Raw genomic sequence first — 57,671 nt, 5'->3', positions numbered from 1 at the left:
TGGGTCGGATACACCGGGATCTTGTAGCTGTTCGGGTAACGCTTGAACAGCGCGAGCTGGCCAGGGGTGAGCTTGTCCTTGTACTGCTCGGCGTTGGCCGCGGTGATGGTGAACAAGGGCTTCTCATCGGCGAACGGGTTGCCCAGGAAGCCATTCTGCACCGGCGCGGCGCCGGGCTTGAGCCCACCGGTCCAGGCCGGAATGCTGCCATCGGCGTTGCCGGCCTTCTCGCCACCCAGCGGGGTCAGGGTGGTGCCCAGTTGCTCGGCTTCCTGGGGGGTGACGGCAGCCATCACGCTGGTGGCCAGCAACGACAGCGCCATCGCGCCAGCGCGCAGCATAGTACTTCTGATCATGTCGATTCTCCGCTGTTACTGGTTAGAAGTTCACGCCCAGACTCAGCGAGACGTAGTCGCGGTCGGTCATGGTGTTGTATTTGCCGTCGAAGAAATTCGTGTAGTTCAACGCGGCGGTGTAGGTGTTCTGGTAGTCGGCGTTGAGGCCGAGGCTGACGGCCTTGGCGCCTTCCTCGAAGTTCGGCCCCCAGCCATCGACGTCGTGGGACCAGGCCAGGTTCGGCGCCAGGTTCACCCCGGCGAAGACGTTGGGATAATCCAGTTGCGCGCGGACCCGATAGCCCCAGGAACTGGTGGTGTAGAAACCGTGGCTGTTGCACTGCTGCGCCGGATTGCTGGCGTTGGGCTGGCCCACCGCGCTGCCCTTGCAAGAGGCCAGCCCGGCGGCGCCGGGGAGGATGCCGGAACCATAGGCCGGGCTGCGGCCGAAGCGCAGGTCGGTACCATCGGAATCGCCCAGGCCGTTGATGCGGTTGTAGCCGACCTCGCCGACCAGGGTCAGGCGGTCCGACCCCCAGACCTGGTTGAACAGCTTGGTCGCGGTCAACTGCGCCTGCAGCACCGGCATGCGCTCGTAGCCATTGATCACCCCACCCGGCGTGGTGGTCGCGAAACCGCTGGTGAGCAGCGGCGAGTTGGCGGTGCCGACCGTGGCGCTGAGCAGATCGGGGGTGCTCAGTTGCAGCGGCATGTTCGGCCGGTAGCTCAGTTCCCCGCCCAGCGAGGTACCAGCCACGTTGGCGGCGAAGCTGAGACCGTAGAGGCGGATATCTTCCGGATAGTCGATGAAGTACTGGGCATTGCGCGGCACGTTCAGCGCGCTGGGTGGGGTGCCCGCTCCGGTGGTGCGGATGGTGCTCAGGTACGGGTTGCGGCTGTGGTAGTTCATCGCATAGGCGCCGAACTCGGTGTCGTTCAACTCCGGCACGAACCAGCGCAAGGCAATACCGAACTGCCCGCTGTTACGCGGATCGTTGTCCTTGGCGCGGGGGATGTAGACATCGTCGAGACCAGCGGCGATGGCCGCGGCGCCGCCCTTGTTGGTCGCCACCCCGGGGGCCAGGTCGGGGCCGCTGACCACCAGACGGTCGTCGCAGCCCTGGGGTACGCCGTCGCTGCCGAAGAAGGTGCCGCAGTTGTCGACGATGGTCTTCTCCCAGGTGATCTGGTAGAAGGCCTCGGCTGTGAGGTTGTCGGCCAGGCCCTGGGAGACATAAAGCATGTTCTCCGGGATCAGCCCTTCCTTGACTTCGGAACCAGGACGGCGCACGGCGGCGACGTCGATCGGATTGATCACGTTGATGCCGTTCTGGATGAAGGTGCTCTCACCCCAGCTCACCACCTGCTTGCCCAGGCGCACGTTGCCCGGCAGGTCGCCGAGGTTGTAGTTGTGGTAGACGAAGCTGTCGAGGAACATCGCCCCGGACGACTTGGCCGCCTGGTCGCGCCCGGCGTCGTCGATGTCATAGAAATGCTGGTGACCATCCTTGAGCTCGAAGTCGTACCAGTATTTGCCGCGCACGAACGCGCCGCTGTCGCCGTAGCGCAGTTCCAGGTCATGCAACCCCTTGACGATGGTCGAGATGTTTTCACCGCTCTTGAAGTTCAGGCGGTTGTCATCGACCGTGCGCGACGACGATTTGCCGCCGCGCACGCCCATCGAGTTGAAGTTGGAGATGAACTGCTTGTCGGGGGAGCTGGTGGCCCAGCTGCTGCCGAAGGTCAACGATGAGTCGAACTTGCCCTCGATCTCCCCGAAATTGAAATCCACGGCATCGGCGTTTGCACTGATGCCCAAGGCGACGGCTGCAGCCAGCAGTTGCGGCTGAAAGACTCCGCGCTTTGTTGTTGTTGTCATGCGGCGCTCCAAAGAAGGGTGAACGGTGTTGGAGCGCTCATGCTATCCAGGCTCCCTGTTCTCCTATTCACCCGATCGGGTAATTCTAATTACCGCACTGCATGGCGCCTCGATGATTCGCAATCCAGCGTGGGAAAATGGCGTTACCGTGCGTTACACCGCGCCCACATCGGTGCGCGAGGTATCACGCAAGCCCGGCGGATTGGCCATGAAGGTTCCCTTGGCGCGTACCACCTGCCGCTCTCCATCCATCAGGCTGAGGCTGGCGCGGCAGAGGTTGCGGCCGAGCTTGTGGACCTCGATGTGCGCTTCGATCCAGCTATCCAGCCGGGCCGGCCTGAGGTAGTCGACGCTCAACTCGATGGTCACCGGCGGCTGCGGAAAATCGCCGGCCAGGCGCAGCAGCGCACCGAAGGCGGTGTCGGCCAGGGTGGCGAGAAAGCCGCCGTGGGCGATGCGCAGCGCATTGAGATGCACCGGCAGCACGCGCGCCGCGACGATCCGGCGCTCGCTGTTCAGGTAGATCCCCTGGCAATGCTGGACGAAACCTTGCTGACCATCGGGCCGGCGCATCGGTTCGAAGCCTTCAGGGATGGAAAATGCAGACAGATCGGAGGGTGCATCGCAGGCGCTCATCGGAGTGTTCCTTGGGGGGGCGGACCAGCGCGGGAACAGTCGATGGCGGGGTGCTACGGCTGTCGCCGCGAGGCTGGGGTAGTGGCGGTATTGCGCGGGGTTAGGGAGGAATCGGGCCACCCGAGGGTGGCCCGGTTGCGGTCAGCGACCGCCGTCGACGATCAGCACCTGGCCGGAGATGTAGTTGGACTCCGGCGCGCACAGCAGGTAGACGCTGCCGGCGGCCTCTTCCGGGGTGCCCGCGCGGCCCAGGGGGATGATCGAAGCGGCGTTCTTGGCCATCTCCGGACGGATGCCGACCTTGATGTCATGGCCGTCGATGGTCAGCACCGTGTTGTCCTCGGCGGAGACTTCGGTCAGGCGGGTCTTGATGAAGCCGAACGCCACCGCGTTGACGTTGACCTTGTAGCGGCCCCACTCGCGGGCCAGGGCCTTGGTCAGGCCGTTGACCGCGGATTTCGCCGAGGAGTAGTTGGCCTGGCCGGCACCGCCGCGCACGCCGGACACCGAGGAAATGTTGACCACCTTGCGGAAGACTTCTCTGCCCTCCTCGGCCTCCTTTTTCGCGCACTCGCGGAAGTGCGCGGACGCGGCGCGGAGAATGCGGAACGGCGCCTTGACGTGCACGTCGAGGATCGCATCCCACTGCTCGTCGGTCATTTTCTGGATCACATTGTCCCAGGTGTAGCCTGCGTTGTTGACGATGATGTCGAGGCCGCCGAAGGCGCTCAGCGCGGTGCCGACGAAGCGCTCGGCGAAGTCGCCATCGGTGACGCTGCCGACGCAGGCCACGGCCTTGCCGCCTTCGCTGACGATCTGCGCGACCAGCTCTTCGGCTGGCGCGGCGTCGAGGTCGTTGATCACCACGGCGGCGCCTTCGCGGTGCAGCTTCAGGGCGATCTCACGGCCGATGCCACGGCCGGAGCCGGATACGATGGCGACTTTGCCTTCGAGGTTCTTGCTCACGTTTGTCTCCTTGTTGGTCACGGGTTCGCCTGCCGCGCGGTCAATTGACCGCGCGCTGCTGGTCTTTCCAATACGGGCTGCGCAGGTCGCGCTTGAGGATCTTGCCGGCCGCCGACAACGGCAGCGCTTCGCGGAACTCGACGGTCTTCGGGCACTTGTAGCCGGCGATGAAGCGCCGGCAGTGCTCGATGATTTCCTCGCCCTCGGCGCTGCTGCCGGGCTTGAGCACAATCACCGCGTGCACCGCCTCGCCCCACTTCGCATGGGGAATGCCGATCACCGCGCTGAGCGCTACCGCCGGGTGGCTGGCGAGGGCGCCCTCGACTTCCGCCGAGTACACGTTTTCGCCGCCGCTGACGATCATGTCCTTGACCCGGTCGACGATGTAGATGTAGCCCTCGTCGTCCATGTAGCCGGCGTCGCCGGTGTGCATCCAGCCGCCGCGTTTGGCCTGGGCAGTATCTTCCGGGCGGTTCCAGTAGCCGAGCATCACCGAATCGCCGCGCAGGAGAATCTCGCCGACGACACCGCGCGGTACCTCGTTGTCCTGCTCGTCGACGATGCGCGCCAGGACGCCCACCGCCGGCTGCCCCGCCGCGCGGATGCGGCCGTTGGCGACGCCCACGGCACTGTGGTTGGCCGGGCCGTTGAACACCACCCCGCTGGTGGTTTCGGTCATCCCGTAGCCCTGGGTGAACTCCAGCTCCGGCAGGTGCTCCAGGGCCAGCTCCATCAGCGCCGGGGAGATCGGCGCGGCGCCATAGACCATCATTTTCAGGCTGCTGAGGTCGTAACGCGGGAACTGCGGGTGCATCAGGATCACCTGCAGCATGGTCGGCACCAGCAGGGTCTCGTGGACCTTCTCGCGCTCGATGGTCTGCATCAGTTCCAACGGTTCGAAGGTCGGAACGAACACGTGCGGCTGGTCCAGCACCAACTGCACCATCACCCCGCCCAAGGCCGCGCCATGGAACATCGGCGCCACATGCAGGGCCGGCGCATAGCCTTCGGCCGGGGCGCGACCGGCCAGGCGCGACATCAGCAAGGACCAGAGATTGTGGTGCGACTGCATCACTCCTTTCGGGTGTCCGGTGGTGCCGCCGGTGTACATGATGTTGGCAAGGTCGTCGCCGCGCCGTTCGGCGTCCGCCACCGGCGCGGTGTCGCGCAGCAGTTGCTCGTAGCAGAGCATGCCCTCTGGCGCCGCGCCGTCGCCGACGTGGATCAGCAGCGGTGGGTGCTTGGCGGTGCGCCGGATATCCTCGGCCATGCTCAGGAAGTTATCGTCGACCAGCAGGATGCGGGTGTCGCAGTCGTCCAGCGAGTAGACGATCTCCGGGACGCTCCAGCGGGTATTGACGCCATTGACCACGCCACCGCCCCACCAGGTGCCGAGGATGTATTCGAAGTACCAGTCGGAGTTCAGGCCGAGCATGCCGACCCGGTCGCCGGGCTGCATGCCCAGTTGCTGCAGAGCACCGGCGAGACGTGCGACCCGCTCGACCAGTTGCCGGTAGCTGCGCCGACGGTCACGGAAGATGGTGACTACGGCGTCAGGATGAAGCGACAGGGCGCGATGCAGAGGTTGCGTCATATTCATTGTTGTTTTACCTCGTGGGTATCACCGATGGTGCTTCGCTTGCGGAGCGCCGGAACAAGGCAGCGGCAAAAGACTCCGGACAATCGATACGCTTGCCGTCAGTGGCCCGACGCTAACGTCGGACCATCAGCCAGGATTCAGAAGTTTCCACCGGGGCCGCCACCGCAGTACAGGGTTTGCCCGGAAACGAAGTCCGAGCCCGGCAGGCACAGCAGTACCACGGCACCGGCGGCTTCCTCGGGCTTGCCCGGGCGGCCCAGGGCGATGGCGCGACTGGCGTTGTCGATGTAGGCCTGCTGGATGCCGACCTTGATTTCGCGGCCCTCGATGTTCACGGTCTTGCTCTCGTCGCCGGCCAGCGCCTGGGTCAGGCGCGTCTCGATGAAGCCGAAGGCCACGGCGTTGACGTTGACCTTCAGCCGGCCCCATTCCTTGGCCAGGGTCTTGGTCATGCCGAGGATGCCGGCCTTGGCCGCGGAATAGTTGCTCTGCCCGGCGTTGCCGCCGGCGGCTCCGGAGGAAATGTTGACCACCTTGCGCAGCACTTCGCGGCCTTCGGCGGCTTCCTTCTTGGCCAAGGCGCTGATGATCGGCTGGGCGGCGCGGAGGATGCGGAACGGCGCGGTCAGGTGGCAGTCGATGATCGCGTACCACTGCTCGTCGCTCATCTTCTGGATCACGTTGTCCCAGGTGAAGCCGGCGTTGTTGACGATGATGTCGATGCCGCCGAAGTGCTTCACCGCGGTCTGCACGAAACGCTCGGCGAAGTCCGGCGCGGTCACGCTGCCGACGCAGGCCACGGCCTCACCGCCGGCGGCGCGGATTTCCGCAACCACTTCGTCGGCCGGCGCCTGGTCGAGGTCGTTGATCACCAGGCGGGCGCCCTCTTCCGCCAGTTGCAGGGCCACGCAGCGGCCGATGCCACGACCGGAACCGGTCACCAGGGCCACTTTGCCTTCGAGTTTCTTCATGGTTCTTCTCCTCAGTACTGGGCGCAGCCAGGCCGCACGGCCCGGCGCGCGGGGTGGGTTCAACCGGTGAACACCGGCGTGCGTTTATCGATGAAGGCCGCCACCGCTTCCTGGTGATCGGCAGTCTGGTGTGCCAGCACCTGATAGGCGGCGGACATTTCCAGCAGAGTGTCCAGGCGCGTGTGCAGGGCCTCGCGCATCAGGCGCTTGGCCAGGCGCACCGCATGCGGAGGATTGGCGGCGATCGCCTCGGCGATCTCGCGGGCGCAGGGCAGCAGTTCCTCGGCCGGCACCACGCGCGACACCAGGTTCCAGTCAAGTGCCTGGCGGGCGTCGATGGTCTGCCCCGTCAGGGTCAGCTCGCTGGCCCGCGACAGGCCGATGATCCGCGGCAGCAGCCAGGCGCCGCCGTCACCGGGAATGATCCCCAGCTTGACGAAGCTCTCGGCGAACTTGGCCTGCTCGGCGGCCACGCGGATATCGCACATGCAGGCCAGGTCCAGCCCGGCGCCGATGGCGTGGCCGTTGATCGCGGCAATCACCGGCACTTCCAGGTTGAACAGCGCCAGCGGCACCTGCTGGATGCCCAGGCGGTACTCCTGGCGCAGGGCCATGCTCGGCATCTTCGCGTAGCGCTGCATGTCGCGAACGTTGCCGCCGGAAGAGAACGCCGTGCCGGCGCCGGTGAGGATCACCGCGCGCACGCTGCTGTCGCGGTGGATGCGATCCAGGGCCTCGAGCAGCGCTTCGACCATGCCATTGCCGGTCAGCGGGTTGCGTCGCTCGGGGTCGTTGAGGGTCAGGGTGACGACGTGGCCATCCTGCTGGTACTGGAGCAACTCGCTCATGCCGATTGTCCTTCTGTGAGGGGGGTGGCCAGGCGCACGAATTCGCTGCTGCCGGTGCCGCTCAGGGCCAGCAGCGCGGTGCCGACGAGACGGTTCCAGTAGCCCTCCGCGCCTTCGGCCAGCCGCCACTCGTGGAGGCGGCGGCTGTACAACTGCAAGTCGAACTCCTCGGTCACGCCGATGGCCCCGTGCAGTGCGTGGGCAGTCGCCGCCACCAGCGGTACCGCCATGCTGCCGCGGGCCTTGGCGATGGCCGCCGGGATCGCCTGGGGCACTCGTACGCCAGCGCTGAAAGCCATTTCGGCGGCAGCGGTGGCGGCGGCCACCTGTTCGGCCATCACCGCCAGTTGATGCTGGATGCTCTGGAATTTGCCGATGGCCTTGCCGAACTGCACGCGGTCGTTGCAGTACTCCAGGGTCTTGTCGATACACCAGGTCATGGCGCCGGCGATGGCGGCAGCGTGTAGCGCCGCGCTGAATACGCGCAGTGCCTCGCCGCGTCCGGCCAGGGTCGCCAGCGCTTGCCCGGCCGGCCAGCGCAGGGTGGCTTCGAGGCTGCCGTGGACGCCGGAGGGCGAACGCTCGGCGGCGGCGCCATCGAGCAGCAACAGGTCGCCATCGACATTGGCCAGGACGAACTCAGCGAAGCGCCCGCAGGCCACCAGCGGCGCAACCAACGCACCGTCGGCGTCGCGCCGGGCATTGCCGCACAGGCTGAGCATGCCAGCCGGGGCCGCCACCCCGCTGCCCTGCAGCAGGGCACGGGCGGCGATGCTCTGCGCCGCCGGCAGCGGCAGCGCAAAGCGACCGAAGGCCAGCAGAATGGGGAACAGCGCGGCCAGGTCGAGGCCGGCGCCGCCCTCTTCCTCCGGGGTCAGCAGTTCGAGGAAGCCGCTGTCTTCCAGCAGGCGCCATAGCGCGCTGGGTGTTTCGCCGCCCTCCACCGCGCGGATCAGCGCTGAGGTGCAGTGATCGGCCAGGAGCTTTTCAATTGCTTCAGTGAACATCTTCGAGGAGTCCTGTTCAGAGGCGGTCAACGCAGGCCGAGGCCGCGGGCGATCATGCCGCGAAGGATTTCGCGGGTGCCGCCGCGCAGCGAGAAGGTCGGCGATATCTGGCTCAGGTAGGCCAGGGTGCGGTACAGCTCGGCGTCCACCGGGGCATCCGGATTCGCCCCGATGGCCGCGGCGATGGCCACCGGGATCGACTGTTCGAACTCGGTGCCGAGGTCCTTGACCAGCGCCGCCTCGATCACCGGGCTCTCGCCGCGGGCCAGCTTGGCGGTCAGCGCCAGCGACAGGCAGCGCAAGCTCGCCAGTTGGCTGATGAAGGCACCCAACTGGCTGGCCTCGGCCTCGCTGTGGCCTGCACGGCGCAGGTGTTGCAGCCAGAGATCGAGCAGCACCACGCTGGAGTAGAAGCGCTCCGGCCCGCTGCGCTCGAAGGCCAGCTCGGCGTTGACCTGCTGCCAGCCGCTGCCCTCCGCGCCGACCAGCGCATCGGGGCCGAGCAGGACATCGTCGAAGGTCACTTCGCAGAAGTGCGAGTCGCCGGCGAGGTCGGCGATCGGCCGCACGTTCACCCCCGGCTGGCGCAGGTCGATGATGAACTGCGACAGGCCCTTCTGGCGGTCTTCCGGCGCGCCGGAGGTGCGCACCAGGGCAATCATGTAGTGGGCGTGTTGGGCGTTGGTGGTCCAGATCTTCCGCCCGTTCAGCCGCCAGCCACCTTCACAGGGGACGGCGCGGCTGCGCACGCTGGCCAGGTCCGAGCCGGAATTCGGCTCGCTCATGCCGATGCAGAAGAACGCCTGACCGGCACAGATGCGCGGTAGGTAGAAGTCCTGCTGCGCCTGGCTGCCGAACTTGAGGATCAGCGGCCCGCTCTGGCGGTCGGCGATCCAATGCGCGGCCACCGGGGCACCCGCGCAGAGCAGCTCCTCCACCAGCACGAACCGGCTGAAGGCGTCCAGGCCGGCGCCGCCGCAGCTTTTCGGCAGGGTCAGGCCGACCCAGCCGCGCTCGGCCAGCTTGCGGCTGAAGGCGGCGTCGAAGCCGGTCCAACTGCGCGCGCGGACGTCCGCCGCGACCGCCGGCAGGTGCTCGGCGAGGAAGCCGCGCACCTCGCTGCGAAAGGCTTCGGCGTGGGCCGGCAGCGCCTCCAGGCGGAAGGCGTCGAGCAACTGGCTCATCGGGCGACCTCCGGGTGATCAGGGGTGCCGGACGCGCCGGCGATTGGCAGGTGTCGCATGTCTTGCGTCCTCGTGGCGTACGGGCGGGCACCGTGGCCCGCCACGGCGCGTTCAGTTCTTGCCGTACAGGGTGACCACGCAGGCACCGCCCAAACCGACGTTGTGCTGCAGCCCCAGGCGCGCACCGGCGACCTGGCGCGCATCAGCGTTACCGCGCAACTGCTGGGTCAGCTCGTAGCACTGGGCCAGGCCGGTGGCACCCAGTGGGTGGCCCTTGGAGAGCAAACCGCCGGACGGGTTGATGACGATGCGCCCGCCATAGGTGTTGTCGCCGTCGCGGACGAAGCGCTCGGCGCCGCCTTCGGGGCAGAATCCCAGGGTCTCGTAGCTGATCACTTCCATCTGCGCGAAGCAGTCGTGCAGCTCGCACAGGTCGATGTCCTCTGGACCGACGCCGGCCTGCTCGTAGACCTGGCCCACCGCGGCGCGAACCATGTGCGAGCCGACCCAACTGAGCATCGACGGCGGGTCGAAGGATTCGGCGGTATCGGTGGTCATCGCCTGGGCGAGAATCTGCACGTCGCTGCGCAGGCCGTGCTGCTTGGCGAAGCGTTCGGAAACTAGGATCGCCGCGGCGCCGCCACAGGTCGGCGGGCAGGCCATCAGGCGCGTCAGCACGCCGGGCAGGATCACCGTGTCGTTCATCACGTCCTCGGTGCTGAGGACCTTGCGGAAAAGCGCCAGGGGATTGTTCGCCGCGTGGCGGCTGGCCTTGGCGCGCACCGCGGCGAAGGTGTCCATGCCGCAGCCGTACTTGGCCATGTACTCGCGCCCGGCGCCGCCGAAAGTGCGGATCGCCTGGGGCATGCCGTCCATGTCCGGGGTCTGGCCCCAGAGCACCGGCAGGAAGCGTTCGCGGGTCGGCGGACGGTCGCTCCATTGCGACTTCAGCGCGCCCGGCTGCATCTGCTCGAAGCCCAGCGCCAGCACGCAGTCGGCCGAGCCGGACTCGATGGCCTTGCGCGCCAGGTACAGCGCGGTGGAGCCGGTGGAGCAGTTGTTGTTGACGTTGACCACCGGGATGCCCGACATGCCCACTTCATAGAGGGCGGTCTGGCCGCAGGTGGAATCGCCGTAGACGTAGCCGGCGTAGGCTTCCTGCACCCGCTGGTAGCCGATGCCGGCGTCGGCCAGCGCGCGGCGCAACGCTTCGGCGCCCATTTCGGTATAGCTGGGGCTGGCCCCCGGCTTGCTGAAGGGAATCATGCCGACGCCGGCAACCAGGACTTTCTCGCTCATGCTTTCACCTGAATTCGGAAGGATGGGATCAAAGCTGGCGGGCGATCAGTTCGCGCAGCACTTCGCTGGTGCCGCCGAAGATGCGCGTCACGCGCATGTCGACGAAGGCGCGGGCGATGGGGTACTCGAGCATGTAGCCGTAGCCGCCGTGTAGCTGGACCATGTCGTCAATGCATTTGCACAGCGTCTCGGTGGCGAACAGCTTGGCGATCGCCGCTTCCTGCAGGGTCAGGCGACGGCGCATGTGCTCGCCCAGGTAGTAATCGACCATCAGTCGCACGGCGGTGGCCTGGGCCTTGATGTCGGCGAGCTTGAACTTGGAGTTCTGGAAGTCCCACACGGTCTGGTTGAAGGCCTTGCGCTCCTTGACGTACTCCAGGGTCAGCTCGAGCATGCGTTCCAGCTTGGCGGCGCTGTACACGGCGATCACCAGGCGCTCTTGCGGCAGCTCCTCCATCAGGTGCATGAAGCCCTTGTTCTCTTCGCCGAGCAGGTTGCCGACCGGCACCCGGACGTTGTCGAAGAACAGCTCGGAAGTATCCGCCGCGGACTGGCCGACCTTCTCCAGCTTGCGCCCGCGGCGGAAGCCCTCGCGGTTCGCCTCGACCATGATGATGCTGCAGCCCTTGGCGCCGGCGGCCGGGTCGGTCTTGCAGACCACCGCGACCATGTCGCACTGCAGGCCATTGCTGATGAAGGTCTTGCTGCCTTTGATGACCCACTCGTCACCGTCGCGCACGGCGCTGGTACGGATCGACTTGAGGTCGGAGCCCGAGCCCGGCTCGGTCATGGCCACGGCGAGCACGGTCTTGCCGGCGCAGATGTCCGGCAGCCACTTACGCTTCTGCTCTTCGGTGCCCAGACGGACGATGTAGGGCGCGACGATGTCCGAGTGCACGCCCAGGCTCCAGCCGGAAATACCGGCACGGTGCAGCTCCTCGATCAGCACCGCGGAATGACCGAAGTCACCGCCACCGCCGCCGTATTCGGTGGGCACGGTCAGACACAGCAGGCCTTCGCGGCCGGCCTTCAGCCAGGTCTCGCGGTCGACCTGGCCGGCGGCGTCCCAGGCGGCCTGGCGCGGCACGCATTCGCGTTCGAAGAAGCGTCGCGCGCTCTCGCGCAGCATCTCGTGGTCGTCACGGTAAACGGTACGTTGAATGTGCATCGGATTCTCCAGATGGCCAGGGGACGTCGCGCGCCCAGGCTGTTGTTGTGTCAACGAATCTAGAGAGGAAGCCGGCGCAGACGGCCCCCCGCGTCGGGTGGCGAAGTCCGCGGCTTTTTGCACGCTGAAACGGGACGCAAAAAAGGCGCCCGCGGGCGCCTTTGCAGGAGTCGCTGAGCGACTCAGTTTTCGTCGATGAACGACAGCCCACGGCTGCGTAACGCACCGATCTGCTGCTCATCGAAACCCCAGTCGCGCAACGCCGCGCCGCCATGCTGGCCACGGCGTGGGGCCGGCCTCGGCTGGGCCGAAGGGGTGCCCTGGAAGCGCGGCGCCGGGCCGGGCTGGACGATGCCGTTGACCTCGACGAAGCTGCCGCGCGCGCGGTTGTGCGGATGCTCGGCGGCCTCGCTGAAGCCCAGCACCGGCGACACGCAGGCATCGCTGCCCTCGAAGAGCTTGCTCCACTCGTCGCGGGTGCGGCCGAGGAAGGCGCGGGTAAAGGCATCGCGCAGCTTCGGCCAGCCATCGCGGTCGTGCTGTCCGGGCAACGCGGCGTCGGCCAGGCCAAGCTTTTCCAGCAGCTCGGCATAGAAGCGCGACTCCACCGGGCCGATGGCCATGTAGTGGCCGTCCAGGGTGCGGTAGGTGTCGTACCAGGGCGCGCCACCGTCGAGCAGGTTGCTGCCGCGCTGTTCGCGCCAGTTGCCGCTGGCCACCAGGCCCCAGAAAATTGCTCCCAATTGCGCCGCGCCTTCGGTCATGGCGGCATCGACCACCTGGCCCTGGCCGCCGCGTTGCACATTCAGCAGCGCGGCCAGCACACCCATGGCCAGCAGCATGCCGCCACCGCCATAGTCGCCCACCAGGTTCAGCGGCGGCACTGGGCGCCCGCCGGCCGGGCCGATGGCCGAGAGCACGCCGGACAGGGCGATGTAGTTGAGGTCATGGCCGGCGTTCTGCGCCAGCGGGCCGGTCTGCCCCCAGCCGGTCATGCGCCCATAGACCAGCTTCGGGTTGCGTGCCAGCGCCACCTCCGGGCCGAGACCCAGGCGCTCCATGATCCCTGGGCGGAAGCCTTCGACCAGCACATCGGCCTTTTCGATCAGCTCCAGCGCGCACGCCACGCCTTGGGGCGTTTTCAGGTCCAGGGTCAGCGAGCGGCGATTGCGCCCGATCAGGTCCAGGCGCGGACCGTCCAGCTTCGGCCCCAGGTCGCTGGCGGCCACCGGCCGATCGATACGCAGGACATCGGCGCCCATGTCGGCGAGCAGCATGGCGCCGAATGGCGCCGGCCCGATCGCTTCGAACTCCAGCACGCGAATCCCTTTGAGAACACCCATCTACAGCCCCCTGGCCCGACCGCGCGGTCGGTTCGATTGTTCGGATCGCCCTCACCCACGCCGCAGCCGGCCGGGAGTGGCACGCTTTGGCGGAAAAGTAGAGCAACCCCCACCGGGCCACGACCCCCCGCGTCGGGTGGCCACGAACGGTGCAACGCAGCAATTGCGCGGGCTCGCGGGCGGCGCGCGAGCCCGCCGACGACCAGCCTCTGGTGAAACCTCGCCAGTTTGCTTCATGCTGTCGAACTAGACTGAATGCCGTTCGGTACCACCTGCCCTGGATCACCCATGGATACCCGACCTACAACAACAAATCAGTCGCCTGCCGTCCTCAATGCGAATCCGAGTTTCGATTCCGTCGACAGCAGCAAGCTGACTCCCCCACGCAACAGCGGACGCGTCGTCGCCCGCGAACGCCTGCATGCCCAACTGCAGGAAGCCCGGCGCAAACGCTGTGTCGTCCTCAAGGGGCCCGCCGGCTGCGGCAAGACCACCGCGCTGGTCGCCTGGCGCCAACTGCTGCTGCCGCTGGGCTTCGACGTGGCCTGGTTGACCCTGACCAGCGACGATAACCACCCGATGCGCTTCCTTGACTACCTGCTGGCGAGCCTGGCCCAGGTGGAACCGGCGATGGTCCGCGACGCCGCGCTGCTGGAAGGCTATGGCAACGATCGCGACGCCGCCGAGAACACCGTCATCACTCTGGTCCAGGGCATCGCCGCGCACTCGCGCGAGCTGGTGCTGATGCTCGACGACCTGCATGCGCTGACCGACCCGGACATCCACCAGACCTTGCAGTGGCTGATCGACTATGCGCCGAGCAACCTGCACCTGGTATTGGTCTCGCGCAGCGCCATTCCGCTCTCCCTGGCGCGCCTGCGCAGCCATGGGCTGGTGCTCGAACTGGACCTGCGCGACCTGCGCTTCACCCCGGCCGAAGCGGAGATCTTCCTCAAGGCGCAGCTGGGCGAAGTCAGCACGCAAGAGATCCAGAGCATCTATGAGATGACCGATGGCTGGATCGCCGGCCTGCAATTGGTCGCGGCCAGCCACAAGAAGAGCCGCCAGCGCCTGGCGGGCCCGGGCCGCCCGGCGCTGCTGCCGCAGGAACACCTGAGCGACAACCAGGCGTTCGCCCGCTTCTTCGAGACAGAAGTCCTTTCGCACCTGTCGCCCACCGCCCTCGAACTGCTGCTGCACACCGCCGTATGCAGCCGCTTCTGTGCGCCCTTGTGTGCCACGCTGGTCGGCCGCCCGGAGGCCACCGGCGAGGCGCGCGAACTGCTCAAGCGCCTGGAGAACGACAACCTGTTCCTGATCGCCATCGACAGTGGCGAACAGGAAGACTGGTACCGTCTGCACCCCTTGCTGCGGGAACTTCTCCTGCAACTGTTCGCCGCTCGCGCCGAAGCGGATCGGCTCGCCGTGCACAGCCGCGCCTGGAACTGGCTGCGCGACCACGACCAGTTGCACGAGGCGATCCGCCACGCCGTGGTTGGCGGCCAGGCGGCCGCCGCTGCGGACCTGGTGGAGCAGCGTGTCGACGAGCTATCGGCACGCGGCGAGATTCGCTTCCTGATCGACCTGGCCAGGCAGTTGCCTCTGGAGCACCTGCAACCGCGTATCAGCCTGCGCCTGGTACTGGCCCGCATGCAGTTGTACTCGCGCGACCTGCCGGCGAGCGCCAAGACCCTGGAGGAACTGGAACGCGACGTACCCAAAAGCGACCTCGCCACACGCTTTCGCATCACCGTCCTGCGGGCGGCGGTGGCGGTTCAGCACGACGATACCGACCAGGCCATGGCCTACCTGCCGGAGCTGCTGTCGCCGCCCGAGGAAGCGGACGGTTTCACCGTCGGCGGTGGCATCAATATCCTCTCCTGGCTGTACATGCACCGTGGCGAGTTCGAGCGCGCGCGGCGCCTGCAGATCGACCGACCGACCATGCTGGTGGATGGCTCGCCGTTGCGCGGCACCGCCTCGGGCACTCTCCTGGGCCGTAGCCTGATCGGCCTGAGCCTGGCCATGGAGGGCCAGATGATCCAGGCCGAGCGCATCTACCGCGAGGTGATCTACGAAGCCGAACGCGGCGGCCGGCCCTGTATCGACGCGCTGTTCCTGTCCACCGCGCTGCTCGGTGAAGCGTTGTACGAAAGCAACGACGCGGAGGCCGCCTACCAGTTACTGGCCGATCGCATCGACGCCTTCGAACGTATGTCGATTCCCGACTCGGTGCTGCGCGTGCTGGAAGTGCTGGGCAAATGCCAGTGGCTGGCCGGCAACCATCGCGAAGCCTTCGCCTACCTCGAGCGCCTGGACGAGTACGCCCAACGCCTGGGGCTCGACCGGCTGCAAGCACACAGCCTGCAAGGGCAGATCCTCTGGCACCTGCAACTGGGCGAACTGGTCGCCGCGGAAACCAAGCTGGCGCGTTTGGAAGACATCGCCGCACGCCATGTCGGCAGCGGCCCCGGTGCCTCCCGGGAAATCCACGTGCTGGCGCAGAGCGCGCGAATCCGCTGGCAACTCGCCGAGGGCGATCTGCTGGAGGCGGCGCGGCGGCTGAACCAGCTCGTCGAATTCTGCGACTCCGGTGGTCGCCAGCTCGACGTCACGCGCCTGAAGATGCTCGGCGCCATTCTCGATGAGCAGCGCGGCCTGCAAGAAGCCGCGCGGGAAAAGGTGCTCGCCGCCCTGCGCGCCGGCCACCGCTACGGCCAGGTGCGCAGTCTGCTGGATACCCATCCGCGGGCGGTGGAGCTGATCGACCAGGTGGCCCAGGGGTCGACGCTCGACCCGGTGCTGCGTTTCTATGTCGAGCGCCTGCAGACCATCCAGCAACAGGCCGCCCAGCCGCAGAGCGGCAAGCCGGTCGCCGCGCGCCGGCCGGCAGCCACAGCGACCGAGCCACTGAGCGAGCGCGAGATGGAAGTCCTGCGCCTGCTCGCGCAAGCGTTGCCGAACAAGAAAATCGCCCGCGCCCTGGGGCTGTCCCACGAAACGGTCAAATGGCACTTGCGGCATATCTACAGCAAGCTCGGCGTCAGCAGCCGCGACGAGGCGGTGGCCCGCCTGCGCGACATGGAGTCCGCGGTCTGAGCACTCCCCGGCACGCCGGGGAGCCAGCGCGAGTCAGCCGATAGGCTGGGGTCGGCCAGCCCTGAATGGCTCGCGCGGTGCGCGCTGGAGAACCTTGCCGGCAGCGCTCAATGGCAGTGAGTCGCGGAGCTCGACGGGGTTCGGGTATGGGTGGCCGGCACTCGCCTCGCGGCAATGAGCACCTACCCATTCCTCGTCGAGTACGGCCGCGCTTTGCGCGCCATCACCATCACCTCGCCCCGATGCGTCCCCGCACGCCTTAGCCACGGCGCCGTCAGTAGAACAACCATCGCCCAGCCCTGACCACCCGCTGCGGGTTGCGCGCCACAGCGGCTGCAAGCCGCCGGCCAACCCGCCACCCAGCGCGGGTGGCGGCCCCTTGCTGGCACGCCCCTACCGTAGAGCCTGGACCAACAAGAACCAGTCGTGCCGTGGCCTAGCGCCCCAGGCACCGGACCAGGAGTCATCCGTGCATATCCAACGTAACGTCTTCCGTGAAGACCATGAGATGTTCCGTACCACCGCGCGCCGCTTCTTCGAGCGCGAATGCGTGCCGCGCCAGGCCGCCTGGGACGCCGCCGGCCAGGTCGACCGCGAAACCTGGCTGAAGGCCGGGCGCGAGGGCTTGCTGGGGATCACCCTGCCGGTGGAATACGGCGGTGGTGGCGGCGATTTCGGCCACAGCGTGGTGTTCAACGAGGAGTTCGCCCGTACCGGGGTGAGTGGCGCCTACTTCTCCATGCACTCGGATGTCATCGCGCCTTATATCGCCCGTTGCGGCAACGAGGAACAGAAACAGCGCTGGCTGCCGGGCGCCTGCAGCGGCGAGATCATCCTCGCCATCGCCATGACCGAACCGGGCACCGGCAGCGACCTCAAGGCAGTACGCACCACCGCCATACGCGACGGCGACGAGTACGTGATCAACGGCAGCAAGACCTTCATCAGCAACGGCCTGACCGCCGACCTGGTGATCGTGGTCTGCAAGACCGACCCGGAGGCCGGCGCCAAAGGCATCAGCCTGATTGCCGTGGAGGCGACGCGCGCCGGCTTCCAGCGCGGGCGCAAGCTGGCCAAGGTCGGTCAGCCGGCCGCTGACACCGCCGAGCTGTTCTTCGACAACGTCCGCGTGCCGGTGGGCAACCGCCTGGGCGAGGAAGGCCAGGGCTTCGCCTACCTGATGGGCGAGCTGCCCCAGGAACGCTTCACCATCGCCGTGTCCGCCGCCGCGCGACTGGAGGTCTGCCTGGAGCAGACCCTGGAGTACGTGAAGAGCCGCAAGGCCTTCAACCAGACCGTGTGGGACTTCCAGAACACCAAGTTCAAGCTCGCCGACATCAAGGCCCAGGCCGTCGCCGCGCGGCTGATGGTCGACCACTACCTGGCCGAGCACCTGCGCCGCCGCCTGACCCTGGAGGAAGCGGCGATCGCCAAGCTGTTCACCACCGAGACGCTGTGGAAGTGCCTCGACGACATGGTCCAGTTGCACGGCGGCTACGGCTACATGCTCGAGTACCCCATCGCCCGCGCCTTCGTCGACATGCGCGTCAACCGCATCTACGGCGGTACCAGCGAAGTCATGCGCGAACTGATCGCGCGCAAGCTCTGACCCCTCCCAGCACAGGAAACCTGACATGAGCAACAAAGTGTTCGTCGCCGGCGTCGGCATGATCCAGTTCAAGAAACCCGGTACCAGCGACAGCTACGACGTCATGGGCGAGCAGGCCATCCGCCTGGCTCTGGCCGATGCCGGCCTGGACTTCGCCGCGATCCAGCAGGCCTATGCCGGCTACGTCTACGGCGATTCCACCTGCGGGCAGAAGGCGATGTACCGCGTCGGCATGACCGGCATCCCGCTGATCAACGTCAACAACAACTGCGCCACCGGCTCCTCCGCCCTGTTCCTGGCGCGCCAGGCGGTGCAGAGCGGCATGGTCGACTGCGCCCTGGCGTTCGGCTTCGAGCAGATGAACCCCGGCGCGCTGAAGTCCGCCTGGAGCGATCGCGCCCCGGCCACCGAACGCGCGCTGCAATTGACCAACGAGCTGATCGGCCAGCCCGACCTGCCCACCGCCATCCGCCAGTTCGCCGGTGCCGGCTACGCGCACATGCAGAAGTACGGCACCAAGCTGGAGACCTTCGCCGCGATCCGCGCCAAGGCCAGCCGCCACGCCGCGCGCAACCCGCTGGCGGTATTCCGCAACGTGGTCAGTACCGAGGAAGTGATGGCCGCGCCGATGCTCTGGGAAGGCGTGCTGACGCGCCTGATGGCCTGCCCGCCTACCTGTGGCGGCGCCGCCGCCATCGTGGTCTCCGAGCGCTTTGCGAAAAAGCACGGCCTGCGCACCGACGTGATGATCGCCGGCCAGTCCCTGGCCACCGACCTGCCGAGCACCTACGAGGCCCGCGACATGATCCGCGTGGTCGGCTTCGACATGACCCGCCTGGCTGCCTCCCAGGCCTACGAACAAGCCGGCGTTGGCCCGGAGGACGTCCAGGTGGTGGAACTCCACGACTGCTTCGCGCAGAACGAGCTGCTGACCTATGAAGGCCTGGGCCTGTGCCCGGAAGGCGGCGGCGAACAGTTCGTCCTCGATGGCGACAACACCTACGGCGGCAAGTGGGTGACCAACCCCTCCGGTGGCCTGCTGTCCAAGGGTCACCCGCTGGGCGCCACCGGCCTGGCGCAGTGCTTCGAGCTGACCCATCAACTGCGTGGCAGCGCCGGCGATCGCCAGGTCGAAGGCGCGCGCATCGCCCTGCAGCACAACCTCGGCCTGGGTGGTGCGGGCGTGGTCACGATCTACCAGAAAAACTGATCGGCGGAGACAGCCCTGATGATCGACAAGAAACACATCGGCAAGCAGTTGCCGACCTTCTCCGCCAAGGCGGAGCTGGGCCAACTGCGCTTCTTCGCCAAGGCCATCGGCGAAACCAACCCGATCTACACCGACGAGCAGGCCGCTCGCGACGCCGGCCACCCCGGCGTACCGCTGCCGCCGACCTTCCTCTTTTCGCTGGAGTTCCTCATCCCGTCGAACGCCTGGCGCGACGAGCTGGGCATCGTGCCGACGCGCATCCTCCACGGCGAGGAGTCGTTCAAATACCACCGCATGGCCTACGCCGGCGACACCCTGACCTTCGACGTGCGGATCGCCGACATCTACGACAAGAAGGGCGGCGCCCTGGAGTTTGTCGTGCGCGAGGCCCGCGTGACCAACCAGCGCGGCGAGCACGTGGCGGACCTGCGCAGCATCCTCGTGCAGCGCAACGGCTGAAGCGGAGACTACTGATGAGCCAACTCAACTTCGAATCGATCCAGGTCGGCGAGCTGCTGCCACCGCTGACCCTGGCGCCGATCAACCGCACGACCCTGGCGCTGTTCGCCGGCGCCTCCAACGACCACAACGCGGTGCACATCGACATCGACGTGGCGCGCAAGGCCGGCATGCCGGACGTGTTCGCCCACGGCATGCTGTCCATGGCCTACCTGGGTCGCCTGCTGACCCAGTGGGTGGACCAGCGGCAGATCCGCGACTTCGCTGTGCGCTTCACCGGCATCACCCACCTCGGCCATGTCATCACCTGCTCCGGCAAAGTGGTGGAGAAGTTCGAGGCCGAAGGCGAGCGGCGGGTCAAGCTGGAGATCCAGACGGCCAACCAGTATGGCGAGGTGAAGATCCTCGGCGATGCGGTGGTGGCGCTGTAACCGCTCCTGGCGTTGCAACACAAGCCCCGCCTCGGCGGGGCTTTTTCGTAGCGCCAGTGCAGGCCACAAGGCTGGACGCCGGACTGGCCACTGGCGTCCCACCCCACCGCCTGATTCGGGTGGTGTGACGACCTGGAGGCGACCGTATCGTGCCCGCAGGACTTATTCGCTGCGCACATGGATCGTCGGAGGACGCCCCCTTGAAACAACCGGTCCCTCAGCTAGCCCCGTTGCTCCCCACGCCCCCCGGGCTGATAGCCCCGCGTCCTTCCGGCGAGGGTCTACCGCAGGTCTGCCGGGCCGCCGCGCCGGACCGCGATGCGCGGGTGTTTCTGCGCATGCTCAACCTGGCCACCCGCGTGCGCCCCATCGAACACTATTCGCTGTCGGAGATTCGTAAGGTCTGGCGCCTCACCGCGCAGGCGCTCGGCCGCCGCCTTCCGGTGGCCTCGGTCATGCACCTGGAAATCGACGGGCCGGGCGGCCCCCTCGCCCTTCGTGTCTTCACCCCACAGCGTAGCGAGCAGGCGCTTCCGGCCTTCCTCTGGTGCTATGGCGGCGGTTTCGTGGTGGGCGACCTGGACACGGCGGACAGCATCTGTCGCAACATCGCCGTCGCCGCCGGCTGCATCACCATCGCGGTGCGTTATCGTCTAGCGCCCGAGCACGATCTCAAGGCCGGGCGCGTGGACTTCCTCGCCGCCCTGGAATGGGTTGCCGAACATGGCGCGGAGTTGGGTATCGATACCCGCCGCCTGGCCATCGGTGGCGACTCCGCCGGCGGCAATATCTCCGCCGCGGTCGCCCAGGAATGCGTGCGCCGCAAGGGGCCGAAGCTCAGCCTGCAAGTGCTCGCCTACCCCGCCACCGAACTGGTGCTGGCATTCCCCTCGCTGGCGGAAAACGCCGACGGCTATCTGATCACCGACAGCCTGCTCAGCCAGATTCAAACGGTCGCCGCCAGTGCCATCGAAGGGCTCGACCCTAGCGATCCCTGGCTGTCGCCCCGGCGCAACCCGCAGTTGGCGGGGCTGCCAGCGGCTCTGGTGGTGAGCGCGGGCTTCGATCCGATCCGCGACGACGGCCTCGACTACACCTGCCGCCTGCGCGCCGCCAAGGTGCCGGTGCAGTTGCTGCACTATGCCGGGCAGTTCCACGGCTTTCTCAATTTCGACGCTGTCGTCGGCGCCGGCCAGGATGCCCTGCAGCGCATCGGCGCGGCACTGGCCCAGGCCTTTGCGGGTGAAGCTGCCAGTGACTGCACCGTCGAGATCGCCGATGCAAGCGCCCAAGGCAGCGCGGCTGGCGAAGTCGCCCGTACCGCGCTGACGGTGTGGAGCGCCACCGATGGCTGGCGCGACACCCTGCTGCGCCAGGTGTCGCCGACGCTCGCCGGCTTCACCCACTGGATGCTCACGCCTTGCCTCGCCCCGGCCAACCTGATGCGTCGGCAACTGGACGGGCATCTTGAACAACGCATCGCCATCCAGACCTATCCCGCTCACCCCTGAATCCTGGAGTCAGCCATGGCCTTCTCGCTGTTTCCCGATCCTTTGCAACTGTGTCGCGATGCCATTACCCGGATGGAGAACGGTATCAACGACTTCGCCGCGCGCAACATGGACTCGAAGGAGTTCTCGCAATTCCTGGCCCGCTACACGCAGGTATCCCTGGGGGTTCAGTTCGCCATGGAGAAGTCCCTCGCCTGTGTCCTGGAGCGCCTGGACCTGCCCAGCCGCGGCGAAGTCAGCGAACTGGCCGCGGCAGTCCAGCGCGTCGAGGAAAAGCTCGATCTGCTACTCGGCGAGAATGCCATGCCAGCGTTGGCCCCGCGCCCGCCGCGCAGCCGCCGGCCGCTGACCCTGGAGCCGGAGCAGGCATTGGCCGAAGCCCGCGCGCGCGCCAAAGCCGCACCACACAAGACCGCCCCCCGGCCCGCGCGGCGCCGGCCCAAACAGGAGCAGTAAGCATGCCTTTGGATCGTGGCCTGCCAGGACGCTTGCGCAGCGAAGCCAAGCGGATGCTGCAGCGCCGGCTGAACGCCCTCGACTATCTCAGCTCGCCCAGGCCGGCGGTGGGCATGACCCCGAAGACCCTGCTGCATCGTCGCGGCACCCTGAACCTGTACCACTACCACGCCACCGCGGACGAGGTGTACCGCGTGCCGCTGCTGCTGGTCATGGCCACCACCAACAAGGCCTACATCTTCGACCTGGCCAAGGGCCAGAGCCTCATCGAGTTCCTCCTGCATCGCGGCTATGACATCTATGTGATGGACTGGAGCCCGCCGACCCAGGCAGAGCGCCACCTGAAGATCGAGAACTACGTGCTCGACTTCATCCCCGACTGCCTGCGCCGGGTCCAGGAGCATTCCGGCAGCGAAGACGTCTCGCTGCTCGGCTACTGCATGGCGGGCGTTCTCGCCAGTATCTACACCGCCCTGCACCCCGATGGCCCGGTGAAGAATCTGCTGTGCTTCACCACCCCCATCGATTGGTCGCAGGTGGCCTGGCAACGGATCGTCGCCAACCCCGACTACTTCGACGTCGACCGCCTGGTGGACCGTCTGGGCATCATTCCGCCGCGAATGATCCAGAACGCCTTCGACATGCTCCGCCCGGCCGGGCGCCTGGCCGGCCAGTTGCGCCTGTGGGACAACCTGTGGAACGCCGAGTACGTCAAGGGCTACCGCATCATGAACGGCTGGGGCGACGACACCCTACCGCTGGCTGGCGATTACTACCGGCAGATCGTCAAGGAGCTGGTGTGGAAGAACGGCCTGCACAGCGGCAGCCTGCGCATCGGCGGGCGCCCGGTCGATCTCGGCCGGATCAGCGTGCCGCTGCTGCACGTCATCGCTCAGTACGACACCTTGGTGCCCCCCGCCTGTGCCCGTCCCCTGCTGGAGAAAGTCAGTTCGACGGACAAGGAAGAACTGGTCCTGCCCGGCGGCCACGTCAGCCTGGTGGCCGGCCCCTCGGCGGTGAAACGGCTGTGGCCGGCACTCGATCAATGGTTAGGGAGACGCTCCGTATGAAGAAACCACATCCGCGCAAATACCCGCACAGCCTCACGCTCGATGGCTCGAGCGTGGAGCTGCGGCTGATGACCGCCGCCGACGGCCCCGCGCTGAGCGAGTTCATCGGCCGTCTGCCCGTCCACGACCTGCTCTTCGTCCGCCGTAATATCAGCCACCCACGGGTGATCGCCGCCTGGCTGGCGGCCCTGGGCGAGCGCATCACCAGCCTGGTGGCCGTCGCCGAAGGCGAAATCGTCGGCTGCTCGGCGGTCGTCACCGATGCGCTGTCCTGGTCACCCCACGTCGGCGACCTGCGCATCCTGGTCAAGCCGTCCTGGCGCGGCTGCGGGCTGGGCCGGGTGCTCACCGAAGAAAGCTTCGCCCAGGCTCTCGCCATGGACCTGGAGAAGCTCACGGTGCAAATGACCGTGGACCAGAGCGCGGCCATCGCGGTGTTCGAGGACCTCGGCTTCCGGCCTGAGTCGGTGCTGCGCAACCACGTCAAGGACCACGACGGCAAGACCTACGACCTGGCCTTGCTCAGCCTGGAAGTGAGCCAGCTCTACCTGTGCTCGCGGGCGCGAGGGATGTCCTCGGCGCTCAATGAATGATCCGTCGCTGCCGCGGCGAACCGGCATGGGCGCCACGGCAGTTTCACACGCGCGGACAGCGCGCTGTCGAGCGCTCTCAAAGAACAAAAAACACGGAGTTGCGTATGAAGAAGTCCTTCCAGATTCTGCCCCCTTCCCTGCTCGCCCTGGTCGTCGCCGCCAGCCTCAGCCAAGCGCTGCCGGCGGCCGAAAGCCGTGATGGCGAAGCGGCCAGCGCGAGCACCGTCGCCAAAAATGCCGAGGTCATGCAGCACCTGCCGTTCACCGACCGCACCGATTACCAGTCGGTCACCCGCGGACTGGTGGCGCCCTTCGACGGGCAGATCAAGAACGCCGACGGCAAGGTTATCTGGGATGCCAAACGCTACGCCTTCCTGGACGCCGACAAGGCGCCGGACACCGTCAACCCCAGCCTCTGGCGGCTCGCGCAACTGAACAACCACGCCGGGCTGTTCCAGGTCGCCGAGCACATCTACCAGTTGCGCGGCATGGACGTGTCCAACATGACCATCGTCGAGGGCAAGGACGGTCTCTTCGTGATCGACCCGCTGACCTACGCCGAAACGGCCCGCGCCGCGCTGGAGCTCTACTACCAGCACCGACCGAAGAAGCCCATCGTTGGCGTTGCTTACAGCCATAGCCACCTCGATCACTTCGGTGGCGTGCGCGGGGTAGTCGATGAAGCCGATGTGAAAAGCGGCAAGGTGAAAATCTTCGCGCCCTCCGGCTTCACCGAACATGCCATCAGCGAGAACATCTTCGCCGGCACCGCCATGAGCCGCCGCGCGCAGTACCAGTTCGGGAGTTTCCTGCCGCGCAACGAACGTGGCCAAGTGGATGTCGGGATGGGCAAGGCGGTGCCGTCCGGCGGCACCTTCACCCTGATCGAGCCGACCGACCTGATCAAGGACCACTACGAAACCCGCACGGTCGGCGGAATCGACATCGAATTCCAGCTCACCCCCGGCACCGAAGCTCCGGCGGAAATGAACTTCTACTTCCCGCAATTGCGCGCGCTGTGCATGTCCGAGAACAGCACACAGATGATGCACAACATCCTCACCCCGCGCGGCGCGCTGGTGCGCGATGCCAAGGCCTGGTCGCAGTACCTGGATGTCAGCCTGGAGCGCTACGGCGACAAGACCGACGTGATGTTCGTCTCGCACAACTGGCCGACCTGGGGCGGCGAACGCGTCCGCACCCTGCTCGCCGACCAGCGCGACATGTATGCCTTCCTCAACGACCGCACCCTGCACCTGATGAACCAGGGGCTGACCTCCACCGAGATCGCGCAGAAGATGGACAAGCTGCCCGGCGCCCTGGAGCAGAAGTGGTACACCCGTGGCTACTACGGCTCGCTCAGCCACAACTCCCGCGCGGTATACCAGCGCTACCTGGGTTACTACGACGGCAACCCGGCCAATCTCGACCCGCTCACCCCGGAAGAGGCAGCGACGCACTACGTCGACGCACTGGGCGGCGGCGCCGCGGTGGAGAAACTGATGCGCGCTGCGATGGACAAAGGCGACTACCGCTGGGCGGCGACACTGGGCAACCACCTGGTCTTCGCCCAGCCACAGAACCAGCAGGCCAAGTCACTCCAGGCCGATGCCCTGGAGCAACTGGGCTATCAAACGGAAAACGCCCTCTGGCGCAACATCTACCTGACCGGGGCCATGGAGCTGCGCCACGGCGTGCCCACCTATGACTCCAGCGCCACCAAGGTCGACCTGGTGAAGAACATGGAGCCGAGCCAGTTCTTCGACTTCCTGGCGATCCGCCTGGACTCGGACAAGGCGCAGGGCCACGACATGGTCATGAACTGGGTTTTCGAGGACCTTGGCCAATCCTACGCGGTGACCCTCCGCAATGGCGTGCTGACCCACCGTGACAATCAGACCAGCCCCAGCGCGAACGTGACGATCAAGCTGGCCAAGTCGACCCTCGACCAGATCAGCCTGCGCAAGCTGGACTTCCCCACCGCGATCAAGCAGGGCGAGATCAAGCTCGAAGGCGACGGCAAGATGCTGGGCGGCTTCCTCGGCATGCTCGACAGCTTCCCGCCGCAGTTCAACATCGTTACCCCCTGACCGTGCCGCCCTGCTACGGCAGTCGATTTGAACAGGAGCTTCGCCATGAGTGACTACACCGCCCCGCTGCGCGACATGCAGTTCGTTCTGGGTGACCTGCAATTGCTCGATACGCTTAACCGCCTGCCCGGTCAGGAAGAGATGAACGGCGAGCTGGTCGACGCCATTCTTAATGAAGCCGCGCGCTTCGCCCAGGGCGTCCTGGCGCCGCTCAACGTCATCGGCGACCGCCAGGGCGCGCGCTGGGAGGCCGGCGAGGTGCGCACGGCCGACGGCTGGCGCAAGGCCTACCGGCAGTTCGTCGAGGGCGGCTGGAATGCCCTCTCCTGCTCGCCTGAGTTTGGCGGCCAGGGCGTGCCGCGGCTGGTCTCGGCGCTGGTCGAGGAAATGTGGAACGGCGCCAACGTCTCCTTCGGCCTGTGCTCCATGCTCACCCGTGGCGCCATCGAGGCCATCGAGCTGCGTGGCTCCGAACCACTCAAGCGAACGTGGCTACCCAAGCTGGTGAGCGGTGAGTGGACCGGCACCATGAACCTCACCGAACCGCAGGCCGGCTCGGATCTCGCCGCCGTGCGCAGCCGCGCCGAGCCGCAGGCCGACGGCAGCTATAAAGTGTTCGGGCAGAAGATTTTCATCACCTATGGCGAGCACGACCTGACGGACAACATCGTCCACCTGGTACTCGCCCGCGTCCCAGGTGCACCGGACGGCGTGAAAGGTATCTCGCTGTTCGTCGTGCCAAAGTTTCTGCTCGACGCCAACGGCCAGCCTGGGGTGCGCAACGATGTACGCTGCGTGTCCATCGAGCACAAACTCGGCATCCACGGCAGCCCCACCGCGGTACTCGCTTTCGGCGACCAGGGCGGCGCCAGCGGTTGGTTGGTGGGTGAAGAGAACCGGGGCCTGGAAACCATGTTCATCATGATGAACGCCGCGCGCTTCTCGGTCGGTATCGAAGGCATCGGCCTGGCCGAACGCGCCTACCAACGCGCCCTCGCCTACGCCCGCGAGCGGGTACAGGGCAGCGCGCCGGGTAGCCGCGAGAAAGTCGCGATCATCCGCCATCCGGATGTGCGGCGCATGCTGCTGTCGATGAAATCGCGCATCGAGGCCATGCGCGCGCTGGCCGCCGAGGTGGCCCTGGCGATGGATTACGCGCATGCCCACGACGACGCCGAGGAACGCCAGCGCAACCAGGCTTTCGTCGACCTGATGATCCCGGTGATCAAGGGCTGCGCCACCGAGAACGCGGTGGACATCGCCTCCCTGGGCGTACAGATCCACGGCGGCATGGGCTTCATCGAGGAAACCGGCGCCGCCCAGCACCTGCGCGACGCCCGCATCACCACCATCTACGAAGGCACCACCGGCATCCAGGCCGCCGATCTGGTGGGGCGCAAGATCGCCCGTGACCAGGGCCGTGCCATCGACGCGCTGATCGGGCGGATGAGCACGGTCGAACAGCAGTTGCGCGCCGCCGACGCGGCGTCTCTGGCGTCCCTCGCCGATGGCCTGGGCCGGGCTATCGCGGCGCTGAAGGACGCGGTGGCCTACATCGTCGCCGGCTTGGACAGCCAGCCCCAAGCGGTGCTGTTCGGTTCGGTGCCCCTGCTCGAACTGCTCGGCCTGGTCGCCGGCGGCTGGCAGATGGCGCGCTCGGCGCTGGCGGCGCAGCAGCGACTGGCTCAAGGCGGCAGCGACGCCGCCTTCCTGGACGCCAAGCTGGCGACCGCGCGGTTCTACGCCGAGCACCTGCTGGTGCGGGCTCCGGCGTTGGCGCAGGTGGTGCGGCACGGCGGCGACTCGGCGCTGCGGCTGGACGATGCGCAATTCTGACCCACCCCCCCCGGCCCGGGGGGCCCATCCGGCGCGCCGGGTGCGCTATCTATGGGGCGACAAAGCCATCCCGTGAGGGGGAGACAAGCGGTGAGCGTGCGCAATCGAATACTCGAGCTGGAACGGTCGCTGGCGCTTGCCGTGCTGGGCCAGGGTCGGGCCATCCGGCAGATCCTGCTGGGCCTGCTGGCCAACGGTCACCTGCTCCTCGAGGGGCTCCCCGGCCTGGCCAAGACGCGCACGGTAAAGGCACTGGCCCGGCACCTCGATGCACGCATGAGCCGCATCCAGTTCACACCCGACCTGCTGCCCTCGGACATCACCGGCGCCGAGGTGCTGCACCAGGCCGAAGGCCGCCAGGACATCCGCTTCCAACCCGGCCCGCTGTTCGGCAATCTGATCCTCGCCGACGAGATCAACCGCGCACCGGCCAAGGTCCAGTCGGCCCTGCTGGAGGCCATGGAAGAACGGCAGATCACCGTCGCCGGGCACTCCCACCGCATGCCGCCGCTGTTCATGGTGCTGGCCACGCAGAACCCGGTGGAACAGGAAGGCACCTATCCCCTGCCCGAGGCCCAGCTGGACCGCTTCCTCATGAAGGTCCTGCTCGACTATCCCGAACCGCGGGACGAGGCGCAGATGCTGCGCCTGTTGCGCGAGGAAGAGCAGGCGCTCGAGGGCGCCGCGGCTTCCCGGCAGGACGAACCGGCGCCGCTGGACCCGGAGGTGCTGTTGCAGGCGCGGCGCGAAGTCAGCGGTGTGTATGTGGCGCCCGCCATCGACGACTATCTGCTCGACCTGGTGAGCGCCACCCGGCATCCCGACGCCTACGATCCGCAGCTGCGCCGCTGGCTCGCGGTCGGCGCCAGCCCGCGCGGCACGCTCGGCCTGGATCGCGCCGCGCGCGCCCACGCCTGGTTGCACGGGCAGGCGTTCGTCACCCCGGACAACGTCCGCGCCATGCTCCATCCGGTGCTGCGCCATCGACTGAGCCTGTCCTTCGATGCGCTGGCCGACGGGGTCGATGCCGACCAGGTACTCGATCGCCTGCTAGACCTGGTGCCGATTCCCGCATGAGGGGCCGGTCATGCCGCTGAGCAGTGATATCGACGGGCTGGCGTACGTGTCGCTGGCGCAGTTGATCGGCCATCAAGCGCATGCCCGCGGTCTCGGCTTCTGCGTCCCACAGCGCGCCGGCAGCCGGCTGGTCGGCCATCACGGCTCGCGCCTGCGTGGGCGCGGCCTGAGTTTCGAGGAACTGCGCCACTACCAGCCCGGCGACGACCTCCGCCAGGTGGACTGGCGCCTGACCCTGCGCACCGGCCACCCGCACGTGCGCAGCTACAGCGAAGACCGCGAGCGCCCGGCGCTGATTCTGGTCGACCAGCGCATGAGCATGTTCTTCGGCAGCTGCCGCAGCCTGAAGTCCGCGCTGGCCTGCGAGCTTGGCGCGCTCTGCGGCTGGATCGCCCTGTACGGCGGCGACCGGGTCGGCGGCCTGCTGTTCAACGACCAGCGCATCGACCTGATCGCTCCGCGCCGGGGCCGCCGCCAGGTGGAGCGCCTGTGCGCCGGCCTAGTCAGGCAGAACCATGAGCTGCACGCCGGCAACCCAGCTATCGACAGCGCGGCGCGCCTGGACGAGGTCCTGCTCGAATGCCTGAAGCTGGCTCGCCACGACCAGTTAATCTGCCTGGTCAGCGACTTCGCCGGCGCCGGCGAGCGCACTGGCCTGCTGTTGCGCCAGCTCGCCGCGCGCAACCAGCTTATCGCCCTGCAGGTCTATGACCCGCGAGCGCTGGCGCCGATCGTCCGCCAGCGTCTGCGGGTGACGCAGGGTGAATCCGCGCTGGACCTCCCGCTGGGTAATCGAGCCGTTCGCCAGGTGCTCGCCGAACTGCTCCGCGCACGCCTCGATGCGGTCGGCGAACTGCTGTGCCGGAGCCGGGTGCCCAGCCTGCGCTTCAGCACCGCCGATCCGGCCCTCGCGCAGTTGCGCGGGCAGCTTGGCGCACAAGCAGGGTGGCAAGGATGACCATGGCCAGGCTCGCGCAGTTGCGCGAACTGCCGTTGCCGGCGCCGCCACCCTATTCCCGCAGACCTGGGGCTGGCTGCTGCTCGCCGCGCTGCTGGGCGCCGCCCTGCTCGGCCAACTGGCGCGGCGCTACCGGCGCTGGCTTCACGACGCTTACCGCCGCGAAGCCCTGGCGTGCCTGGTGTACGTGGAACGAGCACAGTGAGCCCGCTTTAGCCTGGCGGGGCACTTCGGCCCCGAAGGCTGGTACCTGGACGGCGTCGTGCAGTTCAACCGCTTCGACCTTAAGGCCCGCGCCAACGACGCCGGCTCGCTGAACACCCGTGGCCATGGCGTTATCGCATCGCTGGAAGCCGGCTAGGGCAGCAATCGGCTGTGGATTTAACCGGTGAACGCAACACACTGAGCCCTGTGTATGCAGGGGGAGTGTTGCAGATGAAGCAAAGACCTCGGATCTACTACACCGAAAGCCAGAAGGCGTTGATGTGGGATCGCTGGAAGGCAGGTGACTCGCTCCAGCAAATCGCGCAGCTGTTCGATAGAAACCACTCTTCGATCCAGCGAATTCTTGCGGAGACAGGAGGCATCCGCCCAGCTGCACGACGGCGCGCTCCAGGTTGTCGCTGACACTGGTTGAGCGCGAAGAGATTTCGCGAGCGCTTGCTGCTGGCCAGTCGATTAGGCAGATAGCACAACGTCTGGAGCGCGCCCCGTCCTCTATCAGCCGTGAGATCAGCCGTAACGGTGGTCGTTGTTCTTACCGCGCCAATCAAGCTGAACAGGCAGCCTGGGACAGGGCCCTGTGTCCCAAGCGTTGCAAACTTGCCCAGTCCCCGAAGTTGGCGCAGCTTGTTGCCCAGAAGCTTCAGATCCAGTGGTCGCCCGAGCAGATCGCAGGATGGTTGAAGCGTACTTAGCAGGCGAGTCGTCATCCAGCGGTTTGCAGTGCAGGATCGTCAAGGCGTTCTCACCTTCTGATACCTGCAGATCATCCCCTGGGGCAAGGTAAGTGCTGAACGCCTCCTTCCCATTGGCCCAGCTTGCAACTATTCGTGGATTCCCCCGAGTGACTCCTTTCATTTCGTCATCTGGGCGCTCTATCTTCTGCGAATATATGCTGATGTGCACCCCTGATAGCGAGCATTGAATCGGATCGCCCTGCGCCATCCCATACATCTGGCCAAACACATACAGATTTCGCTTACGTTCCAGCCTCTGCAGAGCTTGCTCGTGAAGCGTCCAATTCGCCTTAAGCCACTTGGCCCGGTCGTCTTGAATAGGCGCATTTGGCCAAATCTGCTCCTGGATGTTCCAGATGGCCACCGACGACACTCGCAACGTGCGAAGCTCCGGCATGCACTCGATGGAGAAGAACTCGTAAAGCTCATCGGCATTGGTGGCTGTCGCAAATGAGCAGGCCAATGCCATCGCCAACCACTTATTGATCTTCAATTGCCATCCTCCCTGAATGAGCTTTCCGCTATCGGAGCCGACCAACGTCCTCGGTGCCCCTTTAGTGGGGCGTTGCAATCCTAGTGCACGTCTTTGGTCGAGCCCAGGAGGTACTAGGAATTATCTCTGCGCTGGCAGCCGGATGGTGCTTTGATAGTCCGCTATGGGTCGGTCTCAGCCGGTCGTGGCTGGCGGAAAACGGCCACTAGCGGACTGTCGTAGCAGCTCATAGCTTCTTCTGCGGCGTAGCTGGTGATGATTTTCCGATGCTGAGCTATGTTGAAAAGGCTTTGGTCGTTGTAGACGCCGCAACCGTGGAAGACCAGCCCAAACAATCGCTTAACTTTCATTTTTGCTTCCGGACAGCAGTCATGAAAGACACCGAACGTGAAATGATCGAGCTCGCAATCCTAGCCTTCCTAGAGCTGACTCCCTCCTTACGCGAACAGATCAGACTGCTAATTCCTGCTTCGATGTCTCGCGAGGAGGGTGGGTCCCTCTTTCGGCATAAGGTCTGGTCAGAGCTGTGCCATGCGGCAAAGCAAGCAGGCATTCAACCAATGAATTAAGCGAGCCAGGTGATAGAGCTGTATCGTCGTGACCTTGCGCAGAACAGACGGCTGCCCCCCGAGGAACTACTCAAACTACTTGGATAGGCGCCCATGCGATCCACTCGCTTAGTGTGGAAGAGCAAGAGCCTCTTTTACTGTGGTCATGAGTGCCGTGAGATCAAATGGTTTGTCGAGAAAGCGGTAGGCCGGGAAGTCTCTACTCCAATAGCCGCCTGACATAATGATAATGGGGATGCTTGGGGATCTCTGCGCAATTTGGCGCGCTAGCTCCAAGCCGTCAATTTCTCCTGGCATTGAGATATCAGTGAGCAAGAGGGCAAGTTGACTTGGATTTGCATTGATCCACGCGAGTCCATCATCAGCACTTCCAAGAACGATGGCGGGGATTCCGTAATCTTCCATCGCCAGCCCCAGGACTCTGGCAAGAGTCGAATCATCATCAAGAATGAGTACGTATGTGACGCATTCTGTGGGTGGACCTCGGAGCGTTTCCATGCCTAATCTCCTGCGTGTGCAGCGGTAGAAGGCACTTCCTCGCCTACGTTCACATTATTCGCGTTACCCGTTTTTTATCCGACGCACGGTGGAGTTGATGGGTAGCTCAGCCAAATCAGGTTTACGCCAGTACTCTGACCTCTCGCTGCGAGCCATCCAGAGCTGTGGGTAATTTCAGGCTGCTTTTGAATGCCAGGTGAATGCCCGTGACTCGCTTGTAGGCTCTCCAAAATAAATACGCAGCACTCAATGTTGCGCCGAAGCTCGTTGAAGCGCTGAGCAGAAAAGGGGGGATCAGATGGGGCGGCTTCTGTAGAGAGCTCATCCGCCAACATCCTCAGAAAGCACGTAGCGATGTTTAGACCAGAGGTGAATCGTCGATCATCCATACCGTCCTCGGCTGACGACCGAACGGGGGAAGGGATTTCCGCCAAAACTCGGGCGCTATGAGGTCACACTCCCCCCTTATCTCTGATTCTGCAATCGATTTGGTTGAACACAGGGCCTAAGGGCGTGTCACCTAGTACCTGTCGATATCAGCTATGGTTCGCTAGCTGACTCAAAGAGGCGCCGGCTCGAAACCCGGCGCCAACCTGGAGAAAAGGTCAAACCTCAGTTTGCTCCGCCATTTCTAGAGCGTCGTCCACCTCAATCCCGAGGTATCGAACGGTGCTCTCCAGTTTCGTATGGCCTAGCAGCAGTTGAACCGCACGCAGGTTCTTCGTTCTGCGATAGATCAGCGATGCTTTGGTTCTACGAAGGGTATGGGTTTCGTAGAGCGTGGGGTCGAGACCAATTGTCGTTACCCAAGCTTTCACTATGCGGGCGTACTGCCTCGTGGATATGTGCGCCGAATGTCGAGCACGACTGGGAAAAAGGAAATCGTCGTTGCGACGGTGGGCGGCACTGATCCAAGCTTCAACTGATGCTCTCGTCTGGGCGGTGAATTCGAACTGGACCGGCCGCTGGGTCTTCTGTTGCATGACGATTGCACGCGTCGATACATGATCACCGTGAGCGATGTCTCTGACGCGCAGCTTCGTTAAATCGCAGGCTCGCAATTTGCTGTCGATGGCGAGGTTGAACAGCGCCAGATCACGTTCCTTGTTTGCGATTTCCAGTCGCACTCTGATAGCCCAAATGTCCCTGAGTCTCAGCGGTGCTTTCTGGCCGACCAGTTTGCCCTTGTTCCAAGGTTCGAAAGCTTTCGTTTTGTGTGTGGCCATGATTCGTCCTCCACATGAGTGAAGGAATAGGGTGCATCGCTCCTAGCTCCAAAAGAGCTTCGGCCAAGCCCTATGGGTGGAATGCCCTTATAACGCGCGTGCTGGATATTTCGTTTCCACCGCCGCTGGCTCTCAGCGACTTCAGACTACTTTCAGATTCGCCGCTGATACTCCCCTCATCGATCGCCCCTGGGGTAATCAGCATGACCCAGCAAGAATGGAGCGGCCTGTTTCCATTCCAGTTTGGGTCCGTCGTCGAGCGAAAAGCTCACCATTCCCAACCAAACCTCGGTACCCAAGGCCTACCTGGAGTTCGACGACGCGGGGGTGCGAAACCGTCGGCTTACTACGATAGCGTGGTGGACGTCATGGAAAAACTGGTGAAGTTCACCCTGCTGCGTAATAGCCAGGGCTTCCTGGCGGATCGTTATTCGGAACGCATGGAGAGCGCCTAGCAACTTTCCGCCCACCTGAGTCAGCGCCCAATCTGAGGCCGCCATGAGAATCGAAATCAGAGACGCCGGCCCCGAGGACGCTGCGGCTATCCAGGCCATCTGTGCTCCGGTTGTGACCGGCACGGCGACCCCCAGAGGAGCTGCCGCCGAGCGGCGAGGAGATACGGGAGCGCGTCGTCACGCCACAGCAGACCTACCCTACCTTGTCGCGGAGCGCGATGGGCGTCTGGTTGGCTAAGCTTGCGCCAGCCAGTACAGGGCCCGAGCAACACACCGCTCGGAAGTGGATGTCACTGTCTATAATTGCGGAGAGCGAGCGACGCGCGGAGGTTAGCCGCGACCTCTACAGCAAGCTACTTCACATACTCGCCAAGCAGCGATTCAACGCTGCCTCTGTCGACATCGCGCTGCCCAACGCGGATTGCGTCGGTTTGCATGAGCGGCTGGGCTTCCGGCACATCGGCACCTTCCAGTAAGTCGGTTTCAATCTGGGCCAATGGCACGACGTCGGCTATTGGCGACTGGATCGTGGTGATCCGGGCAACTCGCCCGAGATTCCTCGTCGATACTTCGAGATTGTTGGGGAATGACAGCTCAATCGGCCGGGCTTCATATAAAGCATGTATATCCCGCCCCATGTCGGGCCCTGCATGTCCGGCCAATCATCCTAGTCGAACCTCGGTGCGCTGCTGAGGCGGTCTTGGTCAACATCAAGCACGAAGCGCTTGTTCACCGTATCCAGCCTCAAGAGACTCCATGGAATTGCAAACTGTTTTTCTCCCATCTCCAGGAATCCGCCGAACGACAGCCCGGCGCAGGCAACTTACCTACTTTGCGAATACAGCATAATTTTCTTGAGGCCGCCAAGACCTTCGTCCTCGAAGTTGCAGATGTCACTCTCGATGAGCGTATCTGCGCTCAGCAATTGGGGGCCGAGACAGGAATGGTCATCGGCGGCTACGCCGTTATGGCCCTCGTACATACTGAAGGAATCGCCATCTTCAATGTTCATGGAAAATCCCTGAAAAGATGCGATGACTTGGTCTTACAAAGCGCCAGATCAGCATCCGCCGCCGCAAGCTCCAGACTGCGCGCCAGCGGAAGCCCGGTCTGTGCGATAGGGAACGTTGCACCACCGGTAAAGGCCTGAAACTGTATGCTCGAGTAGTCGCGATACGCCCCGTGAGGAGGCCGCCATGCGAGAAACTCCCTCCCCCGCGCAGAACCATTTACTGGCCGCACTCCCCCGAGAGGTTCAGGAGCGCCTCTTCCCCCATCTGGAGCTGCAACGTCTGGAACTGGGCAAGGTGATCTACGAACCCGGTGATGCGATGCGTTACGTGTTCTTCCCCACCGACTCCATCGTTTCGCTTTTGTACGTGATGGAAAGTGGTGCATCGGCCGAGATATCCGTGGTCGGTAACGAGGGGCTGGTCGGTATAGCCGTCTTCATGGGCGGCGAGAGCACCCCCAGCCGCGCTATCGTGCAAAGCGCCGGCAGCGTTTACCGGCTCGCAGGGCAACGAATGAAGGACGAGTTCGGCCGCCACGGCGACATGCTCCAGTTGTTGCTCCGCTATACCCAGGCATTGATCACTCAGATGGCCCAGACGGCTGTCTGCAACCGCCATCACTCCATCGACCAGCAACTCTGCCGCTGGCTGCTGCTGTCCCTCGACCGCCTGCCCGGCAACCAGCTGATCATGACCCAGGAGCTCATCGCCAACATGCTCGGTGTGCGGCGAGAGGGCGTCACCGAAGCGGCCGGCAAACTGCAGAAGCAAGGTGTGATCGAGTACAGCCGGGGGCGGATCACCGTGCTGGACCGCCCGCGCCTGGAGGCATTGAGTTGCGAGTGCTACGCGGTGGTGAAGGCGGAAACCGACCGCTTGCTACCCTACGTTCCCCGTCGTCCAGGCCATACGGCGGGGTGACACGCGTTTACAGGAACAGCTCGAGGCGATGCTCGCCAACCGCCAGCGGCACCCGCACAGGGCTTTCGCCGCAGACCAGTGAACAGCCATTCAGAAGCGCGCGCTGGATGCCGCGGCAGTGCTTCCCGGCCGAGGTCAGGACGATGCTGTAATGGCAACCATCCACCGTTACGCTGGCGTCGAACCCCGGCCAGTCCAGCGGGATACACGGATCGATGACCAGACTTGCACCCTCGCGCCGGAGCCCCAGGATTCCCTCCACCCCCGCTCGGTACATCCAGCCAGCGGAGCCGGTATACCAGCTCCAGCCACCACGCCCGACATGGGGGGCAATGGAATAGACATCGGCGGCGACGACATAGGGTTCGATCCTGTAGCACTCAACCTCTGCCGCCGTGCGCGTGTGGTTGATCGGGTTGAGCAGGGAGAACAGCCTGGCCGCCTTGTCGCCCTGACCGAGACGGGCAAACGCCAGGATGCTCCACATCGCCGCATGACTGTATTGCCCGCCGTTCTCGCGCAGGCCCGGCGGGTAGCCTTTGATGTACCCGGGATCATGTGCTGATTGATCGAAGGGGGGAGTGAACAGCAAGGCCAACCCCTCATCCTGACGGATCAACCAGCGCTCCAGCGACGCCATGGCAGTGGCTGTACGCTCGGGATTCGCACCGCCGCAGAGCACTGCCCAGGACTGGGCAATGGAATCGATCCGGCATTCGTCGCTGGCCGCCGAACCGAGCCAGGTGCCGTCGTCGAAGGTCGCCCGGCGATACCACTGGCCGTCCCAACCATGCTCCTCCAAGGCCAGTTGCAGCGCCGCCGAATGTTTTCGCCAGCGCACGGACCGTACCTCATCCCGCCCCTCGGCCAGGGCAGCGAAGCGCTCCAGGGTATGCAACAGCAACCAGCCGAGCCACACACTTTCGCCCTGGCCACCGACGCCCACACGGTTCATTCCGTCGTTCCAGTCTCCGCTCCCCATCAGTGGCAGGCCGTGGGCGCCGGTCATCTCCAGGCACCGGTCCAGGCCCCGAGCGCAGTGTTCGAACAGCGAGGCGCTCTCCTCCGCAAGCATCGGCTGGAAAAACGTATCGCTCTCGCCAGGATTCAGCTGTGGCCCTTCGAGGAAAGGCAGCATTTCGTCGAGCACCGCAAGGTCTGCGGATGACTCGATGTAGCTGGCACAGGCATAGGCCAACCAGACCCGGTCATCGGAGATTCGCGTGCGCACTCCCTGCCCCGTCTGTTCCAGCCACCAGTGCTGCACATCGCCCTCGACGAACTGGCGCCCGGCGGCCCGCAGCAGGTGGTGGCGGGTCAGCTCTGGGCAGGCGAACGACAACGCCAGAGCATCCTGCAACTGGTCACGGAAACCATAAGCACCGCTGGCCTGGTAGAACGCCGATCGGGAATGGATGCGGCACGACAGGGTCTGGTAGAGCAGCCAGCCATTGAGCATCAAGTCCATGGCGCGATCGGGCGTGCGGACCTGAACCGCGCCAAGCCGTTGTTCCCAATACCGGGTCACGTCGGCCAACACTGCATCGAGATCAAGACTGCGGTAACGCAGCACGAGTCGACTAACATCCTCGTTCGATCCGGCCTGCCCCAGCAACGCCAGCACTTCCACGGACTCGCCGACGCCCAGCTCGACGATGCATTGCAGGGCAGCGCAAGGATCGAAGCCAGCGCCGCTGGCGCCCGACAACGCCGTGGTGCCGAGCAGCGCCCGAGGAGCCGACAGGCTACCGGCAGGACCGATGAATTCGCTGCGATCGGCGGTCCAGCTGCTCTGCCGCCCGCCCAGGTCTGCGAAAGCCAGCCGCTCGGAATAAGCGATGCTCCATGGGTTACGTGCCAGTAGCGCGCCGCTGTCGACATCCACCCCCGTCAGGATGAAAGGGGCACAGGCTCCGCGCGCGGTACCCAGTACCCATTCCACGTAAGCTGTCACCGATAGCCGGCGCGGCCGGCCGGAGGTATTGCGCAGTGTCAGCCGCGATATCTTCAGCGGGTCTTCCAGCGGCACGTACTGCAGCAGCTGCGCCTCGATACCGTGAGCCGTGTGGCTGAACCGGCTGTAGCCGAAACCATGGGCGGCGCGGTACAAGCCTGCGTCGCGGATCGGCTGGGCGGTAACGCCCCAGACTGCCAGACTTTCTTCGTCGCGCAGGTAGAAAGCCTCACCTGCAGGATCGATGACCGGGTCGTTGGACCAGGGGCTAAGCTGATTGTCCCGACTGTTGCCGGCCCAGGTGTAGCCGCTGCCTTCCGCCGAGACCTGGAAGCCGAACGCTGGATTGGCGATCACATTGATCCACGGCGCCGGGGTCATGTGGCCATTGTTTAGAGCGATGTGGTACTCGCGCCCGCCCAGCGCGAAGCCGCCCAGGCCGTTGAAAAACTCCAGCGGCTCATCACTGCTCGCTCCCTCGGTCGCGGGCACCAGCGGCAAGGCCACCGGTGAGTGCAGGGCGGCAGACGGCCGCGGCTGGGCCAGCGGCAGGCGCTCCAGGTGGGCAGCGATGGAGCCGCGGCGCGCCAGCAGGTTGACCCGCGCCACGGCGTTCAGCAGTGCCCTTGCCTCCACGGTCATCAGGTCGGCACGCAAAGTGTACACGGCACCCCGTAAGGCCTCGCCCTCCCTGCGTTGACGCGAGGGGCTGCTGCGTACGGCCGTTTCGATAGCTGTCTGCAGATCCTGGACATAGGACGAGGCTCGTTCGTTGACGATCACTAGGTCGACGTCCAGGCCCTTCATCCGCCAGTACTCGCGAGCACGCAGGAGTTGCCGCAGCAGCGACAGATCGTCGACTTCGTCGATGCGCAACAGCACGATCGGTAAATCTCCGGAAATCGCCAGCGGCCAGAGCCCGGACTGGCGCCCCGCCCCGCGCCGGAGGGCTTCCTGCGGTGCCCGCCAGCGATAATCCGCATAGAGAATCGGCGCCGCCAGGCGCTGGAAATCGGCGGCCTCCTCCGCATCGATCCCCAGGTCGCGCAATTCCACCTGGGCCTGGGTCCAGGCTAGGGTCTTGGCGCGTTCGAAGGCGTTGCGTTCGTGATGCTTGTCGATCAGGTCAAGCAAGGCGTCCCGGGTACTGGCTACCAGTGTCCAGAATGCGACCCGTGCAACCTTGCCCGGCGCCACCCGCAGGCGCTGGCGAAGGGAGAAGATCGGATCGAGCACGCTGCCCTGGGAGTTGCCCAGGGCACGGTGGCTCAGAACTGCCTGCGCCTCCCGCAGGGTTCGGCCGCGGCCGAGGAAGCGAGCGCGGTCGGACTCATACTGCGTCTCGCCGATCACCTCGCCCTCGACCACTGCGAAATGGGCCGCCCATATCGATGGATCGTCCGGCGAGCGCAGGCGCCGCGTGGCGATCAGGGCGCCGAACTCGGCAAGGTATTCTGTCTGTACGAACATCCGCGAGAACACCGGATGCGCGGCATCGGCTGCCGGCGTTGCCAGCACCACTTCGGCATAGGAAGTCAGTTCGATTTCGCAGGCACGGCGACCATGATTGGTCAGCGACACCCGCCGCACCTCGCCGTCGTCCTCCCCGGACACCAGTACCTCCAGGTTGGTCAGCAGCGAGGCGTCGCGCTGGATGAACTCGGCGTGGTCCTCGTCGAACAGTACCTCGCCATTCTCCACCGGTTGTCCGCCAGGCTGCGCCGTGGTCGACCACAGTGCGCCGCTCTGCAGGTCGCGCAGGAAGATGAAACTGCCCCAGTCGTCGCAGGTAGCATCCTCGCGCCAGCGCGTCACTGCGATATCGCCCCAGCGGCTGTAGCCGCCACCGCTGGCAGTCAGCATCAATGCGTAGCGGCCGTTGGACAGCAGATGAGTGATCGGCGGCCCATCGAGCATTGCATCGACTCGGCGCAACGTGGACGCATCGGCAATGGTGTCACTGGGCGCTACCGTAATTTCCTCGGCGCGGGGATGCCCCAGCGCCACGTCGCGCGGGACGCGCTCCTGCAACAGCAGTTCGCTGGCCTGGATCATCGGCTCGCGATGCAGGCGGCAGCGCATGCGCCCGTGCTGCAGGGTATTGGCGATGGCGACGATGCTCATGCCCTGGTGGTGGGCCATGAAACTGCGGACGATGGCGGCGCTTTCCCCATCCTGCAGGCGTGAGCGGGTGAAGTCCAGAGCCTCGTAGAAGCCATAGCGGCCGAGCGCACCGACGGCCGTCAAGTGATCGAAATTGCGCTGCGCCCCTTGCGCATCGACCATGGTCGCCAGCGCCGTGGCATAGGGAGCTATGACAACGTTCTCGGCCAACCCGCGCTTGAGACCAAGACCCGGCACGCCGAAGTTCGAATACTGGTAGGTGAATTCCAGATCGCGGGCGTTGTAGGCCGATTCGGAGATTCCCCAGGGGATGCCCAGCGCGGCGCCATAGGCCTGCTGCCGCGCCACGACAAGGCGGTTGGTCTGTTCCAGCAGGCTGCCGGCCGGCGCCCGCATGACCAGCGAGGGCATCAGGTACTCGAACATTGAGCCGGACCAGGAGATCAGCGCCGAGCCACCGGGCACCGGCGTGGCCGTGCGGCCCAGGCGGAACCAGTGGCGGGTCGGCAGGTCGCCCTTGGCGATGGCGAACAGGCTGGCCAGGCGTGCCTCGGAGGCCAGCAGGTCGTAGCAACTCGGGTCCAGGCAGTTGTTGTCCACGCAATAGCCGATGGACAGCAGCTGGCGCTCCTGGTTGAGCAGGAAACCGAAATCCATCTCCAGTGCCAACCGCCGTGCCGTATCGGCCAGGGCCTGAAGGCGACGGTCCACTGTCTTTTCATGGCCATGCCGTCGGTCTCGGCTGTGCTCGGCAAAGGCCCTGCGCAGTGCGTCGAACCAGAACGACAGGTCGTCGCCCTCCTCGCCAGCCGGCGCGAGGCCCGCGACGCAACGCACGGCCTTTTCCGCGCGGTGCCCGAGGGCGGGCAGCAAGGCGTCGAGCGATTGTGGGCCGGTGAGGGCCCGGTGAATCACCCGCACGTCCTCCTTCACCTGCAGCAACGCGACATCTTCTACCAGCGGAAGCCTTGCGACGGCTTGCCGTGCCAGATGCAGGGTGTCGAGCAGGCCCTGGCGCGCTTCCACCACCAGCGGGCTGGCGCGCCACTCCTCGCACGCGTTGGCCAGCACGATCAGGTGCCCAGCCAGGTTGCCGCTGTCCACCGAGGACAGGTACCTCGGTTCGAGGGCACGCAGGTCGTGGGTTCCGTACCAGTTGAAGAAATGGCCGTGGCTGCGCGGCAGCTTCTCCAGCACCGCCAGGGTGCCTTCGAGGCGCTCCAGCGTCTGCAGGCCGCCGGCCCAACCGAAATCGCGGGCGGCCACCGCGGACAGCAGGTAAAGGCCAATATTGGTAGGTGAAGTGCGGTGAGCCAGCACAGGCCTGGGCTGCTCCTGGAAGTTGTCCGGCGGCAGCAGATTGTCCGCCGGTGTGACGAAGGTCTCGAAGAAGCGCCAGGTCCGCCGTGCGCCCAGGCGCAGTGCAGTTGCGTCATCCTCTTCCAGGCCTGAACGGCGCGCCGGCTGCGTGGGCCTGCTGCTGTAGAACGCGAGCAGAGGCGCGCCTAACCAGAGCAGGGTCAATGGCAGGATCAGCAACCAGTTCGCCGGATGCAATACCAACCCGGTGATGCCGGCCGATGCGGCGAGGGCCGTCCCGCCGGCCATCTGCCGATAGCTGCCGAGCCAGCCGGGGCGCGGCTTGCGTGAGGACTGTGCGGCGGTGGTCCACTCCAGCAGGTTGCGCTGGCTGACGTACATCCGCCAAAGCGTGCGCAAGATGGCATCGACCATGCTCCAGGCATCGTTTGCCAGAAAGGCCAGCGACAGCAGGATCTGCAGCAACGCACGACGGAAGTCGGCACCGAGCATGGCGAAGTGGCTGCGTATTCGAACACCCGAGCGCGCTGGCAGCAATGCGCAGTAGATCGGCAGTAACGGGGGGATCGCCTGGGTCAGAATGACCAACATCGCGGCCAGCAGCGCCTGGGGCAATGGCAACCACCAGCAGAGCAGAAGGCCGGACAGGGCGAAGGGCGCGACCAGCGATCGTCGCAGATTGTCGAGCATCTTGCAGCGGCCGATCAACGGCATCGCCTGCGGCCCGCGCCAGTGGCCGAGCATCCACGGCAATAGCTGCCAGTCGCCGCGGGTCCAGCGATGCATGCGCCTGCTCGCCACATCGAAGCGCGACGGCGACTCTTCAACGACCTCGACATCCGACACCAGCCCTGCGCGGGCGAAGATGCCTTCGAACAGATCATGGCTGAGCAGTCGATTGTCCGCGACCCGACCGGCCATCGCGCGCTCGAAGGCATCGACGTCATAGATCCCCTTGCCGGTGAAGGAGCCTTCGCCGAACAGATCCTGATAAACGTCCGACACCGCCGCCGCGTAGGGGTCCATCCCTGCCGGGCCGGAAAAGACGCGCTGGTACAACGACCCCTCCCCGCCCATCGGCAGCGATGGCGTCACCCGCGGCTGGAGTACCGCGTGGCCGTTGATCACTCGCTGCTGCAAGGCATCGAAGCGCGGCTGGTTAAGCGGGTGGCCCATCTTGCCGATAAGGCGCAGAGCCGCCTCGCGGGGCAGGCGGGTATCGGCGTCGAGGGTGATGACCAAGCGTACCTCGCTCGGCACTCGCGGCGGCTCTCCGGCAATCGCCACGAAGCTGGTATCGGTGGCGCCGCGCAACAGCCGATTCAGTTCATGCAATTTTCCGCGCTTGCGCTCCCAGCCCATCCAACAGCCCTCGGCAGAGTTGAAGCAGCGCCTGCGAAACAGCACGAAGAAGCGCTGGCCGCCGGGCCCTGGGCCGTAATGCTGATTCAGGCGGTCGATGGCCGCAGCCGCAGCATCGAGCAGCGGTGCATCACTGGGCAGGACCTCCTGTGGCGCGTCGACGCCATCGAGAATCAGCACGAAAGTCAGGTCACCGCCGATACCCGCCAGATGGTGGACCTCCAGCCGCTCGATCTGCTCCAGCAGATCGGCCTCGGTGGTCAGCAAGGTCGGCACCGCCACCACGGTGCGCAACGCCCGTGGCACGCCGGCCAGGAGTTCCAGCGCAGGCAGCGTGATCGCGCCAAAGCTCCAGGTCACCAAGCGGTTGATGAGTGCCGTGGCCACTTCGGTCACCGGAACGAAAAGGCAGGCCAGGAAGGCCAGCATCCAACCCCAGGAGAACGCAGGCTGATTCAGCAGATGCGATACGAATCCCAGCAGCACCAGGCTGAGCAGGCCGATGGCACCGATGTAGCCGCCCATGCCCAGGCGCACGCTGAAGCGATTCAGGCGCAGGTGCAGCGTCGGGCTGAAGCAGATGGCGCGCTCCAGCGTCGGGCGACCTTCAGCAATCAGATGAAATCCGGGATCGAATTCACGGCGGGAGTCTTCGCCGTCCGGATGTTCGGCAACGGCCTGACGGCAAGCCTCCAGGGCGTGATCGACCACCTGGAGCTCGTCCAGACACGAGCCGCGCGCCAACTGTTCGATGGCGCTGCGATAGAGGTTACGAGTGGGAAAGTCCATGGCAGCGAAGTTGCTGCCGTCGCGCAGCCGCGCGTCGACCAGACTGACATTCTCGAACAGCTGTGCCCAGTCGATATCGGAGATCAGGCGCATGCTAGTGATCACATTGCGCACAGTGACATTGGAGGCGCCCAGGCGCTGCTGCGCATGCTGGACCGCCGCCTCGACGCTGACACCCTGTTCGTGCAGGCGGTCTTCGAGCCAACCCAGTGTCGGTGTCGTGCGCGGGTCCTGGTCGCGCATGCGTTTGGCCAGTTGGGCCGAGAACACCTCGGAAAGCGGACCGGTCGAGCGCGCGGCGATATCCGCCTCCAGTGCCGAACGAGCGTGCCCTGGCGAGAGTAGACGCTCGGCCAGGGCATCGGCATCGGCACGGGCTATGCGCCCGGCACTGATCTGCTCGGCCAAGCGCCGCAGGTTCTCGATCAGGACGATGCGCAGGGTAATCGCTACCGCCCACAGCTCGCCAATAGTCAGCGGCTGGACCCGCTGGTAGGCATGGATGTAGCGCTGCAGCAGTTCAACATCGAGGTGGCTGTCGGTGTGCGCCACGAAGGCCCAGGCCAGCCCGAAGACTCGCGGGTAGCCGGCGAACGGCCCATCGGCCAGCTTGGGCAACTGCCGGTAGTAGCCAGGCGGCAGGTCGTCGCGGACCTCGCGGATTTGCTCTTCGACAATGTGGTAATTGTCCAGTAGCCACTCGGCAGCCGGTACCACACCATTGCCCCTTTCCAACTCGACAGCGCTAGCCCGGTAGGCAGCCAGCAGGACACGGGAGTTGTCATCCAGGCGCACATGCAACGGCAGTACACGCTTTGGCGTATCCGTCACTTGTTGTGCCAGGGCCAGGCTCTGCGCGTGCTGTTCGAGCCGTTCGATGCCGAAGAGTTCTTCTCGAACCGGTGCCAGACTGTCCCAGGGAGGCTTTGATCGGTCGCGGCGCAAGGCCCGGAAATGGAGCGACATCATGGCATTGCTCCGGAAGTGCAGCGGAAACCTGGCCGGTCGACACGAGCGTCAGGGGGGCACGTACAGAGAAAGCCCCCTCTGTCGGTACCCGGCGAGTCCTGAAGAAGCTGCCTGTATCACCGCAAGCCGTGGGGCATGTCTGACTGCAACCTTCGCAGACCAGGACTACGACGTCGGTGCGGTTGCGCACTTAAGGTAAGGGCCGTTTGATGCTCGGCTCTGGTGACCTCCATCGGAACCGGCAGTTGCACGATCAACGACGCGGCTTGCGCCGAACCACCGGCGTTTCTTTCACCCTGATCCGGCGATTGACCTGCGGCACGGAGTGTGTCGTCATGGACAGCTGACGCCATGCCCTCTTGCAGAGAATCACCGCATGCCGCCATTGGCGCCGGAGACCCGCCGCCACACTGCGCGCTCTGTAGTCATCCGTCGATGGCGCATCACTGCTCATGAACAGCTCCGGCGCGGCTGGGCTTCGTGCCCTTCTCCGGTCGATGGATGGGATTTCCAGCAGAATCGACCTCCAGCGATTGCTGGAGTACCACTTCCGCTCTGGTCTTCGGATTGGCGTCGTTATCTGAGCCCGGCAGACGCGGCGCTTCGCTGCGCCTGCCGGGCGGATGAGTCTTCCCCTTGGGATCAGCGGCCCCGCCATGGGGGGCTTGCTTGCCTGTCTGGTTCATGGTCGCCTCGCCGCGCTTGCCACTCCTGCACCATGCAGAGTGTGGAGGGAGCGACAATGACAACCTTTCACCAGGTTGTCGGTGCGGTAGCCCACTTGCGCTGGTCATCCAATAACGGGCACCGGTACGTGCGGTAACAGACGGACCGACGCCTTGGCTTCGCGGATGCTGGAAACTGGTTCGAAAGGTCGCATGCCAGGAGAGCAACCATGACCCGCTACTGCCATCAGGTCTCAGGTGTGTTCAACCGACGATCACAGGCCGATTGCGCAAAACAGGACCTGTTGGGGTTGGGCATTCGTCTGGACCGAGTGCGCATATTCGACAACCATGAACTGGTGCCCTCCGGGCGCCTGCGCGCGAAGCGGCGCCCCTTCAGGCAGGTCATCAAGGGCGTTGCCGTCGGGACGCTGTTCGGCCTGCTGGTCAGTGCGCTGTTCGCATTCGCCATGACGAACGCCGGAGCAGGCCTCTTCGGCGGCTCGCCGCTATTCGAAATGCTGGGCTGGGGTGCTGTCGTGGGAGGGCTGGCGGGCGCGGCAATCGGCGCGTCGGCGAACGTCAGCCAGGACGACCATCCCTTCGGGTACACCCTCCTGCCAGGAAATGTTGTTCTGCTTGCCGAGACCCGCTCGGCGCGCGAAACCCTGCGCGCCTTCGACATCATCGAAAGAGCACCCGGAGTCGGTGCGCACATGGACATCAGCCTGGTCTGAGTTGGCACATGACGACGCAGCGGCCGACTCCGGGCAGCGGACGGACAACAGCGTCAGGATGGCCGTCGTCCCTGGAGCATACGCATCACCACTATTGCTACTGCCGCGATCAACAGAACATGAATGAAGCCGCCCAGGGTGTAGGCGGTGAACATCCCGAGCGCCCAGAGGATGAGCAAACAAACAACAACGGTTTCCAGCATGATGATTTCTCCTGCTGCGGCTTGCGGCACTCGATGACCTGATTCGCCAGCCAGGCCTGATAGCCGTCCGTGCGCCATCGCACGTTCGGTGGGGACTACTCCTCCGAGGGATCGACCGGAGACTGGTGCGGAGCCTGTGATGGTGCTTCGGCCGGGTTAACCGATGGAGGCAGCGTCGGCTGTTTCTTGTCGCGATCTCGAAATGAATATCGCTCGGCGGGAGAGCCATATTCACCGCCCGGCAGTGTGGGCCTGACACCACCACCGGCTGGCGATGGGCTGTCCGGAACTGTTCCCGGTTGTCTTTTCATGGCGACCTCTGGTGAGCCGATCACTGCTGGTCGCCAGGACGTACCGAAACACCAGGCCAGCTCGCTGTCGACGGAATGCAACCATGGCAGGTCGCAGCTCCTGGCGTCGGTGCGCAAGCGCGCTTAGCCCATCACAAAGACCGGCAGTGCTCGCGGGGACCTTCCCAACGGACCGCTCCAGTGGTCTAGCGCACAGACAGACGAACGCCTCAGGCGCAATCTTCAAATGAGCGTTGCACTTGAATGCAGGAGGACACTATGAACCCCATCACCCTCTTCATTGTCATGGTTCTGACAGCCATGGGGGCCGTCCTCATCTACTTTGGCCACACGGTTGTGGGCATCGTTGTGCTGGTGTGCGCACTGGTCGTCTCGCTGTCCCTCAAGATGGCCAATACCTGGCAGAAATTCGTCGTGTTGCGCGCAGGCAACCTGCAAGGCGTGTGCGGGCCCGGACTGTTCATGATCATTCCGGTCCTGGACAGCGTCGTCGCTGTGATCGACGAGCGAATCCAGACCACGGCATTCAATGCCGAGCAGGCACTGACCCGCGATACAGTGCCGGTGAACGTCGACGCCATCATCTTCTGGCACGTGCACGACGCCCGCAAAGCGGCACTGGCGATCACCGACTACCGGCAGGCCATCGACCGGGTAGCACAGACCTCTCTGCGGGAAATGATCGGCTCGTCGATGCTGGCCGCGCTGCTATCCGATCGACGCAGCTCCGATCAGCAGTTGTGCCGCGAGATTGGTGAAAAGACTCAGGAATGGGGTGTCACCGTCGGCTCGGTGGAGATCCGCGACGTGGCCATCCCGGTAGCATTGCAGGACGCCATGTCACGCCAGGCGCAGGCCGAACGCGAGAAGCAGGCGCGAATCATCCTAGGCTCCGCAGAGGCGGAAATCGCCGGACGTTTCGTGGAAGCGGCCACTATCTATGCCGGTCAGCCTACTGCCTTGCAGTTGCGCGCAATGAACATCATCTACGAGACCACCAAGGAGCGCGGAACCACCATCCTCATTCCCAGCGCCATGATCGACAGCATGAATCCGACCGTTGCCGTCGCCACAGCCGTGGCCACCCAGGCCGGTGCGATTGATGTCGGCGACGAACCTTCGTATAAGAGTCCGCGAGTCAATGCTGCAATAAGGGGAAAGGTGTAAACCTTATTCAGGACGGGGCATTGGAAAAAAAAACCCCGCATTTGCGGGGCTTTTTATTTGCGCAGATTACATTGCTTGCACTTGATCAGCCTGAGGACCTTTGGGCCCGTTGGTCACGTAAAAGCTGACCTGCTGACCGTCATCAAGCGTTTTGTATCCGCTGCTTTCGATCGCGCGAAAGTGAACAAAAACATCTGCGCCGTTTTCGGGGGTTATGAAACCGAAACCTTTCTCAGCGTTGAACCATTTAACGATACCAGTTTGACGAGTAGTCATGATGAATCTCCAAATAATGATCATGCCATGCGATATGCGAGACATGACTGGATGCGAAGTGAAGAGGGGCCGCAAAGATGGAGAATCCAGAAGACAAAACATCAATCGGTGCCGCTAAACCGAGCAGGCAGGAGACTCACCATACAGGTTCTGCAAGGAATAGATAGGCAATTTAAAAAAATATGCAGATATCTGGCAGACGGTCGGGGATGAGCACGAGATATGCGTATAGTGAATGCTAGTCACCAACCTGGTGGCTCATCGCCTGAGGTGACATGATGTCTTATTCAATGTTAGAAACTGCGCGCTCGGATCTGGAGAAGAAAATCGCAGCGTTCCTTTCCAAAGGCGGAGAAATCCAAGAAATTCCCGCCGGTAGGCATGGCCGTAAGGAGCCATACAAACGGAGCGAGTGGACGATTGGCAAGGCGAAAAATTCAGCCGCCTGATGTTTTTGAAAAAAACCGCATCGGAAGATGCGGCTTTTACCGTGTGACCGCTACTCCTCAAACCATTCGGCATCACCAGATCCCAGCCGGTTTGCAAGTCCTCGACCTGCACCGCCAAGCCCGCACATCGCTCTTGGTCTTCGCCTCCCTCGCAATCAATTCCGCCAATCCATTCGCGATCAGGTCAGCATTGCTAACCAGCACATCGAGATGGCTTTTAGCCGCCAAGGCTGTTTCGGTGGAACCGCGTTGCTCGATCCAGATTGCCAACTCCTCTGCTGCTGCACCGATGGCGTTGATGTTCTCATTGAGGCGATAAAGCAGCGCCGAGACAGTAGTATCGGTCATGCCGGTCTCCTAAGTGAAAGCTCTCTTAGGGCGGGAACTAAAAGCCCGCGGGGACCTGCGGGCAGGGAAGACAGCTTGCGACTGTATGCCCCTAAGCGGAGCTATTGGTAGGTTGCGTCAGCAATCTGGCGAGCTGAATACCGGCTCGCCGTGGCGATTGATGCGCGTGATCTTTGCCAGAGCTTTTTCTGCTGCGGCAAACGCTTGGGACATCACACCAAAGCAGGACAACCCATAGACCAAGTGAAAACTCGGCGTCGAGCCCTCATACTGGTCCTGCACTGCGATAAAGGCTAATGCGTGGTCGCCATTCATCTTGGCTAGGCTCCACGTGTCGTAACCGGGGAATGCACGTTCGTTCATGGGAGCCTCACAATTTCAGGGGATAACCCACTATCCTCCTGATACCGCTGAATAGCTCTCAATGGTTCGGTTATTCGACCAAGGGTCGAGAACGCGACAGACACTGATCTCCCTACCCTTCGCTGACCGCACTGACTGCCGATAACTGCTCGGCAGATCCATCGGCGTTGTCACGCGCACGCGAGCTGTTCGCTCAGTGTTGAGGCGCTAGAGCCTCTTCTACAGTGGTCATGAGCGCCGTGAGATCAAATGGCTTGTCGAGAAATCTATACGTTGGGAAGTCTCTGCTCCAAGAGCCGCCGGACATGATGATGATAGGGATGTCTGGGAATCTTTCTGCAATTTGACGCGCGAGTTCTACGCCGTCGATTTCTCCAGGCATTGAGACGTCAGTAAGCAAGAGGGCCAGTTGGCCAGGATTAGCATTGATCCAGTCGAGCCCGTCATCGGCATTTCCAAGAACGATCGCGGGGACTCCATAGTCTTCCATGGCTAGACCCAGAACTCTCGCCAGAGTCGAATCATCATCGAGGATGAGCACGTATGTGACGTTTTTCGTGAGCGGGCCTCTTAGCGTTTCCATGCCTAAACTCCTCTGTGTGCAGCGGTAGAAGGCACAATCTCGCGTACGTTCACCTTATCCGCGTTACTCGTCACTTTGCCGACGTGTGGTGGAAATAGTTAGGGTTTCCACCATCAGCCGCTTGCCGTCTTGGAGCGATTGACGCCCATCTAAGATGGCGGTCTCTCATCCGAGCCTAGGGGCTCAGAAGATGACGCCTGAGATGTCTAAGTGAAGGAGCAAGTAACTCGTGGGTAGCTCAGCCAAATCAGATGTGGTGGACGTGATGGAGGAACTGGTGAAGTTCACCCTGCTGCTGCGCGATCGCCAGGACTTCCTGGTGGATCGTTATTCGGAGCGCAAGGAGAGCGCCTAGCAGCTTTCCGCCCGCGTGACTCAGCGCTCGATCTGAGGTCGCCATGCCCATCGAAATCAGACAAGTACGCCCTGAAGACGCGCCGGCAATCCAACTCATCTACTCCCCCATAGTGGCGAATACGGCAATCTCCTTCGAGGAGATACCGCCGACAATCGAGAAGATGCGGCAGCGCATCGTCACGACGCTGCAGAACTACCCGTACCTTGTTGCAGAGCGCGCTGGACGCCTGGTTGGCTACGCCTACGCCAGCCAGCACAGGGCGCGCGCCGCATGCCGATGGACAGTAGATGTGACCGTCTACATAGCAGAGGGTGAGCAGCGTCGTGCTGGAGTGGGTCGCAGTCTCAACGCAGCGCGGCTTCCCATTCTTGCCAAGCAGGGATTCAACGCTGCCTATGCCGGCATCGCGCTGCCCAACGCCGGAAGCGTTGGCCGGCATGAATGGCTGGGATTCCGGCACATCGGCACCCTCCCGCAGGTCGGTTTCAAGCTGGGCCAGTGGCACGACGTGGGCTATTGGCGACTGGAACTCGGTACGCCGAGCAACTCGCCCAGCGATCCCTGGCGATACCCGGAAATCACCCGCTGAGCGGCAGCAATGGGTCGGTAACTGACGTAATCAGCGAACAATCAAATCCTGCGGCCGCTAGCAAACAGCATGTTGCGCATTGCACATCTACTAAGGTCAAAACCGCCTCAGGGCCTAACGCAGCACCCCCAACATGACCCACACCCTGCGAGCCTCCGCGTCGGCATGGACCAACTCGTCCATCAATGCGCTTAGCGGCATGCCGCCCCACTCCACCGCCCTACGAATGATATAGGGCACCGGGCTGTGCGGTTCGGTGCGCGCGAGGTACTCGGCGATGGCGGTGAGCTGTCGGTAGGCTTCTTCACGGTTCTGCGGAGCACCGCCGGCGGGAAGCGATCCGGAAGCAACCAAAGGAGCCGGCTCCGGCTCGGAAGGCGCTTCCGATGATGCGCTGGGTACGAACTCTTGCGGGGCCATGGCTTTGCATCCTTGGATGATGTTGCTGAAAGCGTCGATGGACACTGCGAGTTGGTGCAGGCTCGGTGCTGCATCGCCGAGCTGCAGGTCACACCAGGCATCCAGACGTCGCAGATGGCCGGCCGCGCTGTCCAGCTGGGCCAACGTCGCCGCCCAGCCATTCACCGCGCCACTGCGAATCGATTCGTTCAGCCGTTTCTGCTCCTGGCGTGCGTTCTCTGCAGCAACCTTGTCGACTTTATTGTCGCTGACCTGCACCTGCCGCCTCTGCAGCTCCTGCCAGCCGTGCAGTGTGGTTTGCGGCCAGCCGCTGCACAGCGGGACGCGGGTGAGCAGGAGTTCGTTGTAGCGCCGCGACACCCAGGCAAGCGGTGCAGCGCGCCACTCCTGGTCGCCATCTGTGGCCTGCGGGTGCAGTTGTTCGGGAAATGCAATGCAAAGATCGGCCAGCAACCTCAGTGCTGCGGCGAGACCTGCTGGGCCGTGGGTGACGATCCAGGCCTCACCTAGATAACCTGCGATGGTCAGGTCTTTGCTTCGCTGTTTCAGTACCTCTTCGGCCAGTGCAGTCAGGGCCAGCCAATCAGCACGCTTAGGCTCAGCTTTCCAAACGCCAGCCGGCAGCTCGGTATCCTCCTCGCGCCGCAGCTCACGCAGGCGATCCATCACCGGATCATGGCGCAGCGACTCTCCGCACGGCGACTCGCCCGGCAGAGGTTGCAGGAGCGCCTGCAGCGCCTCGTCTGAAATCATGGCAACTCCTGAGCGCCGGCAAGGTTCGCCACGCCGATACCGCTGAAGGGCGTGCGCGGCGCGCGTACAGGTAAGGGCTGGACGGACAAAGGCTGTTTGGCGTCCTGGGTCATCAACGAAATGCGCAGGAACATCCGTGCCTCGGGTTCGCGGCTGTTGGGCGCTCTGACCGGTACCTGCAGCGCGAGCGGAAAATCGGTGTAGTCGGCGCTGGGCTGGCGCTGCAGGATCAGGTGCGAACGCAGCAGGCGCATCAGTGCCCACGGGCCGCCGTATTCCCAGCCCACTTCCAGGTCCGCCACGGCCATGCTTGCCTGTTGCGGATCGATGTCCGGCCGTTGCGGGCTGTCTTTCGCCCAGCGCAGCATCAACTTCATCGGCTCGCCGACGTTCCAGTGCAGACGCTGGCTGTCGCTGCCGGGGAAGCTCAACGGGCGGTCCGCTGCGTATAGCGTCCAGGCGATCACCTGGTCGGCGCCACGCTCGGCTTCGCGGTCGGTGCGCCAGCGCACATCGAGGTCGACCCCCTGCGAACCGCCCTTGTCGCGCTGGAACAGCGGCCCCATCCAGGCCCTGGCCAGCTGCAGGCGATGGAGGAAGTCCGCGGCAGCGGCCCGATCCATCGATTGGCTCAGCTTGAGGCCTTCCTGGGCCCGCTCCAGATTCTGGTCGAGCAGCTCTACCAGGTGTTGCACCCGCGCGGGGTCAGCATCCTCCGCCTGCAGGCTGTAGGCGAAGGGGAAGCGGTTGGCCAGGTACTGGTTGAAGTAGTCGGCGATGGCGGCCCAGGCTTGGGCCGCATCCTTCTGCTGCAGTTCCAGGCAACGCTGCTGCGCCTGGCTGTGCAATCCGCGGGTGAAACGTGCCACGTCGCCTTGTCCCGGCACGAGCGCGGAAGTGCTCAGAATCTTGCCACAGCTAGCGGCGTCCATTTCCACGAAGTCGCGGGTCACCAGTTGGTCGAGCAGCATCGGCGAACTGGTCGGGTTCTGCGCCTTGTACTTGACCAGCTCATCGCTGAGGTCGGTAAAGCGCCGCACCTTGTCCTGGTCCGTGGAGCCGAGGTTTCCCCGGTCACGCAGCCAGGTCAGCGCCGGCGCATGCTCTTCGCTCAGGGCGAGCATGGTCTCGAACTGCTGGGCGAGATTGCGTTTGAGGTCCTGGGTGTCGGTCGAGCGATACAGCTGCAAGCCGAAGTTACGTGTGCCATCCCAACCAGAAGGCTCAGAACGAACCCGGAACAGTGGCAACGCATCGATAGACTTCAACACTTCGTCGACGTCGGCCAGCGCACCACGGGTCAGGTGAATGTCCAGCGCGTTCGCCAGGTCGCTTCGCTGCACGGACTCCAGGGCCGAACGGACCTGCTCGGCTTGCTCCAGCGGAACATCGAAGGTGTTCTTCGCAGGCGCGCCGCTGGCCGAAACGGATTGCGTCAGGCTGCTCCACATCGCGCTGGCGGCAGCGGCCGCGGCACTCTCGGCGAGAGCATCGCGGTACTCGGCCGGAATCCGCGCCTGCTCCTGCTCGCTGTACTTGCGATAGCTGGCGTAGTACGCCAGGGCAGCATTCAGCGAGTGGGCATCGAGATTGCCCAGGCCGCGCGGATCAATGTCCTGCGTGCCCTTGCTCAAGGCGGTACCGGCGAAGTCCTGGCGCAACAGCGAATCGATGGTGCTGCCCAGCGCCACCACATGCTCCTGTAACGCGAGAGTACCTCCGGGCTGCAGTTGCAGCAGGTTGTCACGGGAACCGGCGGCGGAGATCCACTGGTCGTGGAAGGCCCGCTGCAGCTTGCTGGCCTGGCTGGTTACCCGGGCCTCCGCCGAGGGGCCGAGCAAGTAGGACTGGCGTATGTCGTCGAGCATCGCACGAAAGCCCGGCACGATTTCCTGGGCATTGCCGTGGCTCCAGGCGGCGTTGGTCAGTGCCACCATATTGCGTAGCGCGTCGATCTGCGCCGCGGTCTCTTCCAGCTCCTCGAGGCTGTTGCCCTGCCGTGCCTTGAGTTCGTTCAGGTGCAGCCGCAGGAAGCCGGCCGGGCGCACGAAGTTGTCGGCGAGGAAGAACTGGTCGAGCCAGAGGTTCATCAGGTCGTCGAAGTTGCGCGCCAACTGGCCCTCGCGCGGGCCGGGGTCGACTGGCGCCGGAGCATCGGGAATGCCCTGGCCGAGCACGGACTGCAGGTAGCCTGCATTGCGCAAGGAGCCCGGTTCCAGGGTCAGGCCGTAGGCCTGTCCGCCCAGTTTGCCGAGGGTTTCCAGAGCGTTCTTCGAGGTGCCGGCACGCAGCTCGGTGTACCAGCGGTTGCGCTGCTCGAAGGCCAGTACGCCGTGCGCCAGGTCGCGGGCAGCGACGAAGTTCGGCCATTGCTCGGGGCTGTCGCTCTGTACGTTGGCGCGGCGCTCGCTGCTACGGATGGCGCGCAGCCGGACCAGCTCAGCGGCCTGCGCCTGCTGCAGGGGCACCAGCACTTCCCGGCGGGTCAGGTCGCGCAGTAGTTCATCCATGTGCTCGTCGAAACCGGAGAACCAGGAACTCGGATACACCAGTGAGCTGAAGTGCCAGCGCGGCGCAGCCTGCAGCAGCGCCCAGTAGGCCTGCAGGCGTTGTCGGGCGGCTTCCTCCGGCGATGCGCCGGCCGCCTCGCCTTCGCCCTGCCCACGCTGCATGGCCAGGATGCGCTGCCCCAGCGCCTGCGCCTCGCGGGAATCCACGTGCCACACCCAGAGCATCCCCAGTAGCCAGCAGACGCCAATCACACCAGCCACAGCTCCCAGCACGCGCTGCGAGCGCTGGCGCAGGCGCAGAACCCGTGGCACGGCCTGGGCCAACCCGCGCTCGGCGAGCAGGCGCGATTGCCAGAGATGCTGGGTGAACAGCAACTGCGCGGGTGCCTTCTCCCGCGCCGAGAGCGCCCAGTCGTCACCACTGGGAGCCATGCGGTACGCGCCGCTGAAGTACAGGCCACGCAAGCGCGGTGCTTCACCCAGCGCATTGCCCTGGAAGACCGGTTCCAGTCGCTGGCGCAGACCTTCGCGCAGACTCTCCAGCGCCTGCGGGAAGCGATACAGCTCCTCGCTCAATTGCCCCTTGAGCACGCCCGCTTCGAGTATCGCCGCCTGCAACGCCTGCAATACCTGGTCGAAGCCGCGCTCCAGGTGCTCGCCCTGCCAGGCCGCATCCGCCTGCAAGGGCGAGGCCCAGCCCAGCGGTCGCTCGCGAACCTCGGCAGGCAGCGCCGCGCGCAGTTCGGCGATTCCATCGAGTTCTTCCAGCCCGGTCACCACCACGTAGACCGGCAGGCTAAGCCCCAGCCGCTGCAACAGGTCGTTGAAGCGTCGACGCAGCTGGATGCTTTCCTGGGCCAGGCTGGCCGGGTCCAGCAGACGCTCCGCCGGCACCGCCCAGATCACGCCATCCAGCGGGCGACGCGGGCGCATCCGCAGCAGCAGGCCGAGCAGACGCCGCCAGGGCTGCAGTGACGACGGCACACCCTCTTCCGGCATGAACAGGGTCTGCGGCACGGCCAGCACGGCCCCGTCCTGATCGGCCCACCAGCGGCCGAACCAGGCCGGGCGGTTCACCGGGGCCAGGCTCCAATCTGCAGCCAGGCGCTCGCCCAGCAGCGGGTCGCCCAGCAGGAGATACCAGGACACGTCGTAGCAATCGGCGACATCGTGGTCCTGCTCCATCTGCCGCACGGTCAGGTAGAAGGCGCGTACCGCTTCGCCGCCCTTGCTGCGCAGCCAGAGGAATCCCGCGACCGCCAGCGCCACCAACAGCAGCAACAGCAGGGCCAGCGCCAGCCAGCCGCTCAAGCCGCCAGCTCCGGGAATGTAGCCGCCCAGGCGAGGTCGAGCAGGGGCGCCAGTTCACCGCGAACGTCGCTCCAAAGCCAATGGCCGAGGACGATGAGCAGAAGGACGCCGGCGACAACCATCAGCGTCAGGCGCAGGCCGTCGGGCAAGGCGCGCCGCAATGGCAGTCGCAGCGGCGCTGCAGCGGCCGGATGCGCCAGGGTCTCCAGCAGCGCTGGCACCTCGGCGTCACGCTGCCAGGCATGGGCGAACAGCGCATGCCGCCACTTCTCATGGAGCGCTTCGCCCTTCGGGCCGCGCAGCTTGCCGTGGAAGCCCAGCAACAGGCATTGCAGGTAGACGTTGGCAAGATCACGAGTGCCCGGTGCGCGGGTGTCCAGCAGGCGATGAATCGCCTGGGGCACGCGCTCGCCGGCATTGCGCGTGCCATACAGACGGGATTCCAGCGGCCGTTCCTGCCACCCGGACTGGCCATTCCAGGGGTCGAACAGCAGGCTTTCGTCGAGCAGTGCGACGAAGGCGTAGACCATGCCTTTGACCTGATCGCCGGCGGCATCGCCGACGCTGGCATTGGCGCTGCGCCACAGGCGACGCACTACCGCCTGAGCTTCGTCGGCAACCCGTTCGAGGGTCGCGCTGTCGTCGCCGGTGGATTCGCGCAGGTCTTCCCAGCGCCTGCGCCACTCCAGCCAGGCGCCCTGGAAAGCGCCACTCAGGGGTGCCTCGCCGAACGACGGCGGATAGATCGCCTGACTCCCTTCAAGCATCTTCGCTTCCCTGCCTCAGGCGCCGCTGGCGCCGTCCACGATGAACAGCACGACCTGCCATGGACTGCCACCGCCACTGCCTGCCGCGGCGGCGCGCAGGCACAGGCGCTGGGCGGGATCGAACCAGTCGCCCTCGGCCTGCACCACGAACAGGTGGGTGTCCTCCCCTACGCTGTAGGCGATCTGCTCGGCGCGGCTCATGGGCAGATGTTCCAGGCCGGACATACGCTGCCTGCCCAGTATCGCCAGGCTGGATTCGGAGGCGACGATGCAGCGTGACAGCCACTCGTGCGCCTGCTCCTCGCCACAACCGGGCGGCATGCGCAGGCCGATGACCAGACGCTGTACCGGCGATCGCAGGTCCGGCAGGGCCAGCACGAAGTCATTGCCGACCCGTTCAAATGCCAGACTACGATAGCCCGCGCGCACCCTGCCAAGGGTGACTTCCAGCCACTCGATCACCGGGTTGAAAGTCCGCAGCAGTTCGTTGAAATCGAAGGTCGGGAAGGCCGGAACGCCGCCCAGCGGATTGAGTACGCTCCAGCTGCCGGCCATACCGCACAGCAGGCCATGCAGTTGTGCCGGGCTCGCTGTACCGCTGTAGAGCGAAGCCTCCAGCTCCGGCAGGCGCGCCCACAGCGCCGCCAGCTGGCGGCGGATTTCCTGGCTGTCCTCGGTGTTTTCCGCCTGCTGCGCCTGGCGCAGGCGGCCAGCGAGAAACACGCATTTCTCCCGCGCATGGGCGCACAGCGCCACCAGCGCCTGCCCCAGCATCGACGCCGGTGCGATTCGCGGAGTGGGCGCCACGTAAGGCAGGCTGACGAAGCCACCGGCGTCCTTGCCCACGCGCAACAGCGGCAGGCACACCGAGTCGGCGCGCTGGGCTTCGGTCACCAGCCGCAGGGCCGGACGCCAGACGACAACGGGTTCCGGATTCTCGCCACTGGCCAGGTCCGGCACGGCCGGCCCGCTCAGGGATTGCAGGCGACCCTTGAGCGGCAGCACCTGGCCGCCACGGGCGAGCGGGCTGAGTGCGAGGTAGAGGGTGATGCTGGCATCGGGGGAGGCGGCGATGGCGGTCGTTGTGTCGAAGATCAGGGTATCGCCCGGGCTGAGGCTGACCGGCAAGCCATCGGGCAGGATCGCCTCCAGCGCGAGGATACGCACCACGCCGGTGCTCAGGGCGGAAGGCTCCAGATCCAGGTGTTCGAGCCCCCAGAACCAGGGGTTGGCCGCATGGGCCAGGCGCGCGGACAGCACCTCGGCGCGCAGTCCCTGGAGCTGGAAGTGCTGGGGAAGCAGTTGCATCCCTTCGTGCCAACAAACTGCGTCAGGCAGAACTCTCACACCACTCCCCCTTCGACGTCCTGGATTGTCATGGGCCCGCCTGGAAAGGCGGTGGTTCAGTGCTCCTCGGCACTCAGCAGGCGCATCTCCCTGCTGTCGAAACGCAGCCATACGTTGGGCTGCTGATCCAGGCGCATGCGATGGGCGCCGGGAGTGTTATAGCCGGCAAAGACCAAAAGTCCAGAAGCCGGCTTGCCGGCCAGGGGGAAGTCCCTGGCCTCCATGAA

The 57,671-nt window shown here is 64.9% G+C and carries 48 protein-coding genes and 3 pseudogenes (2 of these 51 running past the window's edge); 24 read left to right on the top strand and 27 right to left on the bottom strand.

Translation table 11 applies throughout. The annotated features are described in order from the left end of the window. The 12 genes from IB274_RS07620 to IB274_RS07565 all read right to left on the bottom strand — a co-directional run. Positions 1-356 carry the 5' portion of a DUF1329 domain-containing protein gene (locus IB274_RS07620; RefSeq protein WP_192431391.1) on the bottom strand. The gene continues 1,009 nt to the left of window position 1, outside the view, so only the first 356 of its 1,365 coding nucleotides appear in the window; it begins with the start codon at positions 354-356; its stop codon lies beyond the left edge, outside the window. Positions 357-378: 22 nt separating this feature from the next. After that, positions 379-2,214 carry a DUF1302 domain-containing protein gene (locus tag IB274_RS07615; protein WP_192431390.1) on the bottom strand — a complete coding sequence of 612 codons (1,836 nt, stop codon included), beginning with the start codon at positions 2,212-2,214 and terminating at the stop codon, positions 379-381. Positions 2,215-2,367: 153 nt separating this feature from the next. Then, the gene (locus IB274_RS07610) at positions 2,368-2,850 is read right to left on the bottom strand and encodes a PaaI family thioesterase (RefSeq protein ID WP_192431389.1); all 483 of its coding nucleotides are present in this window, start codon (positions 2,848-2,850) and stop codon (positions 2,368-2,370) included. A gap of 141 nt (positions 2,851-2,991) precedes the next feature. Beyond that, entirely contained in the window at positions 2,992-3,816 is an 825-nt protein-coding gene (locus tag IB274_RS07605; protein ID WP_192431388.1) for an SDR family NAD(P)-dependent oxidoreductase, read from the bottom strand. 40 nt (positions 3,817-3,856) lie between these two features. Continuing rightward, the gene (locus IB274_RS07600; protein ID WP_192431387.1) at positions 3,857-5,416 is read right to left on the bottom strand and encodes an acyl-CoA synthetase; all 1,560 of its coding nucleotides are present in this window, start codon (positions 5,414-5,416) and stop codon (positions 3,857-3,859) included. A gap of 137 nt (positions 5,417-5,553) precedes the next feature. Beyond that, positions 5,554-6,387 carry an SDR family NAD(P)-dependent oxidoreductase gene (locus tag IB274_RS07595; protein WP_192431386.1) on the bottom strand — a complete coding sequence of 278 codons (834 nt, stop codon included), beginning with the start codon at positions 6,385-6,387 and terminating at the stop codon, positions 5,554-5,556. A 59-nt stretch (positions 6,388-6,446) separates the two neighbouring features. Then, a complete protein-coding gene (locus IB274_RS07590; protein WP_192431385.1) occupies positions 6,447-7,235 on the bottom strand; it encodes a crotonase/enoyl-CoA hydratase family protein in 789 nt (262 codons plus the stop codon). After that, positions 7,232-8,242, bottom strand: a complete 1,011-nt coding sequence (locus tag IB274_RS07585; protein WP_192431384.1) for an acyl-CoA dehydrogenase — start codon at positions 8,240-8,242, stop codon at positions 7,232-7,234. Before IB274_RS07585 ends, IB274_RS07590 begins: the two co-directional genes overlap by 4 nt. Positions 8,243-8,268: 26 nt before the next feature. After that, positions 8,269-9,426, bottom strand: coding sequence for an acyl-CoA dehydrogenase family protein (locus IB274_RS07580; RefSeq protein WP_192431383.1), 1,158 nt, complete (start codon positions 9,424-9,426; stop codon positions 8,269-8,271). A 111-nt stretch (positions 9,427-9,537) separates the two neighbouring features. Then, complete coding sequence (locus tag IB274_RS07575; RefSeq protein ID WP_192431382.1) at positions 9,538-10,725, bottom strand: lipid-transfer protein; 1,188 nt, start codon at positions 10,723-10,725, stop codon at positions 9,538-9,540. A 28-nt stretch (positions 10,726-10,753) separates the two neighbouring features. After that, entirely contained in the window at positions 10,754-11,893 is a 1,140-nt protein-coding gene (locus tag IB274_RS07570) for an acyl-CoA dehydrogenase family protein (RefSeq protein WP_192431381.1), read from the bottom strand. A gap of 182 nt (positions 11,894-12,075) precedes the next feature. After that, complete coding sequence (locus IB274_RS07565; RefSeq protein WP_192431380.1) at positions 12,076-13,236, bottom strand: CaiB/BaiF CoA transferase family protein; 1,161 nt, start codon at positions 13,234-13,236, stop codon at positions 12,076-12,078. Between the two features lie 288 nt (positions 13,237-13,524). Here IB274_RS07565 and IB274_RS07560 point away from each other — a divergent pair, with 288 nt between their 5' ends. The 16 genes and pseudogenes from IB274_RS07560 to IB274_RS07485 all read left to right on the top strand — a co-directional run. After that, positions 13,525-16,335: a LuxR C-terminal-related transcriptional regulator gene (locus IB274_RS07560; RefSeq protein ID WP_192431379.1), complete on the top strand. Its 2,811-nt coding sequence runs from the start codon at positions 13,525-13,527 to the stop codon at positions 16,333-16,335. A gap of 508 nt (positions 16,336-16,843) precedes the next feature. Further along, positions 16,844-17,944: an acyl-CoA dehydrogenase family protein gene (locus IB274_RS07555; protein ID WP_225614747.1), complete on the top strand. Its 1,101-nt coding sequence runs from the start codon at positions 16,844-16,846 to the stop codon at positions 17,942-17,944. A gap of 25 nt (positions 17,945-17,969) precedes the next feature. Then, on the top strand, positions 17,970-19,154 hold the full coding sequence (locus tag IB274_RS07550; RefSeq protein ID WP_192431377.1) for a lipid-transfer protein: 1,185 nt from the start codon (positions 17,970-17,972) through the stop codon (positions 19,152-19,154). 18 nt (positions 19,155-19,172) lie between these two features. Beyond that, positions 19,173-19,613 (top strand): MaoC family dehydratase N-terminal domain-containing protein, encoded by a 441-nt coding sequence (locus tag IB274_RS07545; protein ID WP_192431376.1) that lies wholly within the window; start codon positions 19,173-19,175, stop codon positions 19,611-19,613. Positions 19,614-19,627: 14 nt separating this feature from the next. Then, positions 19,628-20,044, top strand: coding sequence for a MaoC family dehydratase (locus IB274_RS07540; RefSeq protein WP_192431375.1), 417 nt, complete (start codon positions 19,628-19,630; stop codon positions 20,042-20,044). A gap of 338 nt (positions 20,045-20,382) precedes the next feature. Then, positions 20,383-21,555 (top strand): alpha/beta hydrolase, encoded by a 1,173-nt coding sequence (locus IB274_RS07535; protein WP_192431374.1) that lies wholly within the window; start codon positions 20,383-20,385, stop codon positions 21,553-21,555. A 15-nt stretch (positions 21,556-21,570) separates the two neighbouring features. Continuing rightward, on the top strand, positions 21,571-22,011 hold the full coding sequence (locus tag IB274_RS07530; protein WP_192431373.1) for a hypothetical protein: 441 nt from the start codon (positions 21,571-21,573) through the stop codon (positions 22,009-22,011). Between the two features lie 2 nt (positions 22,012-22,013). Further along, positions 22,014-23,081, top strand: coding sequence for an alpha/beta fold hydrolase (locus IB274_RS07525; RefSeq protein ID WP_225614712.1), 1,068 nt, complete (start codon positions 22,014-22,016; stop codon positions 23,079-23,081). Further along, on the top strand, positions 23,078-23,674 hold the full coding sequence (locus tag IB274_RS07520) for a GNAT family N-acetyltransferase (protein WP_192431372.1): 597 nt from the start codon (positions 23,078-23,080) through the stop codon (positions 23,672-23,674). The genes IB274_RS07525 and IB274_RS07520 overlap by 4 nt, the downstream gene beginning before the upstream one ends. A gap of 104 nt (positions 23,675-23,778) precedes the next feature. Next, positions 23,779-25,764: an alkyl/aryl-sulfatase gene (locus IB274_RS07515; RefSeq protein ID WP_192431371.1), complete on the top strand. Its 1,986-nt coding sequence runs from the start codon at positions 23,779-23,781 to the stop codon at positions 25,762-25,764. A 45-nt stretch (positions 25,765-25,809) separates the two neighbouring features. Next, positions 25,810-27,600: an acyl-CoA dehydrogenase gene (locus tag IB274_RS07510; RefSeq protein WP_192431370.1), complete on the top strand. Its 1,791-nt coding sequence runs from the start codon at positions 25,810-25,812 to the stop codon at positions 27,598-27,600. Positions 27,601-27,690: 90 nt separating this feature from the next. Next, positions 27,691-28,677, top strand: a complete 987-nt coding sequence (locus IB274_RS07505; protein WP_318652856.1) for a MoxR family ATPase — start codon at positions 27,691-27,693, stop codon at positions 28,675-28,677. A gap of 10 nt (positions 28,678-28,687) precedes the next feature. Beyond that, positions 28,688-29,635: a DUF58 domain-containing protein gene (locus tag IB274_RS07500; protein WP_192431368.1), complete on the top strand. Its 948-nt coding sequence runs from the start codon at positions 28,688-28,690 to the stop codon at positions 29,633-29,635. After that, positions 29,607-29,840 carry a DUF4381 family protein gene (locus tag IB274_RS07495; RefSeq protein ID WP_192431367.1) on the top strand — a complete coding sequence of 78 codons (234 nt, stop codon included), beginning with the start codon at positions 29,607-29,609 and terminating at the stop codon, positions 29,838-29,840. The genes IB274_RS07500 and IB274_RS07495 overlap by 29 nt, the downstream gene beginning before the upstream one ends. 12 nt (positions 29,841-29,852) lie before the next feature. Further along, entirely contained in the window at positions 29,853-29,996 is a 144-nt protein-coding gene (locus IB274_RS07490; protein WP_192431484.1) for an autotransporter outer membrane beta-barrel domain-containing protein, read from the top strand. A gap of 74 nt (positions 29,997-30,070) precedes the next feature. Further along, positions 30,071-30,549: pseudogene (locus tag IB274_RS07485) on the top strand (transposase); the annotation flags it as partial. A gap of 1,215 nt (positions 30,550-31,764) precedes the next feature. Here the strand turns inward: IB274_RS07485 and IB274_RS07480 are convergent. Together IB274_RS07480 and IB274_RS07475 are read right to left on the bottom strand one after the other, a co-directional pair. Beyond that, positions 31,765-32,154 (bottom strand): response regulator, encoded by a 390-nt coding sequence (locus IB274_RS07480; RefSeq protein ID WP_192290372.1) that lies wholly within the window; start codon positions 32,152-32,154, stop codon positions 31,765-31,767. A gap of 605 nt (positions 32,155-32,759) precedes the next feature. Next, entirely contained in the window at positions 32,760-33,380 is a 621-nt protein-coding gene (locus tag IB274_RS07475) for a tyrosine-type recombinase/integrase (RefSeq protein WP_192431366.1), read from the bottom strand. Between the two features lie 270 nt (positions 33,381-33,650). On the opposite strand from IB274_RS07475, the pseudogene IB274_RS07470 reads away from it, so the two are divergent. Next, positions 33,651-33,835 (top strand): annotated as a pseudogene (locus tag IB274_RS07470) (arsenical resistance protein ArsH); the annotation flags it as partial. 353 nt (positions 33,836-34,188) lie between these two features. On the opposite strand, the gene IB274_RS07465 reads toward IB274_RS07470, so the two are convergent. Continuing rightward, entirely contained in the window at positions 34,189-34,473 is a 285-nt protein-coding gene (locus IB274_RS07465; RefSeq protein ID WP_192290374.1) for a hypothetical protein, read from the bottom strand. Between the two features lie 62 nt (positions 34,474-34,535). On the opposite strand from IB274_RS07465, the gene IB274_RS30085 reads away from it, so the two are divergent. Both IB274_RS30085 and IB274_RS07455 read left to right on the top strand, forming a co-directional pair. Continuing rightward, the gene (locus IB274_RS30085) at positions 34,536-34,985 is read left to right on the top strand and encodes a hypothetical protein (RefSeq protein WP_412548411.1); all 450 of its coding nucleotides are present in this window, start codon (positions 34,536-34,538) and stop codon (positions 34,983-34,985) included. A gap of 46 nt (positions 34,986-35,031) precedes the next feature. Next, positions 35,032-35,769 carry a Crp/Fnr family transcriptional regulator gene (locus IB274_RS07455; RefSeq protein WP_192209988.1) on the top strand — a complete coding sequence of 246 codons (738 nt, stop codon included), beginning with the start codon at positions 35,032-35,034 and terminating at the stop codon, positions 35,767-35,769. A gap of 7 nt (positions 35,770-35,776) precedes the next feature. Here the strand turns inward: IB274_RS07455 and IB274_RS07450 are convergent, their stop codons facing one another. Both IB274_RS07450 and IB274_RS07445 read right to left on the bottom strand, forming a co-directional pair. Then, positions 35,777-44,287, bottom strand: coding sequence for a GH36-type glycosyl hydrolase domain-containing protein (locus tag IB274_RS07450; protein WP_225614711.1), 8,511 nt, complete (start codon positions 44,285-44,287; stop codon positions 35,777-35,779). A gap of 443 nt (positions 44,288-44,730) precedes the next feature. After that, complete coding sequence (locus IB274_RS07445; protein WP_192209987.1) at positions 44,731-44,973, bottom strand: hypothetical protein; 243 nt, start codon at positions 44,971-44,973, stop codon at positions 44,731-44,733. A gap of 209 nt (positions 44,974-45,182) precedes the next feature. Here IB274_RS07445 and IB274_RS07440 point away from each other — a divergent pair, with 209 nt between their 5' ends. Next, a complete protein-coding gene (locus IB274_RS07440; RefSeq protein ID WP_192209986.1) occupies positions 45,183-45,689 on the top strand; it encodes a hypothetical protein in 507 nt (168 codons plus the stop codon). 53 nt (positions 45,690-45,742) lie between these two features. Here IB274_RS07440 and IB274_RS07435 read toward each other — a convergent pair whose 3' ends face one another. Beyond that, positions 45,743-45,892: a lmo0937 family membrane protein gene (locus IB274_RS07435; RefSeq protein ID WP_192209985.1), complete on the bottom strand. Its 150-nt coding sequence runs from the start codon at positions 45,890-45,892 to the stop codon at positions 45,743-45,745. A gap of 569 nt (positions 45,893-46,461) precedes the next feature. Here IB274_RS07435 and IB274_RS07430 point away from each other — a divergent pair. After that, positions 46,462-47,370 (top strand): slipin family protein, encoded by a 909-nt coding sequence (locus tag IB274_RS07430; RefSeq protein ID WP_192209984.1) that lies wholly within the window; start codon positions 46,462-46,464, stop codon positions 47,368-47,370. Positions 47,371-47,436: 66 nt separating this feature from the next. Here IB274_RS07430 and IB274_RS07425 read toward each other — a convergent pair whose 3' ends face one another. After that, the gene (locus tag IB274_RS07425) at positions 47,437-47,646 is read right to left on the bottom strand and encodes a cold-shock protein (protein WP_192209983.1); all 210 of its coding nucleotides are present in this window, start codon (positions 47,644-47,646) and stop codon (positions 47,437-47,439) included. Positions 47,647-47,921: 275 nt separating this feature from the next. Here IB274_RS07425 and IB274_RS30080 point away from each other — a divergent pair, with 275 nt between their 5' ends. Continuing rightward, positions 47,922-48,095 carry a hypothetical protein gene (locus tag IB274_RS30080; protein ID WP_412548112.1) on the top strand — a complete coding sequence of 58 codons (174 nt, stop codon included), beginning with the start codon at positions 47,922-47,924 and terminating at the stop codon, positions 48,093-48,095. Positions 48,096-48,167: 72 nt separating this feature from the next. Here the strand turns inward: IB274_RS30080 and IB274_RS07420 are convergent, their stop codons facing one another. From IB274_RS07420 to IB274_RS07410, 3 genes are all read right to left on the bottom strand, one after another. After that, the gene (locus IB274_RS07420; RefSeq protein WP_192209982.1) at positions 48,168-48,443 is read right to left on the bottom strand and encodes a hypothetical protein; all 276 of its coding nucleotides are present in this window, start codon (positions 48,441-48,443) and stop codon (positions 48,168-48,170) included. A gap of 117 nt (positions 48,444-48,560) precedes the next feature. Next, on the bottom strand, positions 48,561-48,806 hold the full coding sequence (locus IB274_RS07415) for a hypothetical protein (protein ID WP_192209981.1): 246 nt from the start codon (positions 48,804-48,806) through the stop codon (positions 48,561-48,563). A 193-nt stretch (positions 48,807-48,999) separates the two neighbouring features. Beyond that, a complete protein-coding gene (locus IB274_RS07410) occupies positions 49,000-49,389 on the bottom strand; it encodes a response regulator (protein WP_192223700.1) in 390 nt (129 codons plus the stop codon). Between the two features lie 253 nt (positions 49,390-49,642). On the opposite strand from IB274_RS07410, the pseudogene IB274_RS07405 reads away from it, so the two are divergent. Then, positions 49,643-49,744 (top strand): annotated as a pseudogene (locus IB274_RS07405) (arsenical resistance protein ArsH); the annotation flags it as partial. A 43-nt stretch (positions 49,745-49,787) separates the two neighbouring features. Next, positions 49,788-50,336, top strand: a complete 549-nt coding sequence (locus IB274_RS07400) for an arsinothricin resistance N-acetyltransferase ArsN1 family B (RefSeq protein ID WP_192431365.1) — start codon at positions 49,788-49,790, stop codon at positions 50,334-50,336. A gap of 114 nt (positions 50,337-50,450) precedes the next feature. Here IB274_RS07400 and tssA read toward each other — a convergent pair whose 3' ends face one another. The 5 genes in view from tssA to IB274_RS07375 are tightly spaced (at most 56 nt apart) and all read right to left on the bottom strand, a layout consistent with a single transcriptional unit that may run on beyond the window. After that, positions 50,451-51,509 (bottom strand): type VI secretion system protein TssA, encoded by a 1,059-nt coding sequence (gene tssA / locus IB274_RS07395; protein ID WP_192431364.1) that lies wholly within the window; start codon positions 51,507-51,509, stop codon positions 50,451-50,453. After that, a complete protein-coding gene (locus IB274_RS07390) occupies positions 51,506-55,330 on the bottom strand; it encodes a type VI secretion protein IcmF/TssM N-terminal domain-containing protein (RefSeq protein ID WP_192431363.1) in 3,825 nt (1,274 codons plus the stop codon). The genes tssA and IB274_RS07390 overlap by 4 nt, the downstream gene beginning before the upstream one ends. After that, positions 55,327-56,097, bottom strand: coding sequence for a DotU family type IV/VI secretion system protein (locus IB274_RS07385; RefSeq protein ID WP_192431362.1), 771 nt, complete (start codon positions 56,095-56,097; stop codon positions 55,327-55,329). The genes IB274_RS07390 and IB274_RS07385 overlap by 4 nt, the downstream gene beginning before the upstream one ends. A 15-nt stretch (positions 56,098-56,112) precedes the next feature. Further along, positions 56,113-57,444 carry a type VI secretion system baseplate subunit TssK gene (gene tssK / locus IB274_RS07380; protein WP_192431361.1) on the bottom strand — a complete coding sequence of 444 codons (1,332 nt, stop codon included), beginning with the start codon at positions 57,442-57,444 and terminating at the stop codon, positions 56,113-56,115. Positions 57,445-57,500: 56 nt separating this feature from the next. Beyond that, positions 57,501-57,671, bottom strand: partial view of a type VI secretion protein gene (locus tag IB274_RS07375; RefSeq protein WP_138214554.1) — the 3' portion only. The gene runs 285 nt beyond the window's last position; only the last 171 of its 456 coding nucleotides appear in the window; its start codon lies off the right edge, out of view — the gene reads right to left on this strand; it ends in the stop codon at positions 57,501-57,503.

The sequence above is a fragment of the Pseudomonas sp. PDM18 genome (assembly GCF_014852585.1).
In the GTDB taxonomy this organism is placed as follows: domain Bacteria; phylum Pseudomonadota; class Gammaproteobacteria; order Pseudomonadales; family Pseudomonadaceae; genus Pseudomonas.
This window is presented reverse-complemented; position numbering and strand designations above follow the sequence as displayed.

Excerpts from the sequence above, each read along its gene's own strand:
- IB274_RS07615 (WP_192431390.1), bottom strand. The coding sequence starts at position 2,214 with ATGACAACAACAACAAAGCGCGGAGTCTTTCAGCCGCAACTGCTGGCT.
- IB274_RS07610 (WP_192431389.1), bottom strand. The coding sequence starts at position 2,850 with ATGAGCGCCTGCGATGCACCCTCCGATCTGTCTGCATTTTCCATCCCT.
- IB274_RS07600 (WP_192431387.1), bottom strand. The coding sequence starts at position 5,416 with ATGAATATGACGCAACCTCTGCATCGCGCCCTGTCGCTTCATCCTGAC.
- IB274_RS07595 (WP_192431386.1), bottom strand. The coding sequence starts at position 6,387 with ATGAAGAAACTCGAAGGCAAAGTGGCCCTGGTGACCGGTTCCGGTCGT.
- IB274_RS07590 (WP_192431385.1), bottom strand. The coding sequence starts at position 7,235 with ATGAGCGAGTTGCTCCAGTACCAGCAGGATGGCCACGTCGTCACCCTG.
- IB274_RS07585 (WP_192431384.1), bottom strand. The coding sequence starts at position 8,242 with ATGTTCACTGAAGCAATTGAAAAGCTCCTGGCCGATCACTGCACCTCA.
- IB274_RS07580 (WP_192431383.1), bottom strand. The coding sequence starts at position 9,426 with ATGAGCCAGTTGCTCGACGCCTTCCGCCTGGAGGCGCTGCCGGCCCAC.
- IB274_RS07575 (WP_192431382.1), bottom strand. The coding sequence starts at position 10,725 with ATGAGCGAGAAAGTCCTGGTTGCCGGCGTCGGCATGATTCCCTTCAGC.
- IB274_RS07570 (WP_192431381.1), bottom strand. The coding sequence starts at position 11,893 with ATGCACATTCAACGTACCGTTTACCGTGACGACCACGAGATGCTGCGC.
- IB274_RS07565 (WP_192431380.1), bottom strand. The coding sequence starts at position 13,236 with ATGGGTGTTCTCAAAGGGATTCGCGTGCTGGAGTTCGAAGCGATCGGG.
- IB274_RS07560 (WP_192431379.1), top strand. The coding sequence starts at position 13,525 with ATGGATACCCGACCTACAACAACAAATCAGTCGCCTGCCGTCCTCAAT.
- IB274_RS07555 (WP_225614747.1), top strand. The coding sequence starts at position 16,844 with ATGTTCCGTACCACCGCGCGCCGCTTCTTCGAGCGCGAATGCGTGCCG.
- IB274_RS07550 (WP_192431377.1), top strand. The coding sequence starts at position 17,970 with ATGAGCAACAAAGTGTTCGTCGCCGGCGTCGGCATGATCCAGTTCAAG.
- IB274_RS07545 (WP_192431376.1), top strand. The coding sequence starts at position 19,173 with ATGATCGACAAGAAACACATCGGCAAGCAGTTGCCGACCTTCTCCGCC.
- IB274_RS07540 (WP_192431375.1), top strand. The coding sequence starts at position 19,628 with ATGAGCCAACTCAACTTCGAATCGATCCAGGTCGGCGAGCTGCTGCCA.
- IB274_RS07535 (WP_192431374.1), top strand. The coding sequence starts at position 20,383 with ATGCTCAACCTGGCCACCCGCGTGCGCCCCATCGAACACTATTCGCTG.
- IB274_RS07530 (WP_192431373.1), top strand. The coding sequence starts at position 21,571 with ATGGCCTTCTCGCTGTTTCCCGATCCTTTGCAACTGTGTCGCGATGCC.
- IB274_RS07525 (WP_225614712.1), top strand. The coding sequence starts at position 22,014 with ATGCCTTTGGATCGTGGCCTGCCAGGACGCTTGCGCAGCGAAGCCAAG.
- IB274_RS07520 (WP_192431372.1), top strand. The coding sequence starts at position 23,078 with ATGAAGAAACCACATCCGCGCAAATACCCGCACAGCCTCACGCTCGAT.
- IB274_RS07515 (WP_192431371.1), top strand. The coding sequence starts at position 23,779 with ATGAAGAAGTCCTTCCAGATTCTGCCCCCTTCCCTGCTCGCCCTGGTC.
- IB274_RS07510 (WP_192431370.1), top strand. The coding sequence starts at position 25,810 with ATGAGTGACTACACCGCCCCGCTGCGCGACATGCAGTTCGTTCTGGGT.
- IB274_RS07500 (WP_192431368.1), top strand. The coding sequence starts at position 28,688 with ATGCCGCTGAGCAGTGATATCGACGGGCTGGCGTACGTGTCGCTGGCG.
- IB274_RS07480 (WP_192290372.1), bottom strand. The coding sequence starts at position 32,154 with ATGGAAACGCTCCGAGGTCCACCCACAGAATGCGTCACATACGTACTC.
- IB274_RS07475 (WP_192431366.1), bottom strand. The coding sequence starts at position 33,380 with ATGGCCACACACAAAACGAAAGCTTTCGAACCTTGGAACAAGGGCAAA.
- IB274_RS07465 (WP_192290374.1), bottom strand. The coding sequence starts at position 34,473 with ATGGGGCGGGATATACATGCTTTATATGAAGCCCGGCCGATTGAGCTG.
- IB274_RS07455 (WP_192209988.1), top strand. The coding sequence starts at position 35,032 with ATGCGAGAAACTCCCTCCCCCGCGCAGAACCATTTACTGGCCGCACTC.
- IB274_RS07450 (WP_225614711.1), bottom strand. The coding sequence starts at position 44,287 with ATGATGTCGCTCCATTTCCGGGCCTTGCGCCGCGACCGATCAAAGCCT.
- IB274_RS07445 (WP_192209987.1), bottom strand. The coding sequence starts at position 44,973 with ATGAACCAGACAGGCAAGCAAGCCCCCCATGGCGGGGCCGCTGATCCC.
- IB274_RS07440 (WP_192209986.1), top strand. The coding sequence starts at position 45,183 with ATGACCCGCTACTGCCATCAGGTCTCAGGTGTGTTCAACCGACGATCA.
- IB274_RS07435 (WP_192209985.1), bottom strand. The coding sequence starts at position 45,892 with ATGCTGGAAACCGTTGTTGTTTGTTTGCTCATCCTCTGGGCGCTCGGG.
- IB274_RS07430 (WP_192209984.1), top strand. The coding sequence starts at position 46,462 with ATGAACCCCATCACCCTCTTCATTGTCATGGTTCTGACAGCCATGGGG.
- IB274_RS07425 (WP_192209983.1), bottom strand. The coding sequence starts at position 47,646 with ATGACTACTCGTCAAACTGGTATCGTTAAATGGTTCAACGCTGAGAAA.
- IB274_RS30080 (WP_412548112.1), top strand. The coding sequence starts at position 47,922 with ATGATGTCTTATTCAATGTTAGAAACTGCGCGCTCGGATCTGGAGAAG.
- IB274_RS07420 (WP_192209982.1), bottom strand. The coding sequence starts at position 48,443 with ATGACCGATACTACTGTCTCGGCGCTGCTTTATCGCCTCAATGAGAAC.
- IB274_RS07415 (WP_192209981.1), bottom strand. The coding sequence starts at position 48,806 with ATGAACGAACGTGCATTCCCCGGTTACGACACGTGGAGCCTAGCCAAG.
- IB274_RS07410 (WP_192223700.1), bottom strand. The coding sequence starts at position 49,389 with ATGGAAACGCTAAGAGGCCCGCTCACGAAAAACGTCACATACGTGCTC.
- IB274_RS07400 (WP_192431365.1), top strand. The coding sequence starts at position 49,788 with ATGCCCATCGAAATCAGACAAGTACGCCCTGAAGACGCGCCGGCAATC.
- tssA (WP_192431364.1), bottom strand. The coding sequence starts at position 51,509 with ATGATTTCAGACGAGGCGCTGCAGGCGCTCCTGCAACCTCTGCCGGGC.
- IB274_RS07385 (WP_192431362.1), bottom strand. The coding sequence starts at position 56,097 with ATGCTTGAAGGGAGTCAGGCGATCTATCCGCCGTCGTTCGGCGAGGCA.